The organism is Aquimarina algiphila (assembly GCF_007489275.1).
Taxonomy (GTDB): Bacteria; Bacteroidota; Bacteroidia; order Flavobacteriales; family Flavobacteriaceae; genus Aquimarina; species Aquimarina algiphila.
On sequence record NZ_VLNR01000049.1, the window covers coordinates 1 to 54658 of the forward strand.

Here is a 54658-nt window from a genome sequence, read left to right on the forward strand (position 1 = left end):
GAGGGATTTAAAAATAGAATCTTATCAAAGATCACAGCAATGACCATTATTCAATATATCAATAGGTTTGAATTCAACAGAAATATAAACAACCTAAAAATTAATATTAACTAAATGCACAACGGGTTTATATTATATCTAATAATAATAGGGAATCAATCTAGTAAATGCCCAAAGTGCAAAGCAAACTACTTTAGTATAACTAAGACAAAAGAGGACTATTTAGGTAATGATTTTGCCAATCCTAAAAAGCATATTTTTCGTAATTATTATCGTTGCAGAAAATGTAATCATGAATGGGCTAAAGATATATACCGTTCAAAAAATAATCAACATCAATTTTAACAAAAACAGTTAAAAATCTAGTTATAACAAGTCAAAACCCCCAAAACCCACTTATATAAGTGGGAGAGGGTACTTATATAAGTAGGGGACGTTATGGTTAGGCATGTGTTAGGGGTACTTATAGTAGTGGGGTCACTTGTCTCGAACCTAGGTATGGGGTACTTCAAACAGAAGTGGTAGGTATCCAAAAGGGAAGTGCCACATACATAAAAGGGAAGTGTCACTATGCTCAGATAGAAGTGCGTCTTCCTAAAAAGGCAAGACAAACCACTTGTATAAGTGGGGGTACCCACCTATACAAGTACCCTTGTTTATCAATTTTCAGTTCCGAAAAATGAAACTACCAAGTCGTATTATTGCGATTGAATGATATTTTAATTTAGAATTCTATGACTGGTTATATGTATATTTTAGAATATAGTGATGGGAGTTACTATACAGGTAGCACCAAAGATATGGATATGAGATTGGCGCAACATCAAAACGGAGAAGGAGCGAATCATACCAAAAAACGATTACCTGTTACCTTGCTTTATTACGAAAAATATGATCGTATCGATACTGCTTTCTATAGAGAGAAACAAGTACAAGGATGGTCAAGAGCCAAAAAAGAAGCATTGATACGAGGGGATTTGGAGGGGTTGCACGATCTGTCAGAATGTAAAAACAATACACATTATTTAGTTTTCAGATTCCCGGACTTCGACTTCACTCAGCCCTCGAAAGATAACGAAAATACCGATCACTGAGCGTAGTCGAAGTGAGAGTATGTTCTAGAGAGCCTCAACCTACGATACAGCCAAAAACAATAATACAAACCCGAACCCTGAGCCCTTCGACTTGACTCAGGGAACACGAAGCCGAAGGGTGATCATGAGCATCCCTCATGTTACTTGATGTATCGTATGAATTCCGACTTTTTCCTGCTTTCCTTTTAGTAGTACACTCCCTAAAAATTGAGATGTTAAATGCGCACTCATTTTTAAATCCTGCATTAACTTTTCTGAAATTAAAAAAGGAACCTTATATGTATTACATTCATCTTGTATTCTGGCAGAAGTATTAATAACATCCCCGTGATATGCAATTTCTTTTTTAATGACCCCAACTTCAGTTACCATTAATTTTCCACCGTGGAGTCCTGCTTTGAATTCTGGAACAACACCATACTTATTTAGGTAATATTCAGATTTATTTCGTTTTTTCTCCTGGAAAGCAAAAAATAGATCTATACAATTATTATTAGTTAACCCTTTTTTATAAGGCCAACTTAGAACAACTTCATCACCAACATATTGATAAATTTCAGCATTAAATTTTGGAACCACCGTATTAAGGTCATAAAAACAATCTTGTATAAACTGACTGTATTTATAGAGTCCTAGATTTTCTGCGATACTCGTAGAGTCTTTTAAATCTAAGAACATAAATATTCTTTTTTCTTCCTGCGGAGTTTTATATTTTCCCATCAATATTTTAAGAAACGTACCTTTTCCGAATTTTTCATTAGCAATTTTAATAAATGAAAACACAAAAGAAGCTAATACAATATATAAAATAGCGGACCAAAAAGGTTTGTTTTGTGCCCACCGACCAGAATCAGTATTTAGATTTGTGTTATTCAAATTAGAAAAAATATCAGTAACTATAGTAAATACTGCTATTGTAACCATAAAATGAAAAATAGTTCTGATGATAACATCATTGGCTAATGATATTCTGTTAGTCATAAACCTGTTAAAAAGAAGATCTACATGAGTATACAAAACACCGATTAAAACACCTATACATGTTAATTTTATTAAGGATTGTAGCGCTCCGAACATTCCACTATGCGCTCTAATAACCATAAAGTCTTCTTCTTCATCTATTCCGTAATACCTTAATATTGAATATACGCCCATAGCAATAGCCCAAAAAAATACTGACTGTGAAAGTAGCTGCGTATATTGTTTCAACTGATGGTTCATAATATCGTATCGTTTTGTTTAATTTATATCAGCATCAGATAAAATATACTATCCAGTGCTTTTCTATACCTAAAACATATAAACGGGAAAGTTCCCTACTTTTTATTTATTTTTTTGTATAACAGCTTAGTTTTTAAAGCTCTATGCTTCAGTTTCCGGGACTTCGGCTTCGCTCAGCCCTCGGATGAGAATGAAATTAACGATCACTGAGCGTAGTCGAAGTGAGAGTAAACATGTCAAAAATATCAAGAGGCTTCAAGAGGATGGTTACTGAGTCAGTCAAAGTACAGTCCCCGATACGACCAAAGGGAAGAATGTAAATCCGAAGGGTGAGGCTCTCGAACCCTGAGGTGTCATACCGAACTTGTTGAAGTGCTCTCGAAAAGTAATAAAACCGGACTTCGGCTTCGCTCAGCCCTCAGAGAAAACCCAACCCGAACCCTGAGCCCTTCGACTTGACTCAGGGAACACGTAGTCGAAGGGTGAGCGCCTCCATCAATAATCTCAAAACAAATTGTACATTTGATGATATAACTTATAATTCTATGAAGAACGTACTTTTTTATATGCTGTTGACGATGACTTTTAGCACTACAGCACAAGAAATTATAACATTAACTCCGAGTATTGAGATTTTAGATCTTAATCCTGCCGACGAAAAAGAATTTAATCGTAATAAGAAAGCATGTGAGGAAATTTGGGAACGTATGTCAAATGGACTTAAAGAGGAAGATCTTACTGCAGCAGAGAAAGTAGAATTAGAAATGGTAGATGAAACGATGGCTAGTTATTGGGATATAGAAGGACAAGGATGTAGTTGGTATTGTGGGGGTGGTCCCACTACAGAGACTGCTTCATCTACATTACCTTCTCAGGGAACTGTAGATTATAATGTAGATAATATACATGACCTTAATTATAAAAATGTTTGGGTCGAAGGTGTTGCGGGATATGGAGTAGGAGAATATATTGAGTATGGATTTAATCAATCCAGCCCTAGGATAACTGAAATTATTGTTGTCAATGGACATGTTAAAAGTGAAAAAGCATGGCGTAACAATAGTAGGGTAAAAAAGTTGAAAATGTATATAAAAGGAGAGCCTTATGCAATCCTTAATTTGACTGATCAACGTGCAGCTCAGCATTTTAAAGTAGATACTATTGGTTTTTTAGATCGAAATATAGATTATATAGCTGCCAAAAAACTTCCTCAGTGGAAAATGAGGTTCGAAATTTTAGAAGTATATCCAGGAGATAAATATGAAGACACTGTGATCTCTGAGATTTATTTTGATGGAATTGATGTGCACTGTTTTGCAAAAGGAACCTTAGTCACCATGGCTGATGGTCATCAAGAGCCTATAGAAAATCTTAAAATAGGAGATAAGGTACTTTCTTTTGATCAGGATACCAATACGAACGCGTCGGCTACTATAGAAGAACTAGCAAACCCAATTCATGAAGATTTAATTAAGATTTCCTTTGCTGATAGTACTTCTATTACTTGCACAAAAGATCATCCGTTTTTATCTGCTGATGGAAACTGGTTATCATATGCTCCACAAAAAACGCAAATGGATTATCAATTTGATACTGTAGAACAATTGACAATTGGTATGATCCTAAAAACAAATAAAGGAAAACAGTTGATTACGGATATAGATCAGGTATTGAGATCACAACAAACCTATACTATTGTACAATTAGATAAAGGAACTACCTTTTTTGCTAATGATATAGTTGTAGGTACAGAACCTTTAAGGATATTACCAATGTGTAAGAAACATAAAATGATTACAGAATAAGAAATGAGAAAATTAATAACACTATTCCATAAAATATAGCGTTAAAATGCCTTATCATAATTTACAGAATTAGCTCAGATTTGTATTTCATGACTATTGTATTACAAAAATTGAAGAAGTAATGAAAAATCATAATTATTTTCTTACCTAAACTAATAAGGGGTTGTCAAAAGGATTTTGTATCTTATTTATGAAATAAATACAAACCTTAAAAACAGCATTAGTTATGGAATTTATGGAAATTACAGACAATAAAGGGAATTTGCATTATATTAACCCCAGTCACATTTCAGCGATGTGTGAAATAGAAGGCAAATGTAAACTAAATTTAATGGGACAGGATTATATGTTCACTAAAGAAACGATGGAAGAAGTAAAAGTTCATCTTATATCGTTTCGGCATTAATATAAATCCAGAATATGGCAAAAAAAGGAAAAGAAAAGAATACTCAAAATAAGGCAAAGCATGCTAAGTTGATGAATCGTAAAAAAAACAAACTCAGAAAAGAGAAAGAAGCCAGAGCGGAACGATTAAAAGCTTTGACTCAAAAAATAAATCAACAAAAAGATACCGAAACTTCTCATGGATAATTGCCATTGTGGTAGGCCAATAGCTTATCCTTCTTGCTGTGGAAAAATTCATCATGATATTACTGCTGCATTAACAGCAGAAGATTTAATGCGTTCGAGATATAGTGCTTTTGTATTAGCCAAAGGTGATTATCTCATAAAAAGTCATCATAGTAGTACAAGACCATCACGCAAAGAAAAGAAATCAATAGTACGTTGGGCTAAATCTGTGAATTGGGTTAAACTAGAAGTATTACAAACTTCTAAAGGTACACCTCAGGATACTAAAGGCACAGTAGAGTTTAAGGCATTTTATTATGATGATACAGGTATGCAAATGATTCACGAACATTCTAAGTTTATAAAAGAACATGGATATTGGGTATATGTCGGTGTAGTATAAGTAATGTATTGTTCTGTATAGTTTGTATATAAGATACTCAGGTTTCGAGAGCCTCAACCTTTAATACAGCCAAAATAAGCATGCAGATCCGAAGGGTGAGATTACAAGTCTAGTATTGAAACAGAGCGTCTAATGTATTACATTCCGCTAAACACAAATCGCTTTAAAAAGTATAGATGTTTTGTAAATCGTTCGGCTTTTTGATCTAACAATACTCTTACTTCAGAATTTGACATTTTCTCGAGGAGTTCTTCTTGTAATGGGTGTGCTTTTTTATGTATTTGATCAATGGGTGCATGAAAATAACTTTGTAACTGCTGTGCTTCTTTGGATTCATCAACAAAATATCCAAATAGAGAAGTAGTTAAGTGTTTGTATTTACCAATAGGGAGTGCTAATAGAAAGAGCACAGATAAAATTTCAATATCATCACTGGCATTGGTATACCCAAAATTTTCATGAGCTTTTACAATTCTGTAGATGTTTATAAAACGTTTTATTGCTCTTGGACTTGATCCAATAACAATGGACATATCTTGTAGAAGTTTTATTTCTTGCTCAGAGAATTGTAAGGACTCTATAGTCTCCTTGGTTTCGATACGTTCTATATCTTTGATGTCTTCTTCTGTAGTTTTTATCGGATATTCTGGTGTAGGAATAGTGTTTTCTATTTGTTCGACATCGGTATAACTACTATCATCAATACTAACATGTTCTTCTTGCTCGATATCTGTAATTTCATCGCTAATTATGGGGTTTATCTCAGCCAAAGTCTTAAGCATATGTTTTACACTACTATCTGCTGGAGCCTTTAAATTAAAAGGGACCTGGAATATCTTTTCGAGATAACTTGAAGGATCAATCATTTCTATCTCCGGACTTTTTTCATTCTTTACAAATTGTAACTGATGCTTTTTTATTAACGCATTCTTTACCCATCTTGGATCGACACCTACTACAACAACAAACAGTGGATATGCCATAAGAAGATTAACAGCTTCTAAGACTTCAACAACACGTTCTTCTGGACATCGATCCAGATCATCAATGTAGAGAACAATACGTTGTAAAGGGCGTTCGAATTTTTCTCTGAAATCTTCGATTTTCTTACTGTTTTCGAGCTCTTCGTGATGATCGGTAAACAGATTACTCAAGATTTCGAAATCTTTTCTAATAATAGATATAATCCCTAAATGTTCTTCATACTCTTTACTTGCCGATCTTTTTTCGATAAAAGTATGTAGTGCCTCAGTAGATAAGGTGTTATTTAGCCTAAACTCAATCTCTGTTTTTTGTTTTGTTGTGATGTTAATTTGTTGATTGATATCTACAATCTTGTCTTTGATTTTTTCAATCTCGAGTTGTAATGCTTTTTCTTTTTGTTTAAAGGAAAATATAGCATCTTCTTTTTTAATCTCATATTCTTTTTTGATATTCCAAAAGGAGGCAATGAGGGGTTGCAGTTTTTTATAGACAACAATTCCACGAGTATACAATCCACCCAAAATAGTGAAAAGAGATAGCATTTTGGTGGTGAAACTATAATCAGGTTCGAGTATAGTATCTTTGGAGAAATTAAAATCTGTAAAACCTATGGCGCTAACGATAAGTTCTAAAGCCAGTGGAACCAAGACGACTATAAGTATAATGCCTGTAAGCCAGAGTAGGTTTTTCCATAATTCTCCGGTTTTGAAGAATATTTTTAAGAAGGTTTGCGTTGATCTTGTTTGTTGGTAAAGTTCATCAGGGTTTTTCCAATATTCTCTTGGGATTACTTTTGCCAATTCTTCTTTACTTTTAATTATAGAGGGGTTTTGGTGAACGGCATCTTTAATTCGTGTTTCTACCTGAAAATCATTATTTACCTTTTCTATGACTTTGGTAATCGTAAGATTTTCAATTTCATCTATTTTTTGTTGTAACTCCTCTTCGATGTTATCTTTCTGTGCTACTAAAGTTTCCAGTTGAATATTTATATCACTTTCTTCTTTTTTCAGCTTTGCTAACTCATCATTGGTGATATGTAACTCACTGGTAAGCATTTCTTCGATTTCCTTTTTATAAGCATCGGTGGGAGAATTATTGCTAATGTACTGTTGTAACCCTTCAAAAATTTTGGTAATGATACCTGCCCAAAGATTGGCATCCATATAAGACCATGCATTAAAATGTACATGAGCTATACCTTCACAAAATCCTTTTTCTGGATTAGCATAAGACAACAGTTCAATACGTTCTTTTAGTTTTTTCATAAAAAAACTTTTCCCAGAACCCCATTTTCCAAATAATGCAATTGCCAGAGGAGGAGTAAAGCTTTTTGCAGCAATGACCCGTGCAAATGCAGAGACGTCTTTGGATATATTAAGATGATCTGTTCCAGAATCGATATCGCTAACCAAACCAGCAATCGTTGTAATTTTAGTAACTGTAGTGATTGATGGTACTTCTGTATTGGACTGACTAAGACCTGAACGTTGATCAGTGTCTAATTGAGAAAGTATAGTAAGTAGATGTTCTTTTTTAGGTTCAGAAATGATAGCTCTATAGGATCCAAGCCCCTCAATATCGGTTTGTAAATCCTTAATTGACCAATCCACAGTAAGGTGTTTACCATTATTGTTATTCCCCATTACCGTTCCGAATCCTTTTATTCGAATGTATGACTTACCATTTTTCTTTGCAAAGGTAGATTTCATGATTAGAATATCTCCGGGACGAACATTGTTTACAAGATCAATATATTTCTCATCATATGGATTCTCCCAGGTATTGTTTCTAAAGAAGAGTTCTTTTTTGTCTTGTTTGCCCCAGGAAGACCCAACTAGATAGAACTTACCAGAGAAATCCTCAATAAAATCGTCTCCTTCTGACAAGGGGGCTTTTTTAGTTGTTTTTTGCTTTTTAAGCGGTGCTTTTTGAACATTTTTTGTTTGCTCTACAGGAGGCGTCTGTTTTTTTTGTTTATAAAAATCAGTATCAATTATTTTTGTTTGCTCTAAGGAATTAAACAACGCTTTACCTTCTTCGCTAATAGGAATTGAGATAATAAAGCTAACATTTGCTTGTGATAAATGATTTGAATAGCTAAGAAGTACATCACGTGTAATTTGGAGACTTTTAGAAAAGCTTAATCCCCCTTTACCGGTTCCCATAAGGGGTAACCATATTTTTTTATTGGATAAGGATTTTAAATAGTATTGTATACTTTTAGCAAGGTTTTCTTTTAGAGCATCTTCTACTTCTCTCTTTTTTTCTACAGTGACTATAAATAGAATAGATTTAAGTCCTCTGTTGTCTTCGACCAAATCGAAACCTTTTTCAAGATCAAGGTTCTTAAGAATGCTAAGATTGTATCCATATGATTTTATAACCAAGCGATTAAGAAGACCCGCAGTAGCTTCTGTACTTACTGTAGTAAAAGCAATATCAGCATCTGTGGGCACAGACCCCAAACTAATTTCGTAGAAATTACCTTTATTTATATTTTCAATCATAGTGTAGCCTAAATTCGTTGGTGTTTGGTGATGTCCAATAGTCTTTTTATAACTATATGATTATATCATATAGTATATCTCTTTTATAGTATTATTTACAATGTGACGACTATTGATCATTCAATTCAAAAATGAACATTTAGAATTTTTAGATTCAGTGGGGTGCTATAGAAATAGCTTCAATATATAAAAATAGAACTCCTTAGTTTGTAAACAAAAAAAAAACCATAATAAACATCAAAAAAACTATTCTGTATCCATAAAAGTCCCTATAAACAAGGAGGCGTTTTCACGGAATATAGGGTGTTGACTGATAGTTAGATGTGATATTTTTGATATGAATATGAAAGTTACTAATGTATTTATATTCTAAGTCTTAAATAATAAAAGTGATATAGGTCATGAAATTTCGTAATTACTTTTTTCGTAAAAAGAAATCAAAACTCATTGTAAGCCCATTAATTCTTAAGCATTTAGAATTGATTGAAAAGGCTCCATATAATGATAAATCTACTCGGGATAAGATTTGTAGACAATGGAAAGAGTGTATCAATAAAGATGTTTCTTTTGTATATCAGCTCTATAACGTATTGATTCATAAACTAGAAAATTTTGATGGAGAAGCCTCTGAAGAAACAAAGAACTTATATAAATTTCTGACTATATTTTCATCAAGCGATTATATATCTCTTAGTGGAGAAAAAACAAAACATGCTATTTCTAAAAACAATGAAGAACTGATTCGTCATATAAAGAAATTGTTAGAAATTCCTGATTTCCAAATTATAGAAGTCAATGTAAAAACTTATAACAAAGGAAATCTTGGTGATTTGATCCAAAAAATATTTGCTTTGTATTTTTATCATACATCTTACTTAGATGAAAAATATAGAAGTGAAATTTCTCAATATATACTACCGCTCTATAAAGCGTTTCCCGAGAATAAGAATACTTTGATTACTGCATTATTAAGATATCATCCCAATGCGATTGATAATTATGCAGAACTCATTATGTTCTATATAACACAGAAAAATACTAAAGGAATTTTGACTGGTATAGCTCTGAAGATGTTTGGTTTAAATGCTGATAGAGAAGATTTTGAGCATAAAAATGCTGTAAAAATTATCAAAGCTATACTTGATAATAGTGACTCCTGGACTGAGGATGTAAAAAGCTTTTTTATTGATACTTTTTTCTTTAACTGCTTTGATATAAAACTGAATACAAAAGAAGAGCAACTAAAAGAAGTTAATGAAAAGATAGAAGAACTAAAATCTATAGGAATACATCAAGGTGTTAAACATTATAAAAAAGAAAAAAAGAATATTGAAGACCATTTTGAAGCTATTAAAGAAAAAAGATGGAATGATGCCGTACAACGAATAGCTGTAAGTAAAACTACGTCTGAATCTATACGATTGGTTATTCGCGCTTTTACAGGAAATCCTAAAATTAACTATCTCACTTTACTAATCTGTGATAGTAACTCATATAAAAACGCACCTAAAAAGTATACCTTATCTCAAAGCCCCAAAGTCATTTTTAAAGATTTTGCCTTAAAACTATGGGTGATTGAAGAACTAATGTATAATCAGAATCTATTAACACCAAAATTTGATATTGCAGAATTTGTAAAGGAACATGAAAAAAGACAAATTGATATAGAAAGTGATGGTTATAATATTATTCCAGAGATAAAAGCATATTTTCAAAACTTAGATATTCCACAAGAATTGCTTAACCAAGTGACAGAGTTGTATATGGATGATGGTTTTGGTGGAGGAGCACAAGTGTATTATCAATTATGGCCATTTTGGGATCCGGGAGTAGGCGATGAGATTATTCCGATTTCTAATACAGCTATTGATGATCTAGAGTTTTTACCAAATTTGAAAAAGATTATAGGGTTAGAAAGTAAGCCTGATAATCAACGACTTGTACAGGGTATAGAAGAAAAAGGTGTTGTGTTAATGTTAGAGAATTGATTTTTGTAAATACTTGATTTTTAATTTCTTATAATGCTATGTTAACACTGTAGGTTTAAGTGGTTTTTGCAAAATATTGATTCTTTAATACGCTTAATCTAGAACAAAAATATGCTATCTCTATTTAGATAAGTGATATACAAAGTAACTATGTGGATGAATTGATCAAAGCCAAGAATAGGGAAAAAAACACGAGGTTTTTCCTGGTATTTAGCAGCCAGTTTACTAGTGAAAAAATCAGTAACACCATGTAAAATGCAATTAAGCAATACATAGGTAATAGCAGTTTCTAAAGGAAATAATAACAAACCACATACCAGAAGCACAGCAGTATAAGTGATGACATGTATAAAGAGCCATTTGAAATTCTGGCTTTTTCCTAATGCCATTTTTGAAGTTTGAAGAAGAAAATCTCCCACCCAATGTGCTAATAGAATCCACGTAAAGATCATACCTAAAAGGTATTAATTCAGTAGGTTATAACCTAATTGTTAACATAAAGTTTTTATAATAGTAATCCAAAATGCAAAAAGAAACGGTAAACTTAAGTATATTGTAGTAGAAACGTGTTTTTGAATCAAATCGTTAGAAATCTACACTTTTTGATATAATATCTGCACACTATTGTGCAATAAATATATATCCAATTTTAATACTATCAGATGTTTCGTACGTTCCGCCATAGATTGCTATTCTGGTTTTTGGTTTTCATTAGTTTTAGCTTTGTGATTATCATGCTTTCTATTGCGTACCTTAAAAAGCGGGAACATATTTTAAAACGAACAGAAGCTATAGAACAATCGCATGTTATGCTTTTAAAAAGCGTAAAGGCACAACAAGATTTCTTCAGTTATGCAACCAAAGATCAACAATTTTTTAAGACAGGAGACAATAAATACCTAGATCAATATCTCAAATTGCTAGATAGCACAAGATCTTATCTTATGCATGTAGATTTTAAAGATGAAGGAGCATTGGTTGGTGGGATAGATTTTATTAAATCTGATATTACAGAAATTGATGCAGTTTTCTTAGAACTGATTGTCCAAATCCAGGCACGTGGGTATAAGAATTTTAACTTGGAAGGGACAATGAGAAAAGATGTGCACTGGCTTGAAAATATAGACGAAATTGCTTTAGAAGATATTCTTTTTCTCAGAAGACATGAGAAGGATTATATCATGCGAAATGAACCCATTTATATTACCCAACTTACTCGGCTAGTAGATAAGCTTGCTCAAGAAACTGTGGCAAATAAGAAGATAACCAAAGCCCGAAAAAGTGAAATACTGTCTTATCTATTAGGGTATCGTAATAAATTTTTGCAATTAGTAGAACTAGATCAACGAATTGGGATTAGAGATAACTCTGGATTGAAACAAAAACTGGATCAACGAATCACTATTTGTGAAGCCGATTTTAGTGATATTGTTGTTTATGCAAAAGAATGGGCCAATGCAGAATTTAAACAACTTACAATCACTTTTGGAATCATTTCATTTTTACTCATGATAGTAAGTGTATGGATAAGTTCATTAATTTCGAGAAAAATAACAAAACCACTTACAGAACTTACATTACACATCACCAGATTTGTAGATAGCAATTTTACATTAGAAACAGAGCACCCTGTAGTTCGCACACAAGACGAAATAGGAAGTTTGACAAGAAATTTTTCTTTTTTGAAAGATGAAGTCATTTCGCGTTTAAAGTTTTTTAAACAAAAAGTAGATGAACGTACTACAGAACTAGCAAATGCTAATAAAAAACTACTTCGTCTTAGTGAAGCCAATAGTCGTTTTGTACCACAAGAATTTTTGCATAATCTAGGGAGAGAAAGTATAGAAGAAGTGCAATTAGGAGATCAGGTTGAACGGGAAATGACTGTGATTTTTTCTGATATTCGTGAGTTTACAAAGATCTCTGAATCCTTGAGTCCACAGGAAAATTTTGATTTTATTAATGAATATCTTAGTGGTATAGTCCCTATTATAAAACGAAATGGAGGATTTATAGATAAGTTTATTGGAGATTCTGTAATGGCACTCTTTCCTGAAAACCCTGATGCAGCGATACAAACTGTTTTTGAATTTGAGGATTTTCTTGAAATTTTTAATCGTAAACTTATAGAAAAAAACCGTTTGCCGATAGAAGTTGGTACTGGTATTCATACAGGAAACTTAATCTTAGGTACTATTGGACATGATCACAGGCTAGAAACTACGGTGATCTCTGATGCGGTAAATACATCATCACGAGTAGAAGGGTTAACAAAGTATTATCAATCCAAGATTATCGCTACAGAGGCAACTTTATCAAAACTAAAAAATAAGCATTCTTTTAACTATAGGTTTTTGGATAAAGTCAAAGTAAAGGGTAAATCTAAAACACTTTCGGTTTATGAATTTTTATCATCTCGCGAGCATATAAAACTAACCTATTTAAAAAGCTACAACACTGCGGTAAAACATATAAAAAATGAAGAGATCGTAAAGGCAACTACAATTTTTACTAAGCTTCGTAAAAAATATCCAGGAGATAAAGCAATAAAAATCTTTTTGGATAGGTGTCATAATTATATAGAACAGAAAGCATCTTCTTGGGATGATATAACCAATATGATTACTAAATAATTAAAAATACAATCTGTGAAAAAATATGATCTTGTTGTAATAGGTTCAGGACCAGCTGGCGAAAAGGCAGCGGTAAAAGCAGCATACTTTGGATATAAAGTAGCCTTAATAGAAAAAGAACACAAATTTGGTGGGGCAGGGGTGCAAACAGGTACTTTGCCTTCAAAAACACTAAAAGAAACCGCACTGTATCTATCAGGAATTTATCAAAAAGGTGTTTTTGGAGTAGATAAAGAGATTGGAAGAGCAACTGGAGTTCATGACTTCTTATATCGAAAAAATGTGGTGACTAACCATATGAATAAAATCGTAAAATATAACCTAGAAAAACATGGCGTTGATTTGTACGAGGGATTTGCCAGCTTTATAGATAAACATCATCTAAAAATATCTGGAGATTTAGAGCAAACTATAGAAAGTAAATACACCCTTATTGCTACCGGTTCCTATCCATATCATCCAGAATATATCCCCTTTGACCATAAAAGAGTATTGGACTCTGATTCGATTTTGAGTATAACCAAGTTTCCTAAGTCAATATGTGTGTTAGGAGCAGGTGTAATCGGTTGTGAATATGCTACCATATTTGGTGCTATGGGAGTAAAAACCTATATAGTTAACGATAGAGATAAAATTCTCGGTTTTTTGGATAGTAAAATCTCTGAAGGGCTGGTAGATCAGATGAAGAAGAATGATATAAAGATTTTGTTTAATAATTCTGTTATTGATTTTGAATTGCCAGATGATGATGACAAACCACTTAGACTCGGTCTTAAATCAGGAGAAACTCTTAATGTTGATATGTTTTTGTTTGCCGCAGGTCGTAGTGGTCAAATAAAAGGCTTGAATTGCGAAGGAATAGGTGTTAAAACAGGTAATAGAGAAACCGTTGTTGTAAATGAAAAATTTCAAACTAACATCCCGAATATCTTTGCAGTAGGAGATGTAATAGGGTTTCCAGCTCTTGCGAGTACGAGTATGGAGCAAGGACGTATTGCTGTTACACATATGTTTAATACAGCCGACCTGGAGTCTCTGGCAGATATTTTTCCATATGGTATTTATACAGTTCCCGAAGTTTCTATGGTAGGTATCACAGAGGAGCAAGCCATAGAAACAAAGATTGATTACGGTGTTGGATATAGCTATTATCGTGATACTGCTAGAGGTATGATTATGGGAGACACAGATAGCGGATATTTGAAATTAATTTTTGAAAAAAAAACAAAAATTGTTTTAGGAGTGCACATTATAGGGCATTTTGCAACTGAATTGATTCATTATGGGATGCAACTAGTACGGGAACAAAAAACTTTAGATCATTTGATCGCTACAGTATTTAATTACCCTACATTACATGATTTATATAAATATGCAAGTTATGATGGACTGGGAAATATAGCAGGTAAAAAAGTTAAAAAAGCAGGTGAATTGATTTAATTAGATAGGTAATATTACAATTTAGCATACCATTTTGCAATAGTATTTTGTGCAGGTTTATATCGAGGAGAAAAACCTAAACTTGTTGGGGCACTATCTTCTGGAGTTCTTGTGTCCCATTGCCAGATATATGTCCCTGCAAACCATTTTTTATTCCAAAGCTGTTTAAACAAGGCTTCATAAGCAAGGTGCTGTGTTTGATCTGATTTTTTCTGATATAAAATACCAAGAAAAGATCCCCATTCCCATGGTCGTATAGTTGCTGAAACTTCACTTTTGTAACCAATTTCAGTAAAAAGTATGGGTTTATTATGGGCTTTTGACAGGGATTCTAATTGTATGATATGCTTATCCCAACCTCTTTTTAAGGTTTCGAGATCTGGTTTTGATGTTTTAGTGATAGGAAAATATGCCTGAATTCCTATATAATCTAATTCTTCCCAGAAGTCAATAAGTTCGAACTCTCCATCCCAATTAGCCGCATAAGTAAGTTGCCCATGATATATAGTTTTGATTTCTTTGATTAAAGATGTCCAGCGATCAGGCATGTGTTTTAATGAAGTTCTCAACTCCGTACCTACGCATAATAATTCTACACCTGTTTCTTCAGCCATTTTTGCATAGTGTATTAGATTATCTCGATAAGAATCAAACCATACATTCCACTCATTTTTGGATTTTAATGCAATATCAGAACGCCACCCATCATTAACCCATATATGAGGTTTTAACTGAACATGGATGCCTTTTGCTTTAAGTTGCCTTATAGTTTTTATAAATACAGAATCTCGACGTGACCATTTTCCTATGATTTCAGGAGTTCCCATTGTAGTAATATATTGATCTTTTTGGGCTATGAAAGGAATAACAGCAACCCACTCTATGTTATTTTTAACCAATTCAATAATGGGTTTTTCATTATCCGAACTCCAACCAAAAACACTCATTCCACGGTGTTTTTTATCAATCTTATAGTGGTCTTTGATCATATTACCAGTATTTTCTACAGTATGATCCCATTCGTATATAAAGTTTTCTGAACTGTTTGCATACACGATGGATTTAAAAATAAGAAAGAGAAATAAAACAGGAATGATTACCCTTAGTACCAATCGTTTACTCATTGTCTTTATACCATGAATACGATATACCCTAATAAAATACCTAAGAATCAAAAAGAGTATATATAATACAGCAAAGAGTACATGTAAACTTATTAAAAATTGAGAGTTGAGAAGAAGTTCAGAAAGTTCCCGAAATGATCTACCTAAACTTAATTCTGCTCTAAATAGTAACAATGACAAGATCAATAGTATAGATATGAGCCAGGTCACTAGATATACTTTAATTACAGAGAAGAGTTCTTTTTTCATGATATAAACACAGAAACGTATAGTATTAGAAGAGGAATGGATAGAAATGTTACATTGTAAATTTATATTTCCATTTTTCCGTAAAGAAATGTTTTAATGACAACTATAAAAAAATGTAACAAATGTATCTGATTATTTTGTAATGCATTATATTTAAGCATTGTAACACAATTTAATCAAGAATACTACACATTCGTCTTATGTAACCTCCCCCTTTTATTATTTAACCTGTTTTTTTAAGAAATAGGTATTGTATTGTTTTAAAATTTTGGAATAAGATGTTCAAAGTTGAAAAATGAGAGTATTCATGTTTTTATCTTAGTTTACCCTATTAAAGATAATGCATGAAATAGTATGTGAGACTGTGTTATAATTAATAAACCCCACTTAGTAAGTACTTAATAATCTAGCTAATTAAAGTAGTAATGAGTGTAATAGTAAAAAATATTCATATTCCGATTGAGGAATATGACTTTTCAAACCATCACTGTGACGAGAATTCAATATTTATAGGGAGAGAGCAGGCACAGAGAAAATTAAGAAGAAGAATAGATCCACGGGGGAAAAATAAAGATTATAGAGGTGCTTATTTGGTTGCAGGATATAGAGGGATGGGAAAGTCTACTATGGTAGATAATGTGATTAGAGATATCAATAAAAATGAACAAGATTCAGAATTAAATAAGATAAATTCATCTATAGATAATAATGAATCTTTAATTATACCAGTAAAAATATTCCTTTCTCAAGGAGAACTGAGGGATTATGACTTATTACGACAGGTCTTTATACAAATGGTCGATAAAATCATTTCAAAGAGAGAACCGTTCAATAAGAGTATATTGAGAGTTATAGCGGGTATTATCTCTTTTTTATTAAGTTTTCTTATAATCTATTCCCTTCTATATGGAGTAAAATTAGGGATTATAAATAGTGATCATCAAACATTGATTACCCAGAACCAGACTCTGGTTATTTTATTTTTTTCATTGATATTCATTATTTTATTTGTGTTGGTTAATATCGCTTTAACATGTGCTTATCGAAAAATTCATAAGAAAAAAATTGATTTATATTCAAAAATTGGTCAAGTTAAGAAAAGGATAAATTCAGATTTAGAAGTAGAAAATAAAACCACAAACAATACTGCTTTCTCTGGTTTGGTTAATGAAAGTTCTCTTTTAAATAAGGTGACTGCACTTATCCAAGATATTGGAGAAAGACCTTATAAGCAATCGTTTAATAGATTTACAACAAAAGAACTCGAATTTGAGATTAAAGAAGTACTGAGGTTGTATAAAAATGTAAGAAAGGGTAGGGAAAAAGGATGTATACTTTTTATAATTGATGAATTAGATAAATTAGAAGCAGAATTTGTAGAAGGGGAAAATGATTATTTTGAATTAGGAAAATCCAGAACAGATTTAAGAAAGGAAACACTATCAAAGCTTCTTGCTAACCTAAAAAGCTTTATTCACAGTGCTGATGCTAAGTTTATTTTTATTGGTGGTGCAGAAATGTATGATGCTAGCTTAGCTGATGTGGCAGATCGTGAGTCTTTTTATAGTAGTATTTTTCATGAGGTGATCTATGTCAATAGTTTTTTTAAGGATTTTGAAAAAAGTAAGACAAGAATTACCCAAATGGTAGAAAACTACTTAGTACGAATTATTTTGGGGAATTTTATGGTAGATGAAATGATGAAAGATGACGTAGCTTCAGTAAACTATTTGACATTGTTATACCAAAAGTTAGAAGGTATAGATCATAGAGAAAGAATCTTTTATCAAATACATCAATTTATCGTTTATCTTACTTATAGAAGCAATGGTAGCCCGAAGAAACTTAAAGAACTTGTAGAAAATTATATGGGGTCTTTAACAGATGAGAAAAATGATAAAGAAAAAGACCTGATTTTACCAAGAAGGAAAGATTCCCGTAGTAATTTATTTTTATCCATCAGCTATAAAGAACAGCATAAAATAGGGGTGCTATCATCTATTTTTTACCCGTATATGATAGAGAATGAAAAGTACCTTAAAGAACTTAATGATAAAAACTTATATCTATCTGCTTTCTTAATGGATCATATTTTAAAATTTCACAAATCAGCATTTTCATGGAGAGAGTTAGAATTAATGCCAGACATTATTATTGGAAGTAAAGGTCCTCATTTAAGAGAGACACTTAAAAACCTGATATCATACTTGTCAATAAAACATATTAGAAGAACAACGAATGCGATGTTTCAATTTAAGTTTCGTAGTCGATCTGCGATGGAGTTAAAATATATATCCAAAATATCAGACGAAAGCGAGGCTGCATTTAATTTTACCTTGGATGAATCGTATCATATCAAATCATTCTTTAAAAGAAAATTAAAACAAAAGATGGAGTTCTATAAAGATGCTACATCATCAAATATAGATTCATCTTTTATTAATACATTAAGTTATTTGAACTCTACTATTGCTGATATTCATTTTTATGATGAAGATTATGATGCTGCCATACGCTATTATGCAGATGCTATTCAGCCATTAAGAGGTACAAAGGATCTTCATCAACATCAAATGATGCTTTATACCAGAAATCGATTGTTACTAAGTTTGTGTCTTGAAAAGTCGAAGAGATATGATTCTACATATTCGATACTACGCAGTATTACTTTAGATACAAAAGAATGGGTGTTCGATTCTAATGAGGATACTACATTAAAGTATTGGGATTATAAAGAATGGGAAAGCCCTTATAAACGAATGCAATTATTTTTAAGGCCTCATCTCGCATTATTAATGGTACTCGAAAAAGATAGATCAGACGGTATTACAGAAAGTAATTTAGAGAGAAATATTCAAGAATATACCAAGTTTATGGGAGTAATCGATTTGTTCCCTTTTAAGAGTTTTATTTCCGGACTTACATATTACGACTTCTTTGAAAAAAATACTACAGGAGACCATAAAAGAACACAAACATTACTTGCAGATTATTATCAAAGCGTAGGAACTATACTGTACTATAAAAATAGAAATTATAAATCGCTTTATGAAAAAGGGTGTGAAGGTATCTTAAATGAATTTTTAAAAGTTGGTGGATTGAGCAAGGGAAGTATGAAGAATAGAAAGATAGTCATTAATGGGGTAGAAGTAGAGAACCTAAAGAATTACTCTAGTTTGGATAACGTTAGAATACACTTTGGAAAACAGGAATCCAAACATTATTATCCCTCATTTAGTGCTTTCTTTTATTATACAACTTCTTTAGGACACCTTATAAGCCCATATCTTGAAAATATAAAGTCCATTTTTGAACTTGAAGAACTAAGACCTAAAGATCAAATCATAATACTGGAGAAGTTAATCTTTGAGACCAGAAGCAAACATATTCTTAATGGGAAACAGAAACAGTTCCTTGGTTTAGTTTTAGGGAAATTAGCAGATACTATTTTATCATGCTTAGGAAATAATGAAATTAAAATATCCAGATTAAAGGGGGCATTAGGTTCACAGAAGTTACATGATTTAACATTAAAAAATCTTACTGCGAAGTCATGGGGGTTGGAACGAAAGGGAAGTAAAGAACGTTTATCTTTTAATGATTTATTTTCCATAAGGAGTGTATTCTATTTTAATATTATTAGTTATAGGTTGTATTATCAAGCAGGGAAATATCATGATGCTTTATTTTATATTAAGAAATGTATGTATATCATAAATGCACATCTAGTTAGAACTCGAGATATTGATAAGGAAATAATAATATTTGTTAAAAATTTTGTGCAATATCTCGTTAAGGAATCCAATAAAGTTTTAACGAATTATACATTGTGGATAACAAAACATAATTCATTGTATGATGATATCATACAAAGTGTTAAGGGAAATGAGGTCAGAGAAAAGGAATTTGATTTAATTTCTGAAGATGAGAAAGAAATAAGCCGAATATATGAAAAGATTAATCTTAAATTTCATCCATCTTGTATCTTATCTAGATATAAAAGAGAACCTGAAATCCAAAGTATATTTGCTAGGATACAATTTTTGAAACATAAAATTGATTGTTGCTTTTATGAGCAGTTTGATTTCTTAACTAATAATGTCACTGTTGATATACATAATGAAATTGTAGTAAGAAAGCTTAATGCCAGTTTTAAAGAAGTTAATTTTTGTTCGAAGAACTTAATTAATATAATAAAAACGTATGGCTTTAATTATATAATGAGTTATTCTTATATGGGAAGTTTGTATTATAATTTAATTAAATGGACAAGGTTAGTTGTTCAATTACAATCCCAGGAACCATTTGAGGAAACTTACAGTGAATGGGATTTTAAAGATATAGGGTTATTAAAAAATGAAGTTATGAAATATTATAAAAAAGCAATACGACTTCATTCTGAGGGAAGTGAATATAAAACGGCTATCAAAGAAATGTATATACTAGAGGATGATTTGAACGATTCTTTGGTACATTTCTGCGCATCTTTAGAAAGAAGTTTAATCAATACTGGGGTAATAGAAAGGAAAATAGAAAGAATACCAATATTATGATGTGAACGAGGGACCGAATGGCATTTAGATTATTAAAAAATTATCTCGTATACTTGCTCTTTTTAACAATTAAGAAAATAGTATAGCATTATGATAAATAGAATATTGGTATTATCAATAACTATAATTTTTACGCAACTATTATCTGCTCAAGATTATGTAGATATAGTAAAGGCTGACTATGCGACAGTATTTGGTGCAGGTTTTGAGAATAATGATAGTGCAGATACCAATGTTAATTTACTTGATATTGCAGTTACATATCCCATAGTAGTTTCCGAAAAACTTGCTGTAATTACTGGTGTGGATTATAATCAACATGGCTTAGATCTAATACCAAATGGAGAAGGAGTAACCTTAAATAATATTACTTTAAAAGCAGGTGTTGCTATTAAGCATAGTGAAAAATGGTCAGGAACCTATCTCTTTTTGCCCAAAATAGCAAGTCAGGAGTTACATACAGATGGAGATCAATTCTTTTTTGGAGGGTTGGCTCTACTTAAATATCAAAAAAGTAAACGTATGCAGTATCGCATTGGAGCGTATGCCAGTAGCGAAGGGTTTGGTGTAATTATGACTCCTGTTATAGGATTATATTACCTAAACGAGAGTGAAACATGGGAGGTTACTGCTAATTTACCAATCAATGCTGATATTAATTATCGTTTTAATACTGCTGTAGCTGTGGGGTTTGGTTTTCAGGCACCGGTGCGCTCTTATAGTCTTAAACGAGAAGATAATATTCCTGATTTATATACCCAGGTTTCTAGTATAGAAGCAGGACCTTATGTACAACATAGTTTTTTAGAAAAAAGTGTATTGGTACGTTTACAAGCTGGGTACTCAAGTGTATCTTATGAAGTGTTTCAGGAAGGAGATACCTTGCCAATTCGCCTTTCTGCTATAGAGTTTGGAGATGATCGTAATTTACTTAATCCAGAAATGACAGGAAATCTGTTTGTTAGAGTAGGTGCTACGTATCGTTTTCACCTAAATAAAAAGAAAGACTGATATTGTTTTCTTAGAGTGATAAAACTAGTATCTTTAAAAGGATAAAAAGTATCATATCACACTTAAAATCAATATGCTATGGCAACTAATGAAATTAGAAAAGAATACACAAACGGAGAAATTACAATTATCTGGAAACCGGGGAAATGTACCCATTCTGGAATTTGTGTTCATACATTACCTAAAGTATATCATCCAAAGGATAAACCTTGGATACAACCAGAAAATGCAACCACTGAAGCTTTGAAAAATCAAATATCAAATTGTCCTTCAGGTGCTCTGACCTATAAAATGAATCAGAACAACTAATCAAGATATCTTCATCTTTTTTGTTTTGAATTAAAGAAGATGTTTTCTGTTTTATAGAAGAAAATTTAATAAAAAAGCACCTTGCCAAGAACAAGGTGCTTTTTTTGAATTTGGCTAATTCAAATATTACGCCTTACAGAATGATATAAAATCTCTTATAGGTCCAGGTCCAGATTCTCCATTGGTAAGTAACACGGATGCTGTCAACTCAATAGTGAATGCACATGATCGAAGATCATTAACAGTTTGCGTACTTGGCGTAAACTGCAATTGTGTTGTACCAAAAGTTTCTGGAGATGCCATTAACGAAATTGGAGGAAAACTAAAACTTTGTCCAGGTTTATTTGGTCCAGTGATTTTAAGTGCTAATGAACCTAGATTTTCATTTCTACCATGATAATTTACATGTAATGCATCTATGATCTTAACACACTCATCAGGCGTTTCACCTACAGTTATAATTTCTTGAATATTTACTGATACTGCTGCTATTTGATTATCTTCAGTATCGGGAGCCCAGCTACCATGTTTGTTTACATTATTATATCTAACATTGAATACGGCAATTGGTTTTGAAGTACCTGCGACTGCCTCGCTAGTAGAATTGTTTACCTGCCTTTGTTTCATACGCACTGCAACATATTTATTGAATACCTGTGGTACAAGAGGCGCAGCAGTCATAGGAGGTGCAGGAGGTGTTATAGGCAGAGGAGGTGTAGTCTTCGTACCTATTGAAGAAGGAGGAGCACTCATATCAAGAAAGATTGTACTAAAGATTTGTGTGGTTGCCAACTTAAGGATTTCTGCATCCTGATGTGCTTCAAAGTTAGCTTGTTGCGGTACCCGTATCCAATTATCAACGATATCCACATTATTACTTAATGGATCTGGATGATTAATATAAACAGGATCTTTTATCCAGGGATTTATAGGATTGAAAGTCTCTATTAAAAAATTACCTATCATTGTTGTTGGTACAGCATTAGAGTTTACAGGTGTCCATGTTCCAGTTAATGGTGATGATGGAGAGGATACTATTTGATATTCAAACATGTATTCCATGGGTTGCCCGTTTAATTTTTTGCTAAGACTACCTACCAGATTAATAGTACTATAAAAAGCAAAATCACCAGGATTTGTTTTACCGGTTATACTATCGATATCATCTTGTATATGTATATATTTAGCTTTTCCAAAATGTGTAAATGTAGCCGGAATTGAAATTTCTGGAATAATAATTTCACCTTCAAAACAAAGTGTAACACACAAACATGGACCTACATTATTTCTTTTATCAGATGGTTTTTCAAATACTATAGGAGTTCCATCAAATTCTAATTCAAAATATACATCGGGCCCACTATTAAATGGAGGGAATGGTGTTTCTACATTGATGAGAGGAGAAAGAAACGTTTGCTTAAAATCGTTACTTGTATAATCAATTCTAAAATGCCCTGTGCTATCTGTAATGGCAGAACCTAGTTCATCATCTTGAAACCAATCATCATCCATTGCAATTACTTTTACTCCGGGAAGAGGAATTTGGTCATTATTACAATTTAACAGCCGTCCGCAGATAACCCAGGCATCAAATAATTCACGCATTCTGCACCAGAAACGTTGGTTAATACAATATTTCCAGTAAAATACAATGTCATCGTTAATTTGTCGCCATCTTGGCTGTAGTGTGGTGATATTAAATTGTATTGGATCACGATCCTTGCTTTTTTGATTAAATACACGTTTTGTTACAACATCGATCATCAAAGGACCATCATACTGTTCATATTTTCCTTTTAGTTCTGTTTTATAGTTTCCTTGCTCATCAATTTCAGCTTCGGCAATTAGTAATTTGGCTTTGGCTTTGATTTGTTTTTCATCTAAAATTTGTAAAGTGTTTTTTGGATCTGCGGCTACATTTGTAATGATACTAAGATCAAAATTTTCTACGCGATAAAAACGTACTATAGAACCAAATAATGGTTCTTTACAATCTTTGCATAATTCCCCTGCAAGATTTCCTTTAAGAATAAACCCCATGTTGTAAAAAGTTTTAAGATTAATTTGTTGAATTCTCAAAACTATCTATCCATAACTATTTGTAAAAGAGTTTAATAACTCATTAACATTGGTTGATTCCCCTTTTTTGAACAAGTGGTTTCACGGTAGGATTTTAGGGTTAAGTTCCTGATTAATATGATGTAATATTTTTTCTGTTTGATAGAAGGAGTGATTTGGATATTACAAATTATTAGATCATAAATTAGGGAGTGGTAAAATATGTTAAAAACTTGTTTTTAGTTTTTGAAAAAAATGTGATTTCTTTGCCATCGGGAAAAAAAGAAATATTGGAAAATCAGGAAAAAGAGAATATAAAGGTATACACGCGCTATAACTTTTTTAATAAAACCTATTGTGTATTTAGGGGAGTACCTCTAAGAGAAATCAGAAAAAGAAAACCCAATTATAGGAGTGAATCTGGAAGTACTTACTATTATACAAAACATGGAGTGTATCGAATGTCTAACCACTGGGGTAGAGCGGCAAAATGTCAATGGCGACTGGTATCTGATTTTCCTGCTGAAATTGATGATTTAAGGTTAGGATTTGCTGAATGGGGAGATTTTAGAGAAAATCTGGATCCCGATGTTGATGCATATTATATTTCGGTTGATTTTGAAACCAAAAAGGTTGGCTATATGCATAAGGATAACCCAAATTATGATCAAGTAGCAGTATTACGTTCTGCAGATGCTACTCGAAAGTTAATTAAACAAATTAAAAACCTTCTTGAAACCTATAAATGGGCAAAATACTATGACTATGATGATTTGGATGAGTTTAGAGAGGAAGTAGTTACCAGGCTCATTAATAGTAATATTTCTTTGAATGAGTTGAGAAGGGAATTGGTGTAATACAAAATATAAATTATTGTATCTCTCTGGAGCGTGTTTGAAATCTCTTATAATTCTGGTAAAGGAACATACGAGTTGTCGTTAGGAACTGTGGGGAAATCGCGTTCCTTCCAACGCATTTTTGCAGCTTCTATTTTTTCTTTACTAGTAGATACAAAATTCCAGTAGATGTGTCGTTCTTCTTCAAAAGCCTCTCCTCCAAACAGTATGACATGAGTATCTGGTAGTAAAGTGATACTACAACTATCTTCAGTTTTAGAAATCAGCATATTTCCTTCCGGGATATGATCTTCACAAGCCTTGATTGCTCCTTTTACAATACAAATACCAATTTCACCTTTCAATTCTCCTTTAATATGTAATTCATGTAAGTGTTTTGATTTAACATCAATCATGAATAATTCAGAATATACAGGAACAGGAGAAGTATAACCATAACCTTTTCCTGCGATTAAACGAAATTCTGCTCCTCCATTCTGCCATACAGGTAAATCTTTGGCATCAAAATGATAAAATTCTGGATCAATCTCTTCAAAGTCTTTAGGTAATGCAATCCATATTTGATACCCATGAGCAGTAAATACTCCATTATTTCTAAGGTCTTGTGGAGTACGTTCTGTATGAGTGACCCCTTTGCCGGCAACCATCAAATTTACAGATCCGGGAGAAATTCTTTGGTTAGTACCAATACTATCTTGATGCATAATTTCTCCTTCGAGCATATATGTCAGAGTAGATAATCCAATATGAGGATGTTGATCGACATCCATATAATGACCTTCTTTGATTTCGGTTGGTCCCATATGATCAATAAAAATAAATGGGCCTACCATTCTCTTTTTTCTAAAAGGAATAAGTCTTCCTACTAAGAAATCACCAATGTCCCGACTTCGTTCTTCAATAATTAACCCTTGATTTGACATAGATAAAGAAGTTTTGATACTGCATTTAAAGATATGGTATTTACATACGAATTATGTTAAAAAAATATTAACCGAGAATACAATATTCTACTCAATATAATGGTTTACAAATTATAATGTGCAAAGACTATGTATATTGAATTTGGTAGCTCTTTTACTTTAAAATAATTTACTATCTTTTCATTCGTTTTTAAATACGAACAACTAATACCAATCAACCTTAAACCTACTCATGGAAATTTTTTCTTCTTATAATGTCATTATTGGAATTTCACTAATCATTATTTTATCTTTTATTTTTAATGGTGTTGCCAAAAAAACTAGTGTACCAGCGGTACTTTTATTAATTATTTTAGGAATCATTTTACAGTATGTACTTAAAGCTTTCGGAGGAGATTCTATTGATTTTTTCCCAATGCTCGAAGTATTAGGTATTGTAGGTTTGATTATGATTGTACTAGAAGCAGCTCTCGAATTGAAGTTAAAGAGTGATAAATTAATGCCTATTCTTAAATCAATGGCAATCGCATTAATTGGTTTAGTAGCTTCAACATTTATAGCGGCAGTAATACTAAAAGCTTTGGTTGAAGGCATGACGATGCAATCAGCTTGGTTATATGCAACTCCATTATCGATATTATCAAGTGCTATTATTATCCCTAGTGTAAGTGGGTTATCAGAAGCTAAAAAAGAATTTCATGTTTATGAAAGTACGTTTTCTGATATATTGGGTATTATGCTATTTTATTTCTTAACCGGAAGATTAAATCCTGCAGAAGATGCAGGAGTTGGTGGCTTTTTTCTAAATCTAATTCTTACCATAGTAATTTCGCTTGTAGCGAGTTATGCTATTATCCTAATTTTCCAGAAAATTAAAAGTCAGGTAAAACTATTTTTGCTTATCGCTGTGTTATTACTATTGTATGGTTTAGGGAAAAAGATGCATTTATCCTCTTTAATTATTATTCTGATCTTTGGGTTAGTAATTGCAAATATGAAGTTGTTTTTCCAGGGGAAACTTAGGGGGTATTTGGATTTTGAGAAAGCAAAATCTATATATCATGAACTGCATGTAATTACCGCAGAAACAGCGTTTGTTGTGCGTACGCTATTCTTTGTGATTTTCGGAATCACAATTGTGTTATCATCATTATTAAGTCTCAAAGTTACCTTAATTAGTGTTTTAATATTAATCTCGATTTATGCAATTCGATATGGGTTATTACGTCTCTTTATGGGAAAAGATATTTCGCCACAGTTATTTATAGCTCCACGAGGATTGATCACCGTACTTCTTTTTTATGCTATTCCGGCAGAAGCTGCTATAGAGGGATTTGAACCTGGAATATTATTATTTGTGATTATTGGAACTAGTTTAATTATGACATGGGGAATGATACGTGATAAAAAACGAAATCCTACCCCTGTAGAAGAAGCAAATGAAGAGTTAGAAGAAGGTGTAGAAGAAACAGAATACTTCATTAATAATACAACAGACTTAAGTGAAATTGATGATGCAGAAGCATCAGATGAATATGAAACTGAATAATGAAACGTTTACATCGATTAACTGCAATATTAGTAAAATTGCAATCCAAGAAAATTGTTCAAGCAGCAGAACTAGCAGACAAGTTTGAGGTAAGTTTACGTACCATATATAGGGATATGCAGGCATTAACAGATGCAGGAGTGCCTGTTGGTGCAGAAGCAGGTACAGGGTATTATCTTGTAGATGGATATTCTCTGCCACCAGTGATGTTTACAGAAAAAGAAGCTAATGCTTTATTAACAGCTTCTAAAATTATAAGTACTAATAATGATCAATCGCTAATCGATGAATATCAGGAAGCTGTAGAAAAAGTTATTGCAGTGCTCAAAACTACACAAAAGAAAAAGCTCGAAATTTTAGAACAACGGGTTTTTACGTATAATAGAACCAAAATTAATCCAAGTACTTCTTTATCTGTAATCCAACAGGCAATTACAGATTTTAGAGTTCTCGAAATTCAATACACTAAAGCATCAAAGGAATTTAGTAAAAGATTAGTAGAACCTTTAGGAGTGTATTTTACGAATAATACCTGGATTATGATTGCACATTGTCGATTGAGAAAAGACTATCGAGAATTTAGAACTGATCGTATTATAAACCTTATTGAAACACAAGAATTATTTCCTCCAAAACATTTTACATTAGAAGAATATTATAAACTTAGATATGAGGATTGGATTACTTCCGAACACTCTGATTATGAGCATTCATTACCTAAAGAAAACCAGTGACTCCTGCGATTATCAAGTAGATTTTTAAAAATTGTTTTATCTGTAAAAACACTCCTGACATAGGGTTGTCATATGCTCAATTTAGTTTTGATGAAAATTATAAACCACAAAAAGGTTAATTCTCATTATCATGATCAACCTATTGTTTAATTGTTCAACAAAACTTAATCACAATCCTATGTCAGTGAAAACCAAACCAGGAGTAGTAGAACTCGTATTATTTGAAGTAAATCCAAGATATTCAAAGAAAGATGCAGAAACAGCATTGGCTTCTCTTAATGATGTATTAAAATTATATTATGGATTTATAGAGAGAACCACAGCCAGTAATGGAGAAGGTAAATATGCAGATATTGTGTACTGGAGTGATATGAAATCTGCTAAAGAGGCGTCTACCGAAATCATGAAAAATGAAAAGGCCCTCGAGACTTTTAGCGTTATAAAACCTGAATCTGTTCAAATGTATCATTTTGATGCATTTAATCAATTTGAGGAATAACTTTTTAATAGTAAATATAATTTTAATGCTATCATTTTTAATAGATTTGATAGCATTTTTATCTTAACATATGATTCCAGAACATATTCTTAATAGAAAAGGAGCGCGCAGCTTAAAAGATCTTGATCCAGAAGTAATAGAGTATTTAAATAAAGGGTTGATAGAAACCGCCAATCTTATGGAATGGTTGGCTGTTGATCAATTAGTATTGTTAAAAGGTATCCTTGATACTCTTGGTAAACCTGAGTGGTATGATAGTTTTTATCAAGCCGTGTCTGCCCAAAAAAAGCCATCTGCAAATGCCAATACCAAAATTATAGGAGTAACTTTCTTACAATTGACTAATGATCAAAACATATTAGAATATCTTTCTAAGCATAACTCTGATGTTCCAAGATGTTGGGCTGCATATTGGGCCGGCATAAAGGAAGTAGATATCACAAAACGTTTAAAGGCTATTAAACCATATGCTGCTGATTTACATTTTGGAGTTAGAGAAGTAGCAATATTTGCCACTAAAGAAGCCATTATAGAAGATTTGGATACTGCTATTGCCATATTATCAAAATGGACCTCGAGTACAGATGAAAATATTAGAAGATATGTTGCAGAAGTTACCAGGCCCATAGGTGTCTGGACTAAGAAAATTGACGAACTCAAGGAAAATCCCGAAAAAGGAATTATTTTACTAAATCCTCTTAAATCAGATTCATCTAAGTATGTAAGAGATTCTGTAGGAAACTGGCTAAATGATGCTAGTAAAACAAGACCTGATTGGGTTAAAAGGATATGTGATCAATGGAAAGAAGAATCTTCCACAAAAGAATCCCTCTATATTCTTAAAAAAGCATTACGTACAATTCATAAATAATACAGCAACTACTCATTTAGAATATTTCATGTGATATTGAGATAATAGTATCAAATATGAATTTTTTTAGTTATTTTTTTATTAAATAATTATTATCCCTGCTTCTTTTTGGGATAATAATAGGGGAATTTTATCTGCTTTTTTATAGCTTTAACAGATCTTAAAAATAGAGGTAGAAGGTTAAAAAAGGCTATTTTATTCATGAATATTCTCCACACAAGTTTTGAATGTTATCCTATTGCAAAAGTTGGCGGACTTGCAGATGTTGTAGGTGCTTTGCCCAAATATCAAAACGATTTAGGCATAAATGCAACTGTAGTAATGCCGTTTCCGGATAATAAATTTACACAAGAAGCAGAATTAAAAAAAGTTCATAGTGGAACCATACATTTAGGAGAAGAAATTCATCAATATTCAATACAAAATATTGTTTCTCCCGATTTAGGATTTATGGTCTCACTTCTTCATATCCCAAGAGTATTAGATAGAGCTAATATATATGGATATAATGATGAAGCAGAACGATCAATAGCTTTTCAATTAGCAGTGATGGATTGGGTAGTTACAACTCAAAGTATTCCTGATATAATACATTGTCATGATCACCATACTGCATTGATTCCTTTTTTAATGAGTCATGCAGAGCCTTATGAAGCACTTAGGAGAGTACCTTCTATATTAACGATTCATAATGCGCAATATCAAGGACAACTATCATATGATAGATTAGAATATCTCCCACCATTTGATAAAACACAGATAGGTCTTTTGGATTGGGATAATTGTATTAATCCACTTGCATCTGGAATTAAATGTGCATGGAAAGTAACTACAGTATCTCCTAATTATATGAAAGAACTTCAAAAACAAGCCAATGGTTTAGAAGCTTTGTTACGAAGTGAAAATAAAAAATGCACAGGAGTTCTTAACGGTATAGATACTAGTACATGGGACCCTGAGACAGACCCAATGGTAGTGAAGAATTATAAAATGACAAATGTTGTTTCTGGAAGAAAAGAAAATAAGAAGTGGATTTGTGATCATTTTAATTTAGATATAGAAAAACCTCTTTTTGCATTTATCGGAAGACTTGTGGGAGAGAAAGGTGCTGATTTATTACCAGAGATTAGTAAAGAAGTTCTACAAAAGAATGAAGTAAACGTTTTGATTTTAGGTTCTGGAATTCCAGAAGTAGAAGAGCAATTACAATCATTGTGTAAAGAATTCGAAGGCACATATAATACATTTATTGGTTATGATGAAAAACTATCTCATATCATTTATGCAGGTGCAGATTTTTTATTAATGCCATCAAGAGTAGAGCCTTGTGGACTTAATCAAATGTATGCATTGCGATATGGACTAATTCCAATTGTTAGAAGAACAGGAGGACTCAAAGATACCGTAATTGATATCGGAGATGGAGGTTTTGGAATCTGCCATGATAGTGCTTTGGTATGGGATGTTTGTTATTCTATCCAACGAGCAGTAACACTCTATAATGATCAAAAAAAATACAAGGCTATTCAGAAAAAAATTATGAAGATCGATCATTCTTGGGATCGATCGGCAAATCAATATAAATATATATATGAATCACTAATACAACGCAAATGATCAACAAAAAAGTTCTCGCTATTATTTTGGGCGGAGGCCAGGGCACTCGATTATCACCTCTTACAGATCAACGATCTAAACCTGCAGTTTCTATTGCAGGAAAATATAGATTAGTTGATATTCCAATTTCAAATTGTATTCATTGTGATATAAAGAGGATGTTTGTCCTTACGCAATTTAACTCTGCTTCCTTAAATAGACATATTAAGAACACATATGTTTTTAGTAGTTTTAGTGATGCTTTTGTTGATATTCTGGCGGCAGAACAAACTCCTGATAATAAAACATGGTATCAAGGAACAGCTGATGCAGTAAGACAATCGATGCATCATCTACTAAATCACGAATTCGAATATGCATTAATTCTTTCTGGAGATCAATTGTATCAAATGGATTTTAATGAAATGCTAGATTCGCATATTGAAAAAGGAGCAGATATTTCTGTAGCTACTATTCCTGTTAAACCCAAAGAAGCTACACAATTTGGGATTCTTAAAACCGATGATGAAAGTTTTATTTCTTCTTTTACTGAAAAACCAAGTTTAGATAAATTACCAGGTTGGGAATCAGAAGTGAGTGAAGAAATGAAAAATGAAGATAGAAATTATCTTGCTTCTATGGGGATATATATATTTAATAAACAACTCTTAATCGATATTTTATCAAATCCAGATACTGTTGATTTTGGTAAAGAGATTATTCCACAATCAATTAATAAAAATAAAGTTTTGGCTTATCAATACGAAGGCTATTGGACAGATATAGGAAATGTTTCAGCTTTTTTTGAAGCAAATATTAACTTAACAGATGACATACCTCAGTTTGATTTGTTTAATAAGAGCAATAGTGTATTGACAAGACCCCGTATATTACCTCCTTCTAAAATTTCTGGAACATTACTCAATAAATCGATGATTGCAGAAGGTTGTATTATTAATGCCAAAGAAATAGATCGTTCTGTAATTGGTATTCGTTCTAGAATAGGAAAAGATACGGTCATAAAAAACACCTATATGATTGGTAGTAATTTATATCAGGATATTAGTGAATTAGAAGAAGATAAACAGAATGGATTGCCTCATGTAGGAGTAGGAGATAGATGTTATATTAAGAATACTATAATTGATAAAGGCGCCAGAATAGGTAATGATGTGAGTATAGAAGGAGGTTCGCATTTAGAAGATACAGAACAAGATGCATATGCAATAAAAGACGGAGTAGTAGTGATTAAAAGTCGTTGCGTTATTCCAGATAATTTTAAAATATAATACTAATTGTATATGGGTGGAGTAACTCCCTTTAGCTTCTTTTCAGAATTTGATATCAATCTTTTTAAAGGAGGTAATCATTATCGGTTATATGAGAAATTTGGATCACATATTACAACAGTAGATGGAATAGAAGGTACATATTTTGCTGTTTGGGCACCAGCGGCAAAATCTGTCTCTGTAATTGGTGATTTCAATTTCTGGGTTGAAGGAGAACATCAATTGAATGTGCGATGGGATAAATCGGGTATATGGGAAGGTTTTATACCTGGAGTTGGAAAAGGAAATGTATATAAATATAAAATTCATTCTAATGAGAATGATATTAAAACTGAAAAAGCAGATCCTTATGCGAGACGATGCGAGCATCCTCCTAAAACAGCTTCAGTAGTTTGGGATGATGATTATGCCTGGGAGGATAAGGAATGGATGCAAAAACGCAAAAGACATAATGCCAGTGATGCACCTTACTCGGTATATGAAGTACACCTGGGATCCTGGAAGAAAAGGATAGAAGAAAATCGTTCTCTTTCTTATACAGAATTATCTGATGAATTAGTTGCATATGTAAAAGAGATGCAGTTTACTCATGTAGAGCTGATGCCAATTATGGAGTATCCTTATGATCCTTCCTGGGGGTATCAGTTAACAGGGTATTTTGCTCCTACATCACGTTTTGGTTATCCAGAAGAGTTTAAATTACTCATAGATAAACTACATCAAAATGATATTGGGATTATTTTGGATTGGGTGCCATCACATTTTCCTGAAGATGCGCATGGACTTGGTTTTTTTGATGGTACCTGTTTATATGAGCATCCTGATAAAAGAAAAGGATATCATCCCGATTGGAAGAGCCTGATCTTTAACTATGAACGTAATGAAGTAAAAAGTTTTCTGATTAGTAATGCTATTTTTTGGTTAGATCAATATCATGCAGATGGATTACGTGTAGATGCTGTAGCCTCTATGCTTTTTCTTGATTATTCTAGAGATGAAGGAGAATGGGAACCTAATATATATGGGGGTAGAGAAAATCTTGCAGCTATTGCATTTATGAAAGAACTGAATATTGAAGTGTATAGCAGTTTTCCAGATGTACAGACTATTGCAGAAGAATCTACATCTTTTCCTATGGTTTCTAAACCTACATATTCTGGTGGATTAGGGTTTGGAATGAAATGGATGATGGGATGGATGCATGATACATTACAATATTTTGCTAAAGAACCCATCTATAGAAGACATCACCAAAATGATCTTACATTTAGTATGACTTATGCTTTTACCGAAAATTTTATGCTGCCCCTATCACATGATGAAGTAGTGTATGGTAAACGTAGTATTATTGGTCGGATGCCGGGAGACGAATGGCAGCGGTTTGCTAACCTAAGATTGTTATATAGTTATATGTTTACTCATCCGGGGACTAACCTTCTTTTTATGGGGGCAGAATTCGGACAGCATGATGAATGGGATTTTCAAAAAAGCCTGGATTGGCATTTACTTCAATATGATTATCATAAAGGAATTAAAGAAATAATTACCGATCTCAATATTTTATATAAAAATAATCCTGCATTATACGAGCAACAATTTAGTAATTCTGGTTTTGAATGGATTAGTTATGATGATCATGATAATTCTGTCATTGCTTATATACGAAAAGGAAACAAAGACGAAAACCCATTGATTGTAGCTTGTAATTTTACACCAGTTCCCAGAACCAATTATCGTATAGGATTACCTAGGCAAGGAAAATTAGTTGAATTGTTTAGTAGTGATGATTCAAAATATGGAGGTAGTGGTATGAGTACAGAAAAAGAACTTGTAATTGAACAAAAAGATTGGCATTATAGATCATATTCTATAGAGATTACTATTCCACCATTAGGTGCTGTTGTTTTTAGTATAGAATAATAAAAAGACGATTAGATAAAGCTGTATAGGAATGAAAATTCAAATCATATATTGTCATCCAAGTGAAAAATCTTATACCTATGAAATTTTAGAACAATTGAAGTCTAGTCTTGAAAAAGAACATTTAGAATTTGAAATTTCAGATTTGTATGAGATGAATTTTATAACTGATATGAATGAAGATGAATATGAAAGAGAAGGATTTGCAAAAATTGAATTACCTATTCCGAATGACGTAAAAGAAGAGCATCAAAAGATAAACAAGGCAGATTGCATAATTTTTGTTTATCCAGTTTGGTGGAGTGATTGCCCTGCAAAATTAAAAGGTTGGTTTGATCGGGTTTATTCTGTTGGTTATGCTTATGGGAATGAGGAATCAAAACCTGAGGCTAAAATGAAAACTATAAAATATGGATTAGTTATTTGTACTGCTGGACACCCAAATCAATTTTTAGAAGAAATTGGAATTGCAGAAAGTATGAAAAATGTGATGATTAATGATAGGCTTGGAAAAAGATTTAATAAGAAAGAAATGATAATTTTAGGAGGAACTTTGGACAAAGAAAAAGTAATACAGGATCATTCAGAAATTATAAAATCAATTGGAAAAAAGATAAAAGAATACTGTATCTAATAACTTAGTTTTTATACTTTTTAAATAGGATTAGGTCATATACACAATCCTTAAAAAGAGTAATAATTAAACAATTGTTAATTAAGAGTTATTTCAAACGTTTTCGTGATTTTTTCTTAATAAATAGTAGTAAAAATGATTCCAAATATGACTTAGAAATTGTTCTTTTACTATCCCAACATCTAACGAAAAATAGATCCATATGATTGTTAGCACAGAACTTGAGCAAAAAGGAAATTTGTTTCCAGGAAAGATTATTTCTTTTTCACAAAATGTAGATAAATTAAACTTTACTACAGAAAATGGTGTAATTCTACAGATTACTATTCTAAGAGGAAGTGTAATCCGATTTAGGTATGCTACCGATAACAATTTTGAAAATGATTTCTCATATGCAATAAGTGAAACCGGAGCTAGAGGATATAGTATATTAGAAGTTGAAGAAAATGATGAAGCATATACTATAATAACTTCAAAGATTGAAATCAGAATTGCTAAGGCAAATATTCATGTCACTATCTTTGATAAAGAAGGGAATGTCATTTGTAAAGACGATTGGGGTTTTCATTGGGAACAGAGTTATGAATACGGTGGTAACATCGTCAAAATGAGTAAATCTGCACCTCAAGGTGAATGCTATTATGGTTTAGGAGATAAACCAATGCACCTTAATCTAAAAGGAAAACGTGTTGAGAATTGGGCGACTGACCAATATGCTTTTGGTAAGGATCAAGACCCTTTATATAAAAGTGTTCCCTTTTATATTGGTTTGTATGAAGAAAGAGCATACGGAATCTTTTTCGATAATACCTTCAGAACTTTTTTTGATTTTTGTCATGAACGACGAAATGTAACCAGTTTCTGGGCACAAGGAGGAGAAATGAACTATTATTTCTTTTATGGTCCTGATATGCAAGAGGTGGTTACTCGATATACAGACCTTACCGGTAAACCAGAATTACCCCCTTTATGGGCTTTAGGATATCATCAATGTAAATGGAGTTATTATCCAGAAAGTAAAGTAAAAGAAGTTACCAGTAAGTTTAGAGAACTTCAAATTCCATGTGACGCTATTTATTTGGATATTGATTATATGGATGGGTTTAGATGCTTCACCTGGAATAAAGAGTATTTTCCTGATCCAAAACGTATGGTTGCTGAACTGGCAGAGGATGGATTTAAAACTGTTGTCATTATTGATCCGGGAATCAAAATCGATGATGAGTATAGTGTTTATCAAGAGGCTATGGAGAATGATTATTTCTGTAAGCGAGCAGACGGACCCTATATGAGAGGAAAAGTATGGCCTGGAGAATGTTATTTCCCAGATTTTACCAAACCAGAAGTAAGAGAATGGTGGGCAGGATTGTTTAAAGAGATTATAGACGAGATCGGGGTAAAAGGAGTCTGGAATGATATGAATGAGCCTGCTGTTATGGAGGTTCCTGGTAAAACATTCCCTGATGATGTACGTCATAGTTATGATGGTAACTACTGTAGTCATAGAAAAGCGCACAATATATATGGTACTCAGATGGCCAGGGCAACGTATGAAGGAGTAAAGCGATTTGCTTATCCAAAACGCCCTTTCATCATTACCAGATCGGCATATTCTGGAGCACAACGTTATACATCTTCCTGGACAGGGGATAATATTGCAACCTGGGAACATTTATGGATTGCTAACATTCAGGCGCAGCGTATGAGTATGAGCGGGATGTCTTTTACAGGTAGTGATATTGGTGGTTTTGCAGAGCATCCAACAGGTGAACTCTATGCCAGATGGATCCAATTAGGAGTTTTTCATCCGTTTTGCCGTACCCATTCTTCTGGAGATCACGGTAATCAGGAACCATGGACTTTTGGAGAAGAAGTTGTAGATGTAACCAGGAAATATGTAGAGTTACGATATCAATTATTACCTTATTTATATTCTATGTTTTGGGAATATGCAGAAGCAGGGATTCCGATGTTAAAGTCTTTGGTCCTTTATGATCAGGATGATTTACAGACACACTATCGAACAGATGAATTTATTTTTGGAAACCAGATTTTGGTGTGCCCGATATTAGAACCTAATGCAAAAGGAAGAAGAATGTATATCCCTAGAGGAAATTGGTATAATTACTGGACTAGAGAATATGTAAAAGGCGGAATGGAGCAGTGGGTAGATGCCGATTTAGATGTCATACCATTATTCGTAAAAGAAGGCGCTATTATCCCAAAGTATCCGATTCAGCAATATGTGGGTGAAAAGAAGATCGAAGAGTTGAAACTTGAAGTCTACTATAAATTAGGAAATAAAGAAGTTTCTAAGGTGTATGAGGATGCTCAAGATGGTTATGATTACGCCAAAGGAAGATTTAGTTTAAGAAGTTTCTCATTTACTGGTAAAGAAAATGAAATTATTATTCAACAACATAAAGACGGAACGTATGTTACTGAATATGAAACGATGCAAATTGAATTAATTGGTTTGCCTTTTGAGATTAAAGAAATCGAAATAGATAATGTGGTGGTTTCTTTTGACAGTATAGATTTTAATGTAAAAAATAATGTATTAGTAGTACCTAAAGATTTTACTGAGCTTCATATAGTAGCTTAGTTTTTAAAGATTCGTTAGGGTTTTGATAAGCTCTTGATTTAACAAGTGAATCAAAAGAAGGAAAATTCCATTCTTTGATATGTCCTTTTTTATCCTTTGATATAATGCTTGTATTATCAAAAAAAGCTGCAGATGTTATACTGTATTCGTGTCGAATTAAGCTAGGGATTTGAATGAACTGATTTTTATCGTCTAGTTTTTGATAAATTTGAACCGTATTATCGCTACTTGCTGTAAGTACTAAATCGTTATTATAAAAATCTACATCTACAATGTCACCTGTATGAGATCTTAGATTTTGTAACACTGTATATTTTGATGTTGTCTTCATCCAAATAATTGCAGTATTATCTGCGCTTCCTGAAATGGCATACTTTTTATCTTTTGAGTAATCTATATCATACAGATAATCAATGTGTTTTTGTAGAGTGCTCTGTGTTTCTTTACTTAAAGAATTTAGCAAGTGAGCTTTCTTTTCGTTAAGCGATGATACATCATTATTAGTTGGTTTTAAATGATCTCGTTCGGGAAGTGCATTTATAGTATCAGCAATAGGGGTAATGTTCCATATTTTAAGAGTTTTGTCGTCACTACTTGTAGTTATATAGTTTGGGTTCTCTTTCACAAAAGAGACATTTTGAATTGGTTTCGAATGCCCCATAAATTGTTTCAGTAACATGTTGTTTGTACTTAATAAATTAGCTCCATTATCTCGACTACCCAAAAGCATTTCACCTTTTTGATTAACATCAATGGTATTGATTTGCTCATCATGTACATAGTTGTTTTTTGCTTTTAACGTTTTTAAATTAAGCGTTTTAATTCGTCCTTTCAATCCTAATAATACAGTAGTTGCGGTATCTTTGTTACTTATTTTGAAGGTATGGATGCGATCATTTTCTTCTAATTTGAGGTTACTTTTTACAATATTGTTTTTTAGTCGACTCCAATTACTAAAATATAATTTGTTAATCCCATACAAGACTAAATAATGTTCTGGATTGTTTTTAAAGGTCTTTATTTTTCTTACTTCTCCATTAAATTCTTTAACGACACTTATTTTATAAGTGTTATTTGGTAAATCTAATTCTAGTTGTATAAGCTTATTATCGATTCCTATTAAAAAAGAATATCCTTTTTGATGCTCAATATCATTTAGTTTTTTTGCATCCCAGATAACAATTTCAACATTTTTATTTTTATCTAGAACCTGTTCTTCTCCTTTTTGGTTAAGGAGTTGTACTATTATTTTGTCATCTTCATTAGCTGCGTTTTTGGCAATCAATGTCATTAATTCACTACTGCCAAAAGGTTTAAATGGTTCAAAACCAAGTAGCTTTTCCGTTTTTTCAAAAATTGTATTGTTTTGAGCGTTCTTTTCTTTAAATGATATAGATTTTAGGATTAATGAATCAGACGTTAAAGTAAATATATACAACTTATCGTCTTGTACTCGGGTTTTTGTAGCTAATAAGGTATCACCTCCCAAAGCGACACTATTATGATAGAAAGGGATTTTGTTGTATTCTTTGTAAAAATCATTTTTGAAATCTTTTACAATATTAAATATTGAATCATTTTCTGAAAAATTTGAAGTTGATTCATTATCCATAAAATTAGTAATCAAATGCCACCATTTCTTATTTTCACCTTCCTTTTTAAGAATTTTTTCTGACTCTAAAATATGATTAAATGAACTTGTTCTATCTATATTATAATCTCGCAGAGCATACCCCATCTTTTCATGGATTTTCATCGATAATTTGTTAATTGTATTTTCTTCCTCCAATCGTATTAAAGAGTACGCTAAAGCTGCCAAAATAAAAAGCAAGCAGGTCATAATAAATGGATAATACACAAACCTTTTTAATCTTTTTTCTAGTCTTTTTTGCTCTAATTCTTCTTTTTGAGTTTCTTCAATACTTTCTTTAAGGAATTGTTTTTTAAGTAGGAGACGATCTGCATTGTCATCGGTCATGATATACTCCATACATTGATTCATTCGTTCTATCTGTTTAGTAGATAGTAAATCTCCTTTGTCCTTAGTGTCCTGATATATATCAAAAGAAGAGATAAAATCTTTTTTAATTAACAACATAAAGTCATCTTCCGTTCTTATTTTACTAATTACTTTAGCAATAATATCATGGCTTAACTCTGTATAATCTGCCCCAAGATTTTGGTCTGTACTTACTTTTAAAATACCTTTCTCTTTTAACTTATTAATGATTTCAGATATGGTTCCATTGTATTCAAGATCATTAGTTTCACCCCAAATATCTTTTTGAATTTTATCTAATATTTTCCGATTGCTTATGACATAATAATTGTCTTTTTCGACTTGTATAGGTATTCTTTTTTTAAGATCGTCTTTAGTTTTAAAATGTCTTAAAAACTTTATCACACTATCTTTGTGTTCAACTCTATCATTTAGTTTGTTACTGGTGTTTTTTATAATTTTATTATTAACCTCTCTTATGTAGTTTTCTAAAACCTGCTCGATAGATCCAAATTCTTTAATCTCTTCTTCTTTAAATTCTAGGGGTAAATGTTCTTTGTTGTTTTGTGATGATTTATCTCCATAAGTCCTATAATAATCCACCTTATATAAACTATCCAGATATACCTGCAAAAAGGGGAGGTGGTAACTAGTGGATTCATTATCTTTAATTTTAATTTGATTAAGAATTAATTCTATTCTACTATCTTTCTCTGTATCAGATAACGTTTCTTTTGTGTGATCTTTGTATTGATTGATATTAAATTCTTGAAAGGATTTTTTTATAATATTTTTAATAACGTCCTTATTCGGATGCGCTAATCGTATTTTTTTATAAAATATATGTGGAACATAAGACTGTAATTGATCCAGATGCCCAAAATATTCTTCTCGTAAGGATATGATAATATTAAATGGGATTTTATACTCAAAAATAAGTTTTAAGAATAATCCAAACTTATTAATTTCCTCTTCGGTTCCATAAACAAAAAGCTCTTCAAATTGGTCAAATATAATTAGTGGTGTAAAAGGTGTTTGCGAGTTCTTTGCTCTATTACCCATGAAGTAATCATAGATTTCATTAGATATAGTGGTTACTTGTTTGTTATCTTCTCTTAATTGTTCTAATAAACCTTTTCTTTCGGTAATGAATTTTTGTAATCGCTCTTTGTATTTTGCAATCAATTCCTGAGTGCTCAATGAATCATCTACAGAAGTATTATCAGATGGTTGAGTCGAAGTAGGTACGATCTTATCTTTTCGTTTTAGCTTAATGATTTTTTCTTCCACACTTAGCATCATTCCTTCAATATGCTTAATAGATACTAATACTTTGTTTAAATCTGATTGCGCTAAAAAAAAGTCATCAATTAATTTTGATTGATTATTTACGATCTTACTTTCAAAACCTTGATGTATAAAAAGTTTTTTCTTGATGGCTTCAATAAGATCCTCATCTCTTCGAATACTCAGTACTTTTTTCTCTCTTTTAATTCTATTAAGTAATCCACAATAGATGAGACTGGTTTTGCCAGACCCAGAAGGTCCATGTAAGATCATAATGGATGAATCTTTATACAATTCAAAAAAATCCATACTTTCTTTATCTCTGCCAAAATAACTTTGAAAATCATCTTTTTTATAAGAATCGAGAAATTTAAAGGGAGATATTACTTTTCTGTGTGGCATAGCTAGGAATTAGAGATTAGATTCTTTATGTATTCAAAGTGATCTCGTATTTTTTTCTTCTCTTCTATCTCAATAATATCTTTTTTACCATCTTTATATAAACCAAGAATCATGTCTTGATTTAATGGAACTTCAATTTCTTCTCCAAGTTTTTTCTTTTTTGAAGTATTATCTCTATCTACTCTTGCATTAATGACCTCTTTATATATTAATTTATCAGTAGCTTCTGAGTACCGATCAAGGTAGTATAGTTTTATTTTATCTTTGGCAACAGATGTAGAATTTACATCCAAATAGAAAGGAGATAAATTGAGTTCTCTTTTTGGTTTTCCTGTACCGTTTTTTGTAGTGCATATATAGACAGAATGTACATCTATATCCAGAGTTGATTCCTCATCAGTTACCTCAAATACCACACTTTTCTTATTGTCTAAAGCTGTTGGTCTATTACTAACAGGGTAATAAGATCTATTAATCACATAAGAACGTTGATTATCATATTTAAATTGATTATAAAAAACATCATAAATAGATTCAATACCAAGGTTTCTAAGGAATTTAAAATTTCGAATAAACTTTTCCAGATATTGTTCTGTTCTTATATAATCTTGTTTACTATTTTTATTATGCTCCAGATGAGTAGAGAAAAAATCTGATACTTCTTTGAATACCTGTTGATTCTCCAGGACACAAGTTTTTAATTCTTTCCAAAGCGGATTTTTATCCAAATATTCGTCCGGAATATTGTTATAAATGTAAACAAGGTCTTCAGAAATCTTGTATTGAACATTTGATTCCCATCCAAGTTCTAAATTGTCTCTGAGCGTTTCTTTTAATTGCGAGCTTAATTTGGTTCTAAATTTTGGTTTATCTTTTGATATTGACCAGATTATGGAGTATGCAGAAAATTTAAGAAAATTGAGAAATTCTTTAAACATACTTCTAATAACCCAATAACGTTCTTTGGTTAATTCCTGATAAACACTGTTGTTGATATCATTAAAATCTGATAATATTTCTAGATGTATACACAAAAAATAAGGGTAATATTTATATAACTCTTCTTCTAGGTTTTCTTCCTGTCTGATCTCATCTATTAACTCTTGAAAGTTCTTTTTTACAGGAAAAGTATCTGGATCAGTATGCCATTGTTCGATCTCTTTATTGATTTTGAAGTAATAGTTATTTACTTTTTGCTCAATAGTTTCTGCTGCTCCCGAACCTCTTTCTGTGTCATTAGGAGCTTTATAATGACCTTGTAAAAATCCCTTTGCTTGCTTAAAAACGTCATCTATTTTTTCACTTTCATTGATGTTATCTTTATGATTTAATAATAGTTCATAAAATTTGGTAGATAAGGTATAAGCAAAGTGATCATATACAGGAGTATTGGTACCTATGACTACGGGTATATTATGTAAAGCTTCTACTATTTTATGAGTAGAGCAGCCATTTATGAATACCATTTTTAATTTAGGAGCATTATTTAAAATCTCTATTAATCCTTTATCATTGAATATTTCATCACTTAACTTGATCGCTTTATCACCATCATCATGATGACCGCTAAAATGAAATATGGTCATATCATTAGTAAGTAATTGAAGTTTACTAATAAATCCATCGATACCTTCATTAGGGATAATTTCTTTACTAAAGATATTTTTATGTTTTAGTAAAAGAACATCAATAGCTTTACGCTCATCATCTAAACTGTGTAATGGAGCTTGATCATCATTTTCAAATACTCCAACAAAATATTCATTCATTGTTTGTGTATTTTTTAGACCTAAAAGTCAATTAATAATGGATTTGCCTGGTTATCATCAAGCATAAATTTTGGTATTTTGATTTGCTCTGTACCCGATACAGAAGTACCATTAAAGGATCGTATATTATCTAGCCATTGACCTCTCGAAAATTTTCCGGTTTCAGGATCAATATTAATCTCTACGCAGGTAAAAGCATAGGTTAGGGGAGTGTTTCCTTTAAATTTAACTTCATTTTCTGATACTTTTTCAATGGTAAGTTTAGTATCAATATTTGATAAATATTCTTGTATTAAAGGAATATTTATTTCGGCATGAGTTTCATTGCTCTTATATGTTGATAAAGAGAAATCAGTACTGGTCAAGACATCTGTAATTAAAGCTAATTGTACATCTTTTTTACTTGTAATGTCTGCGATAAAAATATTATCAGAGTCACCTTTGATTTCGTTAGATACCAAAATATGTCCTAATTCTAATGTGTCTATATATTTTCTAATCACATTTCCGAAAGAAAATGCCATTTTCCCCGAACCTTTTACAGAAGCTCCTATCGCAGCCGGATCTAGACCAAAAGCTTTAATAAAATTGCCTAGAATATCAAACCCTATTTTGAAATCAATTTTTTTGGTTTTTACATTTGAGACTTCTGATACAGGTGCAGTTTTTATGTCAATCGAATGTTTAAACCCGTCTTTTACCAAAAATTTAAATTCACCTAAATATTTTTGTTTTTTATTATGTACTTCTAACATGCATAATGGCTGTATTCTAGCTTCTGGAACTCTAAGTGGGTTTGCATCAAAAAGATCTCTTATTTGATCAGTAATATTGTTTTTACATATTCTCATGATATACATATTCTAATTGGTTAATAGCTTCTATAAATTTTCTACCGACTTTGGCAAATCCAACATCATTAGGATGAATTTCATCATACCATTCATCTTTTTTTACCAAATGTCTCATATCAATATATGTGGCATTTTTATGTTTATGGGTTACTTCTTTTAGCAAGTCATTAAACTTGTCAATTAAATACTTAATCACATTGGTTCTATCTTCTTGTAGTGTAATTCCTTTTTGGATTAAATATTTATTTACCCAACCTTTTTTAATGGTTTTGACATTATGATCTGCACGAACATAATCGTACCCATGTACGAATACTTGTTCGACAAAATCAAACTCATGAATTCGATTAAAAAAATAGTTGTAGGTTGCTTCTATATCTTTGGTTTTTGTATCATAAAAATCATTTAGATATGCAGATGGCGTTAAACCAGATGGCATTCCTTTTTTGAGAATATTTACAATTTCCGGGCCTATGATATCGTTCCCACCACCACTTATTAGTACATATTTGGGGCGTTCTTTTTCTATTTCTTTAAGAAGTTGTCTACTTGTTCTATAATTTTGTAATTCATCACCGGCAGCAGCTATACTGCGTAAAGGATATTTTTCCATAACATAATCCAGAGTATCTTTTACCAAAAAAGGGAACAAAAACCAGGAGTCTCCTTCTGCAACAATCACAGGTAATTCTGGTAATAATCGTTTTGATTTCTTAAATTTTCGATATCTGCGCTTATCATCTAGATAGTTAGCTATGTCTATCGTAAAACCAGATAAATTTTTACTGTTGATATCTTTATCTCCCAGAACATTAGCTGTATTCATTTTTGTTTCTATTGCAAATCCATTTTGTTTTTTTTCTGTGTATAGAGAATTAATAAACGGAGCCAAAATTTCATGATTACAATACCAATCCCAATGATCAATTAATTTTTTACTAACAATATTATATGAGGGATTAATAAGGTTTAATGTGGATGTGTATACTCCCCATTTCGTTTTTTCTGGTAAAAAGTCAGAAATTGCGCCATGCCCCATTAAATTACCAAGGTGAGTTATTGGAGGTTGAATTCCTATCTGAGTCATATTGGGTATTGACGAAGTAATATCTTCTTTGTTATTAACGATAAACTTATAATGTAGCCAATCATGTTTCCAATTATAAATTTCTTTATAAGTATCAAATGACCAACCAGCATAGGCAGAACTAGTATGCTCATAAAACATAATAGATTCTTTGGGTCTAAGCCTTTTGGTTTTATGATCAAAAGGATCAGAAGAAATTGCCAAATCAGATCCCAATAGTAATGTGGTAACAAAAATAGTTTCCTTTGAAGTATTGGAAACTTTTATCTGATATTTTTGATAAAATTCATCATTACGTGTTAATTGGTCCGTAAGCGTAGTTAAATTAGATTCGGTATTGGTTATGTCTAACCATTGTTGATCCTTTTCTAATCGAATTTCAACTTTAAGTGGGATTTTTGAAAAACCTCCATCTGGATTTTCAAGGGTACGATAATAATTCCATTTAATTAAAGTATTCAATTGATGAGAAAGCATTTTTTTTACTTGATCTAATTGAGTATCTAATAGATCTATTTGTACCGCTAGAGGTCTGTATTGATCATTTGGTAAGTTGATATAAACAGTTTGGTTGAATATTGTAACAAAAAAAGAAGCCTGATCAGCGCTACAGAGGTTAATATTTGGTATGTCTTCTACAATTAGTTTTATATCATTTTCTGCATATTTATCATGATCAAGATTTGAAATAAAAATACCAAGAGATTCATAAATTGTTTCTGAAGAGACAGGATATGATTTTTTGTAATCTAGTAAAACCCCATGTTCCATAGGGTCTTGAATTAGAGAATCCTCAAGAGTAACCTCTTTGATTTTTGCAGTAAATGTTGTGTGTTTATTTACGTTAACCGTAATTTCAGATCCTTCTTTTATTCCAAAAAGAAATCCTTTGTTATAATACCAACCATTTTTATTATTAAAGAATATCTCGCCTTGATCAATTTGAGTTTGTTTGGGATATAGGTTCAACCACGCGGAATAGTGATTGTTTTTTCCTTGACCCTGTACACTAATAGTTGGTGTTTGTTTTTTATTAGTTATTCCCTTAAGACTTATTTTTGCCCATTTTGTAATATCAAGATAGTTTATTTTGTTATTTTTTGTTTTAAGAAGTTGTAATAAATATCTGGTAAAAACACCACCTTTAGCATCTTCCCATGAAGATTCAGATGCAAGGCAAGCAGAAATGTTTACTGAGTTTTTATACGGAATTAATGAAGCAAGCTTTTGTGATTTGATTTGATCTTCATCGATCTCTTGTGAAAAGATAAAATCACTATATTTTCTTGAAGGAAATATACCATTTAGTCTTCTTTGTCTGGAACCATTATCTTTTTGAGGGTTAAATGCTCTAACCATATCTCCAGAGTGGCAACAATCAAAAACTGTAATTATATGCGGGTCATTTTTAAATTTTGAAAATAAATACCGCAATTCTTTATCTGCTAACAAAAAATTATTTTCGTTTTCACCTTCGTTATCATAACAAACCAGACATTCTATTGTCCCAGAATGAGCGTCACTAAATCGACCCGAACTTTCTTCTAACGCTCCATGACCACTATAATAAAGAAAGACTGTGTCTTTATTCTTGGCTTTGTTGAGAACTGTATTTATATTCTTAACGATATTAGACTTGGTGGCAGTTTTATCTGTAAGTTTTTGAATTGAAATAGTATCGTAGATTTTTTCAGCTTCAAGATTTTTGAGATAGATTTCGAATTTGTTCACATCGTTTACACATTGCCGCAAAGGGCTTATATGATATTCATTGATTCCAATAAGTAATGCATACAGGTTCATAATCGTATATTATTTTAATTGCTAAACAAAAACGATTGCAGTTAAGAAAAACCATTAGTAGTGAATATGACAGAAGGTATTTGGTAAATAGGGGATGGGGTAGTTAAAATGATTTTTTATAAATATTGATAATCAGATAGTTGTGCCCTTTTTCACTATTATAAATATAAGGATATTTATTGTTTTTTGAAAAGGAATAACACCCAAATATAAAAAGGTAAAAACCCCTTTTATGATACAGTGATTCGGTTTAATGAGCCTATCATCGAAAAAATTATACTTTCATCGAAAAAAAGCCAATACAAAAAGGTCAAATGAATTATATAAACCGAGATTTTTGACTATTTTTAACTTACCAATAATTATTATAGTATATCTATCATGAAAATTAGAAAAATTTTAGCTTCATTATCCATCTTATTGCTTATGTCTTGTGGGGCAACAAATCCATTTACTGGTAAAAAAACGTTGTCGTTAGTGCCAAATTCGCAAATATTACCCATGGCTTTTCAGCAGTATAATCAATTCTTAGGAGAGAATAAGGTTGTAAAAGGAACTTCTGATGCAGAAATGATTAAACGAGTAGGACAGAAAATAGCAAAAGCTTCAGAACGATACTTAAATGCAAGAGGGTATGCTGGTTATCTTAAAGATTATAGATGGGAATATAACCTTGTACAGGATGAGACCGTTAATGCTTGGTGTATGCCAGGGGGAAAAATTGTTTTTTATACAGGAATTTTACCAATAGCAAAAACTGAGACAGGAATTGCAGCTATTATGGGGCATGAAGTTGCACATGCACTAGCTAATCACGGTCAGCAAAGAATGAGTGCAGGTAAAATACAACAAGTAGCAGGAGCGGCTACCGCAGTAGCTATAAGTGGTAAAGATCAACAAACACAACAGATTGTAGGAACAGCGTTTGGACTTGGTTCTCAATTTGGTGTAATGCTACCTTTTAGTAGAAGCCATGAAACAGAAGCAGACGAAATCGGAATATTGTTAATGGCAATTGCTGGATATAATCCTGATGAAGCTGCCGAATTATGGAAACGTATGAAAACAAATAGTGGCGGACAAGCACCACCAGAGTTTATGAGCACCCATCCATCAAGTGATACGCGTATAGCAAATCTCACAGCATGGGCTCCGGGAGCAAAAGCTGAAGCAAAGAAATTTGGGGTTACAACCTTTAAATAATTGTAAAGTTTATATTCTTAAAAAGATTATACTTATTTTAGGAGCTGTTCTGAGAAAAATCAGAACAGCTTTTTTAGTTTCATCGATCTCGCTTTGTACAAGTTTTTTTTCGGTATCAGGAGGGATTTATTTTTAATTTCACACTACATGAGTAAAGTATTACCTAAAGGACATAAGAAACTGTTGAACGCCTGGGCTTTTTATGACTGGGCCAATTCTGTATATAACTTAACCATTTCTTCTGCGGTTTTTCCAATTTTCTGGGGAGCATTAACTATAACAAAAGTTAATGGTGTTATTACAAATGATACGGTTCGGTTTTTGGGTTTTGATTTTAATAACGATTCCCTTATAAGTTATGTAACCGCATTAGCTTTTTTAGTAGTTTCTTTTATAAGTCCATTACTTTCTGGTATTGCAGATTATGTAGGAAATAAGAAAAACTTTTTAAAATTCTTCTGTTATTTAGGTGCAATATCATGTATAGGTTTGTATTGGTTTAGCTTAGAACACTTATGGTTCGGGTTGCTTTGTTACTTCTTAGCACTAATTGGTTTTTGGGCAAGTTTGGTGTTTTATAATTCTTATTTACCAGATATTGCTTTTCCCGAACAACAAGACGCTATTAGTGCAAAAGGGTATTCCCTAGGCTACATAGGAAGTGTAATTCTATTGATTATCAATCTTGTAATGATTTTAAAATACGATTGGTTTGGTTTTGAAGATGAAGGAGTACCGACTAGGTTATCCTTTATTATGGTCGGAGTATGGTGGATTGGGTTTAGTCAATACACCTATTATTATCTTCCAAAAGGAAATAAAAAAGATGTGTTAACCAAAGCTGTAGTTTTTAATGGTTTTAAGGAGCTAAAAATGATATGGAAAGCACTTAAGAATGACATAAAACTTCGTCGATATCTAAGTGCATTTTTTGTATATAGTATGGCCGTGCAGACTATTATGCTTATCGCAACTTATTTTGGTATTGAAGAGTTAGATTGGGGAGAACAGAATGCTACAACAGGATTGATTATTAGTATTTTATTGATTCAATTGGTTGCCGTACTTGGAGCATATCTTACTTCTAAGGCATCCTCTAAATTTGGAAATATAAATACCTTGATCGTGATTAATTTTATATGGATTGGGATTTGTGTATTTGCATATACAATTACTACGCCAATGCAATTTTATATCACTGCTTCAATTGTTGGTTTGGTTATGGGAGGAATTCAGGCCTTATCGAGATCAACATATTCAAAATTTTTACCAGAAGATGCGATAGATACAGCTTCTTACTTTAGTTTTTATGATGTGTCTGAGAAGATCGGTATTGTAATCGGGATGTTCTCGTACGGAATTATAGCTCAAGTAACCGGGAGTGTTCGTTATTCGATACTATTCCTGATCTTATTTTTTGTAGTTGGTCTTGTCTTATTATTTAGAGTACCCAGAAAAAAATCGTAATGCTGTTTATGAGGTTACTTGGATAGATTTAATGATTTCAGTAATTAGTTGGTAAGAATATTTTTATCCTTTTTTTATGTATTTCATCTAGTTTCAGTGACTTATTAATTCGTATATTATTATATTAATTTTGAAATATAATAATATTGGATACGTTAACGTTATTAGCTACTTTTATATAATAAAACCCACAATAATGAAAAAACTTATGTTTATGCTGGTAGTAGTGCTACTAGCCTCTTGTAATACCACTCAACAGACTGTTATTGCAGCAAAAAAAACACTTAAAGGAGAGTGGTCTTTAGATAAAATTTCTTACGATCGTTCGGGGGTGTTTGATGTTAATCTTTATAATGATGCTTCTGCTGAATGCTTTACAGGAAGTATTTGGAAATTTATTCCTAATAATAATACTGGAAAGTATGAAGTAAATCAAGGTAGTTGTGTTTCTACTGGGGCAAGAAATTTTAGATTTACAATCCCTAAGCCAGAAGGAAATGGAGATTATAGCTTTTTATTTAAACCAATAAATGAAAAGAAAAAAAGCACCAACAATAATGCTGGTTATAGAATGCTTTTACAGCATCTTGATAACGCTACAATGACTTGGACAATGACGGTAAGCCTAGAAGGGAAACCTTTTGTGATTACAATGAATTTTAATAAAATACAATAAATCAAATCTTTACATAATGAAGACAAATCTAAAAAAAATAGGAGTTGCCTTAATAACGGTTGCACTTTTGACAAGTTGTGAAGCTGTTAAAAACTCAAACAATACACAAAGAGGTGCAGTAATAGGTACCGCAGCCGGAGCTGTTCTTGGAGGTATTATCGGAAACAATGTGAAAAAGAAAAATTCTGCACTTGGTGCTGTTATTGGTGGTGTAGTTGGTGGTGTTGCTGGTGGTGTTATCGGTAAAAAAATGGATAAACAAGCTCAAAAAATCGAATCAGAAATACCAGGAGCAGAAGTTACACGTGTTGGAGAAGGTATTGATGTAGTATTTGATGAGAATAGTGGAGTTTATTTTGCTACGAATCAGTCAACTATTAATGCTAAATCTAAAACAAACCTTAATAAACTAGCTGGTATTTTTAAAGAATATCCTGATACTAATATTATTGTAGAAGGGCATACTGATAGCACGGGTGATGATAGTTATAATATGTCATTATCTCAAAAACGAGCAAATGCCGTTACAAACTATTTGGTATCTCAAGGAATAAGTAAAAGCCGTTTGACAACATATGCTCATGGTGAAACACTTCCAAAATATGATAATGGTACTGCAGAAGGAAGAGCTAAGAATAGAAGAGTTGAACTTGGAATTGTTGCTAACGAAAAAATGAAGAGAGACGCGCAAAACGAAGTAAAACAATAATTCATTTTGTAAGAAATCGTTAAAAATCTCGACTATTTAAGTCGGGATTTTTTTATGCTCAAAATTTATGTATCTTCAATAAATGAATGAGAATTCACATGTACTAATCATCGGTGGGGGACTAGCTGGATTAACCAGTGCTATTCATTTAGCAAAGGCCGGTGTGCTAGTTACGCTCATAGAAAAAGATACGTATCCAAAGCACAAAGTATGTGGCGAATACATATCGAATGAGGTGCTTCCTTACTTTGAATTTTTAGATATAAATCTTGAAAAAGTACAACCTGTTACTATTTCAAACTTTGTTATAACAACTCAAAAAGGAGATCGTATTCAAAGTACATTACCCCTTGGTGGTTTTGGGATTAGCAGATATACATTAGATTATTATCTATGGGAAAAAGCAAAAGAAGTAGGAGTCAGGTTGATAAATGATCAAGTTATAGATATACAATATCAAAACGATACCTTTTCGGTAAAGACAAATAGTAACATAGTTCAAACTTGTGATTACGTTATTGGAGCATACGGCAAGAGGACCACACTAGATAAAGCATTGAAACGAGATTTTAGCTTTAAAAAATCTCCCTGGTTAGCGGTAAAAGCTCATTATAAAGCAAATTTTGATAGCAATACAGTTTCATTACACAATTTTAAAGGCGGATATTGTGGACTTTCTATGGTTGAGGATCAAAAAGTAAATGTATGCTATTTGGTGAACTATGATAGTTTTAAAAAGCATAAAAACATTAATGTTTTTCAGGATGAAGTCATGAGGCAAAATCCTTATCTGGATACTTTTTTTAGTAGTTCAGAGCTTTTGTTTGATAAACCAATAACTATAAGTCAGATTAATTTTGAAAGGAAAAATCCCGTAGAAGATCATATTTTTATGACCGGTGATGCAGCTGGACTTATTCATCCATTATGCGGTAATGGTATGGCTATGGCTATCCAAAGTGCACAGTTGTTGTGTGAATTATTAATTAAAAACCATAATGCTGAAGTTGCAGGGTCAAGAAAAGAAATAGAGAGATTATATATTGAAAAATGGAATAACACTTTTTCCAAAAGATTATATGCAGGCAGAATTTTACAAAAAATATTGCTGAATGGTAACTTACAACAGATATCGTATGCAGTAGCCAATGTAATACCTTCAATAGTTCCAAAAATTATAAAACAAACCCATGGGGAACCTTTGATATGCTAATCAATTTACAACATAGAAGTAATGAGTTAGAACTTATGGATGACCCAGAAGTCGAAGATAAAGCCCTAGAAACGGCTTTATCTGATATTTCGAGGGTAAATAAATTATTAGGAGGCAATAGTATTACAATTAGAGCAGTTCATAAGTTGATTGAAGATACAGATTCTTCACAACAGCTTACTATTCTTGATTTAGGATGCGGTGATGGTGAAATGTTACGGTCTATCGCAAAATCATTGAGAAAGAAAAAAAGGAATGTAAAATTGATAGGAATCGATTTAAGCGAAAAATGTTTGACTTATGCTAGAAAACTAAGTGTATCTTATCCAGAGATATCATATCAAAAACAAAATATATTAAACCTAGAAGCTTCAAAGTTTTCTTATGATATCATTCTGTGTACATTGACATTACATCATTTAAAGTGCAATGAAATAAGAGATGTGATGAAAAAAATGATAGAACTAGCCAAGGTGGGTGTGGTAATAAATGATCTTCACCGTAGTGGTATAGCATATTATTTGTTTAAGATATTTAGTTTCTTTTTTATTAAAGGACATATTGCAAAAAATGATGGACTGATATCTATAAAAAGAGGATTTAAAAAAAAAGAATTGCTGCAGTATGCCATATCGATGAATCTGCAACATTATAATATCCATTGGAAATGGGCATTTAGATACCGATGGGTAATTATGACAAAGGAAAGTTAACACTAAAAAAGTAAGAAAAATTGAATGTAAAAATTGCTACTGTTGCAAAACAATTACCACAATACATGCGGGAAACCAAAGAGATTTTACCTTTTGTTTCTGAGTGGTTGTCTACGCAGAATGATCGTTTCAAACGAAAAGTAATCAAAATCTTTGAGAATTCTGCGGTAGATCGACGTTATGGTATTATGAGTATTGAGGAAGTTTTTAGTGCTACTACTTTTGAAGACAAAAACGACATCTATGTTAGAGAAGTCAAAAAACTTGGCGTGTCAGTATTAAAGAAAGCATTGGATAAAGTAGATTGGGATCCTAAATCTTTGGATTATATTATTACTGTAAGTTGTACAGGTATTATGATTCCGTCTATAGATGCTTATATTATTAATGATCTTAATCTCAAACAAGATATTGTACGTTTACCTGTTACAGAAATGGGATGCGCGGCCGGAGTTTCAGGAATTATTTATGCTCGTAATTTTCTTCAGGCAAATCCTGGTAAGCGTGCTGCGGTAATTGCGATAGAATCGCCAACAGCAACATTTCAGTTAGATGATTATAGTATGACAAATATGGTAAGTGCTGCAATTTTTGGTGATGGAGCAGCATGTACACTATTATCCTCAGAAGAGGACGCTATAGGGCCTAAAATCCTGGGGGATGAAATGTATCATTTTTACGATGCAACAACCATGATGGGTTTTAAATTAACGAATGGTGGGTTACAAATGATATTAGATCCTAAAGTTCCTGAAACTATTGCTGAGCATTTTCCTAATGTGATTCATCCTTTTTTAAAAAAATATAATAAGACAATTGAGGATGTTGATCATCTTGTTTTTCATCCTGGAGGAAAGAAAATAGTGCAGACCGTAGAAGAACTTTTTGGACATCTTGGTAAAAATATAGAAGATACTAAGGCGGTTCTATTAGAATACGGTAATATGAGCAGTGCTACTGTTTTATACGTTTTAGAACGATTTATAGAGAAAAAGCCATCACCAGGAGAGATAGGGCTTATGTTAAGTTTTGGTCCCGGGTTTTCAGCACAAAGAATACTATTAGAATGGTAATAATACATTATTTTTATTTCCACCTAAGGAAATCTTTACTATGAATAAGGAGTTTACAAATAAAAATGAATGGGTACTCATATTAGGAGGAAGTACAGGTCTTGGACTTGCATCAGCTCAAAAACTGGCATCTCATGGTATGAATGTTATTATAATACATCGAAATCGTAAAAGTGAAATCAGTCAGATTGAGGAAAGTTTTGAAGGTATTAGGAACCTAGGAGTGGATTTACTTTCTTTTAATGTCGATTTGTTACATCCTGAAAAACGAAATCTAGTAATAACCGAAATTAAGAATCATATAGGTCAAGGAAGTATAAAAGCATTAATACATAGTGTTGCCAAAGGAAATTTGAAACCAATGGTAAATACTGATCAATTACTAAAGAATGATGATTTTCATCTTACCATAGAGGCAATGGCTATTAGTCTTTATGATTGGGTAACTGCTATTTTTAAAGCACAATTATTTGGAAAAGATACAAGGGTGATTTCTTTTACCAGTGAAGGAAATACAAAAGCATGGAAGAATTATGCAGCAGTTTCTGCTGCAAAAGTAGCTCTTGAGGCAATTACAAGAAGTATTGCTCTAGAATTTGCTCCTTATGGGATCAAAGCTAATTGTTTACAGCCAGGTGCGGTTGATACACAATCTTTGAGGATGATACCTGGTCATGAACAAATCATTAAACACAGTCTGTTGCGTAATCCTTATAATAGGCTTACAGAACCTGATGATGTAGCTAATGCAGTGTATTTGTTGTGTAAAGATGAAGCCTTTTGGATTAATGGATGTGTTATTCCTGTAAATGGAGGAGAGCATCTTTCGTAATAATATGATATAACAACCCGTTGTGCATTTAGAAAAAGTTGCGCAAACTGCTAAAAGGCAGTAAATTGTAGTTACGACACTATAATTCATATGCACAACTTTCAAGCAAATTACGATAAAATACTCAAGGTTTTAAAAGGAT

Annotated in this window: 39 protein-coding genes and 1 pseudogene; 30 read left to right on the plus strand and 10 right to left on the minus strand. The window is 32.1% G+C overall.

Annotation, left to right across the window (positions count from 1 at the left end):
* The 3 genes and pseudogenes from FOF46_RS32625 to FOF46_RS20385 all read left to right on the plus strand — a co-directional run.
* Nucleotides 1-114 (plus strand): annotated as a pseudogene (locus tag FOF46_RS32625) (IS982 family transposase); the annotation flags it as partial.
* Nucleotides 115-345, plus strand: coding sequence for a DUF6671 family protein (locus FOF46_RS33100; RefSeq protein ID WP_407933703.1), 231 nt, complete (start codon nt 115-117; stop codon nt 343-345).
* A 389-nt stretch (nt 346-734) separates the two neighbouring features.
* Nucleotides 735-1094 carry a GIY-YIG nuclease family protein gene (locus FOF46_RS20385; protein WP_143917712.1) on the plus strand — a complete coding sequence of 120 codons (360 nt, stop codon included), beginning with the start codon at nt 735-737 and terminating at the stop codon, nt 1092-1094.
* Nucleotides 1095-1229: 135 nt separating this feature from the next.
* On the opposite strand, the gene FOF46_RS20390 is transcribed toward FOF46_RS20385, so the two are convergent.
* Nucleotides 1230-2315 carry an adenylate/guanylate cyclase domain-containing protein gene (locus FOF46_RS20390; RefSeq protein ID WP_143917713.1) on the minus strand — a complete coding sequence of 362 codons (1086 nt, stop codon included), beginning with the start codon at nt 2313-2315 and terminating at the stop codon, nt 1230-1232.
* A 545-nt stretch (nt 2316-2860) separates the two neighbouring features.
* Here FOF46_RS20390 and FOF46_RS20395 point away from each other — a divergent pair.
* From FOF46_RS20395 to FOF46_RS20400, 3 genes are all read left to right on the plus strand, one after another.
* On the plus strand, nt 2861-4120 hold the full coding sequence (locus FOF46_RS20395) for an NADase-type glycan-binding domain-containing protein (protein WP_143917714.1): 1260 nt from the start codon (nt 2861-2863) through the stop codon (nt 4118-4120).
* Nucleotides 4121-4540: 420 nt separating this feature from the next.
* The gene (locus FOF46_RS31690) at nt 4541-4711 is read left to right on the plus strand and encodes a hypothetical protein (protein WP_167571900.1); all 171 of its coding nucleotides are present in this window, start codon (nt 4541-4543) and stop codon (nt 4709-4711) included.
* A complete protein-coding gene (locus tag FOF46_RS20400) occupies nt 4704-5093 on the plus strand; it encodes a YchJ family protein (RefSeq protein WP_143917715.1) in 390 nt (129 codons plus the stop codon). Before FOF46_RS31690 ends, FOF46_RS20400 begins: the two co-directional genes overlap by 8 nt.
* A gap of 137 nt (nt 5094-5230) precedes the next feature.
* Here the strand turns inward: FOF46_RS20400 and FOF46_RS20405 are convergent, their stop codons facing one another.
* Nucleotides 5231-8587, minus strand: a complete 3357-nt coding sequence (locus FOF46_RS20405) for a P-loop NTPase fold protein (RefSeq protein ID WP_143917716.1) — start codon at nt 8585-8587, stop codon at nt 5231-5233.
* A 401-nt stretch (nt 8588-8988) separates the two neighbouring features.
* On the opposite strand from FOF46_RS20405, the gene FOF46_RS20410 reads away from it, so the two are divergent.
* Nucleotides 8989-10575 (plus strand): DUF6892 domain-containing protein, encoded by a 1587-nt coding sequence (locus FOF46_RS20410; protein ID WP_143917717.1) that lies wholly within the window; start codon nt 8989-8991, stop codon nt 10573-10575.
* A 98-nt stretch (nt 10576-10673) separates the two neighbouring features.
* Here the strand turns inward: FOF46_RS20410 and FOF46_RS20415 are convergent, their stop codons facing one another.
* Complete coding sequence (locus tag FOF46_RS20415) at nt 10674-11027, minus strand: DUF3307 domain-containing protein (protein ID WP_143917718.1); 354 nt, start codon at nt 11025-11027, stop codon at nt 10674-10676.
* A 210-nt stretch (nt 11028-11237) separates the two neighbouring features.
* Here FOF46_RS20415 and FOF46_RS20420 point away from each other — a divergent pair, with 210 nt between their 5' ends.
* Nucleotides 11238-13208 carry an adenylate/guanylate cyclase domain-containing protein gene (locus FOF46_RS20420; protein ID WP_143917719.1) on the plus strand — a complete coding sequence of 657 codons (1971 nt, stop codon included), beginning with the start codon at nt 11238-11240 and terminating at the stop codon, nt 13206-13208.
* A 15-nt stretch (nt 13209-13223) separates the two neighbouring features.
* Nucleotides 13224-14648 (plus strand): Si-specific NAD(P)(+) transhydrogenase, encoded by a 1425-nt coding sequence (gene sthA, locus FOF46_RS20425; RefSeq protein WP_167571901.1) that lies wholly within the window; start codon nt 13224-13226, stop codon nt 14646-14648.
* A 14-nt stretch (nt 14649-14662) separates the two neighbouring features.
* Here sthA and FOF46_RS20430 read toward each other — a convergent pair whose 3' ends face one another.
* The gene (locus FOF46_RS20430) at nt 14663-16021 is read right to left on the minus strand and encodes a glycoside hydrolase family 113 (RefSeq protein WP_143917721.1); all 1359 of its coding nucleotides are present in this window, start codon (nt 16019-16021) and stop codon (nt 14663-14665) included.
* A 425-nt stretch (nt 16022-16446) separates the two neighbouring features.
* On the opposite strand from FOF46_RS20430, the gene FOF46_RS20435 reads away from it, so the two are divergent.
* The 3 genes from FOF46_RS20435 (at nt 16447) to FOF46_RS20445 (ending at nt 21894) form a co-directional block, all read left to right on the plus strand.
* Nucleotides 16447-20574 carry an ATP-binding protein gene (locus FOF46_RS20435; protein ID WP_143917722.1) on the plus strand — a complete coding sequence of 1376 codons (4128 nt, stop codon included), beginning with the start codon at nt 16447-16449 and terminating at the stop codon, nt 20572-20574.
* 90 nt (nt 20575-20664) lie between these two features.
* Nucleotides 20665-21585 (plus strand): DUF6268 family outer membrane beta-barrel protein, encoded by a 921-nt coding sequence (locus FOF46_RS20440; protein WP_143917723.1) that lies wholly within the window; start codon nt 20665-20667, stop codon nt 21583-21585.
* 78 nt (nt 21586-21663) lie between these two features.
* Nucleotides 21664-21894 carry a (4Fe-4S)-binding protein gene (locus tag FOF46_RS20445; protein WP_109438614.1) on the plus strand — a complete coding sequence of 77 codons (231 nt, stop codon included), beginning with the start codon at nt 21664-21666 and terminating at the stop codon, nt 21892-21894.
* Between the two features lie 126 nt (nt 21895-22020).
* On the opposite strand, the gene FOF46_RS20450 is transcribed toward FOF46_RS20445, so the two are convergent.
* Nucleotides 22021-23934 (minus strand): transthyretin-like family protein, encoded by a 1914-nt coding sequence (locus FOF46_RS20450; RefSeq protein ID WP_143917724.1) that lies wholly within the window; start codon nt 23932-23934, stop codon nt 22021-22023.
* A gap of 284 nt (nt 23935-24218) precedes the next feature.
* On the opposite strand from FOF46_RS20450, the gene FOF46_RS20455 reads away from it, so the two are divergent.
* Entirely contained in the window at nt 24219-24809 is a 591-nt protein-coding gene (locus tag FOF46_RS20455; protein ID WP_143917725.1) for a hypothetical protein, read from the plus strand.
* A gap of 47 nt (nt 24810-24856) precedes the next feature.
* On the opposite strand, the gene FOF46_RS20460 is transcribed toward FOF46_RS20455, so the two are convergent.
* Nucleotides 24857-25732, minus strand: coding sequence for a pirin family protein (locus tag FOF46_RS20460; protein ID WP_143917726.1), 876 nt, complete (start codon nt 25730-25732; stop codon nt 24857-24859).
* A gap of 232 nt (nt 25733-25964) precedes the next feature.
* Here FOF46_RS20460 and FOF46_RS20465 point away from each other — a divergent pair, with 232 nt between their 5' ends.
* From FOF46_RS20465 to FOF46_RS20505, 9 genes are all read left to right on the plus strand, one after another.
* Nucleotides 25965-27281, plus strand: coding sequence for a cation:proton antiporter domain-containing protein (locus tag FOF46_RS20465; protein ID WP_109438619.1), 1317 nt, complete (start codon nt 25965-25967; stop codon nt 27279-27281).
* Nucleotides 27281-28015, plus strand: a complete 735-nt coding sequence (locus tag FOF46_RS20470; protein ID WP_109438620.1) for a helix-turn-helix transcriptional regulator — start codon at nt 27281-27283, stop codon at nt 28013-28015. The genes FOF46_RS20465 and FOF46_RS20470 overlap by 1 nt, the downstream gene beginning before the upstream one ends.
* Nucleotides 28016-28193: 178 nt before the next feature.
* Nucleotides 28194-28514 (plus strand): hypothetical protein, encoded by a 321-nt coding sequence (locus FOF46_RS20475; RefSeq protein WP_143917727.1) that lies wholly within the window; start codon nt 28194-28196, stop codon nt 28512-28514.
* Between the two features lie 70 nt (nt 28515-28584).
* Nucleotides 28585-29385: a DNA alkylation repair protein gene (locus FOF46_RS20480; RefSeq protein ID WP_143917728.1), complete on the plus strand. Its 801-nt coding sequence runs from the start codon at nt 28585-28587 to the stop codon at nt 29383-29385.
* A 201-nt stretch (nt 29386-29586) separates the two neighbouring features.
* Nucleotides 29587-31002, plus strand: coding sequence for a glycogen synthase (locus FOF46_RS20485; RefSeq protein WP_109438623.1), 1416 nt, complete (start codon nt 29587-29589; stop codon nt 31000-31002).
* Nucleotides 30999-32270, plus strand: a complete 1272-nt coding sequence (locus FOF46_RS20490) for a glucose-1-phosphate adenylyltransferase (RefSeq protein WP_143917729.1) — start codon at nt 30999-31001, stop codon at nt 32268-32270. The genes FOF46_RS20485 and FOF46_RS20490 overlap by 4 nt, the downstream gene beginning before the upstream one ends.
* Before the next feature lie 12 nt (nt 32271-32282).
* On the plus strand, nt 32283-34190 hold the full coding sequence (gene glgB, locus FOF46_RS20495; protein WP_143917730.1) for a 1,4-alpha-glucan branching protein GlgB: 1908 nt from the start codon (nt 32283-32285) through the stop codon (nt 34188-34190).
* Between the two features lie 31 nt (nt 34191-34221).
* Complete coding sequence (locus tag FOF46_RS20500) at nt 34222-34824, plus strand: NAD(P)H-dependent oxidoreductase (protein WP_109438626.1); 603 nt, start codon at nt 34222-34224, stop codon at nt 34822-34824.
* A 202-nt stretch (nt 34825-35026) separates the two neighbouring features.
* Nucleotides 35027-37429 carry a glycoside hydrolase family 31 protein gene (locus FOF46_RS20505; protein ID WP_143917731.1) on the plus strand — a complete coding sequence of 801 codons (2403 nt, stop codon included), beginning with the start codon at nt 35027-35029 and terminating at the stop codon, nt 37427-37429.
* Here the strand turns inward: FOF46_RS20505 and FOF46_RS20510 are convergent.
* From FOF46_RS20510 to FOF46_RS20525, 4 genes are read right to left on the minus strand one after another with little or no spacing between them, the layout of a single operon-like run.
* Nucleotides 37404-41117: an nSTAND1 domain-containing NTPase gene (locus FOF46_RS20510; protein ID WP_109438628.1), complete on the minus strand. Its 3714-nt coding sequence runs from the start codon at nt 41115-41117 to the stop codon at nt 37404-37406. The genes FOF46_RS20505 and FOF46_RS20510 overlap by 26 nt on opposite strands.
* A 2-nt stretch (nt 41118-41119) precedes the next feature.
* A complete protein-coding gene (locus FOF46_RS20515) occupies nt 41120-42886 on the minus strand; it encodes a hypothetical protein (protein WP_109438629.1) in 1767 nt (588 codons plus the stop codon).
* 20 nt (nt 42887-42906) lie between these two features.
* On the minus strand, nt 42907-43737 hold the full coding sequence (locus FOF46_RS20520) for a gasdermin (RefSeq protein ID WP_143917732.1): 831 nt from the start codon (nt 43735-43737) through the stop codon (nt 42907-42909).
* Entirely contained in the window at nt 43724-46630 is a 2907-nt protein-coding gene (locus FOF46_RS20525) for a caspase family protein (protein WP_143917733.1), read from the minus strand. Before FOF46_RS20525 ends, FOF46_RS20520 begins: the two co-directional genes overlap by 14 nt.
* A gap of 381 nt (nt 46631-47011) precedes the next feature.
* On the opposite strand from FOF46_RS20525, the gene FOF46_RS20530 reads away from it, so the two are divergent.
* From FOF46_RS20530 to FOF46_RS20565, 8 genes are all read left to right on the plus strand, one after another.
* On the plus strand, nt 47012-47833 hold the full coding sequence (locus FOF46_RS20530) for a M48 family metallopeptidase (RefSeq protein ID WP_208746802.1): 822 nt from the start codon (nt 47012-47014) through the stop codon (nt 47831-47833).
* A gap of 147 nt (nt 47834-47980) precedes the next feature.
* A complete protein-coding gene (locus FOF46_RS20535) occupies nt 47981-49300 on the plus strand; it encodes an MFS transporter (RefSeq protein WP_143917734.1) in 1320 nt (439 codons plus the stop codon).
* A 196-nt stretch (nt 49301-49496) separates the two neighbouring features.
* The gene (locus tag FOF46_RS20540; protein ID WP_109438633.1) at nt 49497-49976 is read left to right on the plus strand and encodes a lipocalin family protein; all 480 of its coding nucleotides are present in this window, start codon (nt 49497-49499) and stop codon (nt 49974-49976) included.
* 16 nt (nt 49977-49992) lie between these two features.
* Nucleotides 49993-50685, plus strand: coding sequence for a YiaD family glycine zipper/OmpA-like lipoprotein (locus FOF46_RS20545; RefSeq protein ID WP_143917735.1), 693 nt, complete (start codon nt 49993-49995; stop codon nt 50683-50685).
* 82 nt (nt 50686-50767) lie between these two features.
* Nucleotides 50768-51898 (plus strand): NAD(P)/FAD-dependent oxidoreductase, encoded by a 1131-nt coding sequence (locus FOF46_RS20550; RefSeq protein WP_143917736.1) that lies wholly within the window; start codon nt 50768-50770, stop codon nt 51896-51898.
* Nucleotides 51892-52611 carry a methyltransferase domain-containing protein gene (locus tag FOF46_RS20555; RefSeq protein ID WP_143917737.1) on the plus strand — a complete coding sequence of 240 codons (720 nt, stop codon included), beginning with the start codon at nt 51892-51894 and terminating at the stop codon, nt 52609-52611. Before FOF46_RS20550 ends, FOF46_RS20555 begins: the two co-directional genes overlap by 7 nt.
* A gap of 20 nt (nt 52612-52631) precedes the next feature.
* A complete protein-coding gene (locus tag FOF46_RS20560) occupies nt 52632-53684 on the plus strand; it encodes a type III polyketide synthase (protein ID WP_143917738.1) in 1053 nt (350 codons plus the stop codon).
* Nucleotides 53685-53724: 40 nt separating this feature from the next.
* Nucleotides 53725-54516: an SDR family oxidoreductase gene (locus tag FOF46_RS20565; protein WP_109438638.1), complete on the plus strand. Its 792-nt coding sequence runs from the start codon at nt 53725-53727 to the stop codon at nt 54514-54516.
* Nucleotides 54517-54658: the final 142 nt, after the last annotated feature.

Excerpts from the sequence above, each read along its gene's own strand:
- FOF46_RS20555 (WP_143917737.1), top strand. The coding sequence starts at position 51,892 with ATGCTAATCAATTTACAACATAGAAGTAATGAGTTAGAACTTATGGAT.
- FOF46_RS20440 (WP_143917723.1), top strand. The coding sequence starts at position 20,665 with ATGATAAATAGAATATTGGTATTATCAATAACTATAATTTTTACGCAA.
- FOF46_RS20530 (WP_208746802.1), top strand. The coding sequence starts at position 47,012 with ATGAAAATTAGAAAAATTTTAGCTTCATTATCCATCTTATTGCTTATG.
- FOF46_RS20390 (WP_143917713.1), bottom strand. The coding sequence starts at position 2,315 with ATGAACCATCAGTTGAAACAATATACGCAGCTACTTTCACAGTCAGTA.
- FOF46_RS20515 (WP_109438629.1), bottom strand. The coding sequence starts at position 42,886 with ATGAATGAATATTTTGTTGGAGTATTTGAAAATGATGATCAAGCTCCA.
- FOF46_RS20445 (WP_109438614.1), top strand. The coding sequence starts at position 21,664 with ATGGCAACTAATGAAATTAGAAAAGAATACACAAACGGAGAAATTACA.
- FOF46_RS20460 (WP_143917726.1), bottom strand. The coding sequence starts at position 25,732 with ATGTCAAATCAAGGGTTAATTATTGAAGAACGAAGTCGGGACATTGGT.
- FOF46_RS20525 (WP_143917733.1), bottom strand. The coding sequence starts at position 46,630 with ATGAACCTGTATGCATTACTTATTGGAATCAATGAATATCATATAAGC.
- FOF46_RS20545 (WP_143917735.1), top strand. The coding sequence starts at position 49,993 with ATGAAGACAAATCTAAAAAAAATAGGAGTTGCCTTAATAACGGTTGCA.
- FOF46_RS20405 (WP_143917716.1), bottom strand. The coding sequence starts at position 8,587 with ATGATTGAAAATATAAATAAAGGTAATTTCTACGAAATTAGTTTGGGG.
- FOF46_RS20520 (WP_143917732.1), bottom strand. The coding sequence starts at position 43,737 with ATGAGAATATGTAAAAACAATATTACTGATCAAATAAGAGATCTTTTT.
- FOF46_RS33100 (WP_407933703.1), top strand. The coding sequence starts at position 115 with ATGCACAACGGGTTTATATTATATCTAATAATAATAGGGAATCAATCT.
- FOF46_RS20485 (WP_109438623.1), top strand. The coding sequence starts at position 29,587 with ATGAATATTCTCCACACAAGTTTTGAATGTTATCCTATTGCAAAAGTT.
- FOF46_RS20475 (WP_143917727.1), top strand. The coding sequence starts at position 28,194 with ATGTCAGTGAAAACCAAACCAGGAGTAGTAGAACTCGTATTATTTGAA.
- FOF46_RS20430 (WP_143917721.1), bottom strand. The coding sequence starts at position 16,021 with ATGAAAAAAGAACTCTTCTCTGTAATTAAAGTATATCTAGTGACCTGG.
- FOF46_RS31690 (WP_167571900.1), top strand. The coding sequence starts at position 4,541 with ATGGCAAAAAAAGGAAAAGAAAAGAATACTCAAAATAAGGCAAAGCAT.
- FOF46_RS20540 (WP_109438633.1), top strand. The coding sequence starts at position 49,497 with ATGAAAAAACTTATGTTTATGCTGGTAGTAGTGCTACTAGCCTCTTGT.
- FOF46_RS20420 (WP_143917719.1), top strand. The coding sequence starts at position 11,238 with ATGTTTCGTACGTTCCGCCATAGATTGCTATTCTGGTTTTTGGTTTTC.
- glgB (WP_143917730.1), top strand. The coding sequence starts at position 32,283 with ATGGGTGGAGTAACTCCCTTTAGCTTCTTTTCAGAATTTGATATCAAT.
- FOF46_RS20465 (WP_109438619.1), top strand. The coding sequence starts at position 25,965 with ATGGAAATTTTTTCTTCTTATAATGTCATTATTGGAATTTCACTAATC.
- FOF46_RS20535 (WP_143917734.1), top strand. The coding sequence starts at position 47,981 with ATGAGTAAAGTATTACCTAAAGGACATAAGAAACTGTTGAACGCCTGG.
- FOF46_RS20500 (WP_109438626.1), top strand. The coding sequence starts at position 34,222 with ATGAAAATTCAAATCATATATTGTCATCCAAGTGAAAAATCTTATACC.
- FOF46_RS20450 (WP_143917724.1), bottom strand. The coding sequence starts at position 23,934 with ATGGGGTTTATTCTTAAAGGAAATCTTGCAGGGGAATTATGCAAAGAT.
- FOF46_RS20410 (WP_143917717.1), top strand. The coding sequence starts at position 8,989 with ATGAAATTTCGTAATTACTTTTTTCGTAAAAAGAAATCAAAACTCATT.
- FOF46_RS20490 (WP_143917729.1), top strand. The coding sequence starts at position 30,999 with ATGATCAACAAAAAAGTTCTCGCTATTATTTTGGGCGGAGGCCAGGGC.
- FOF46_RS20470 (WP_109438620.1), top strand. The coding sequence starts at position 27,281 with ATGAAACGTTTACATCGATTAACTGCAATATTAGTAAAATTGCAATCC.
- FOF46_RS20395 (WP_143917714.1), top strand. The coding sequence starts at position 2,861 with ATGAAGAACGTACTTTTTTATATGCTGTTGACGATGACTTTTAGCACT.
- FOF46_RS20385 (WP_143917712.1), top strand. The coding sequence starts at position 735 with ATGACTGGTTATATGTATATTTTAGAATATAGTGATGGGAGTTACTAT.
- FOF46_RS20505 (WP_143917731.1), top strand. The coding sequence starts at position 35,027 with ATGATTGTTAGCACAGAACTTGAGCAAAAAGGAAATTTGTTTCCAGGA.
- FOF46_RS20435 (WP_143917722.1), top strand. The coding sequence starts at position 16,447 with ATGAGTGTAATAGTAAAAAATATTCATATTCCGATTGAGGAATATGAC.
- FOF46_RS20565 (WP_109438638.1), top strand. The coding sequence starts at position 53,725 with ATGAATAAGGAGTTTACAAATAAAAATGAATGGGTACTCATATTAGGA.
- FOF46_RS20550 (WP_143917736.1), top strand. The coding sequence starts at position 50,768 with ATGAATGAGAATTCACATGTACTAATCATCGGTGGGGGACTAGCTGGA.
- FOF46_RS20480 (WP_143917728.1), top strand. The coding sequence starts at position 28,585 with ATGATTCCAGAACATATTCTTAATAGAAAAGGAGCGCGCAGCTTAAAA.
- FOF46_RS20510 (WP_109438628.1), bottom strand. The coding sequence starts at position 41,117 with ATGCCACACAGAAAAGTAATATCTCCCTTTAAATTTCTCGATTCTTAT.
- FOF46_RS20415 (WP_143917718.1), bottom strand. The coding sequence starts at position 11,027 with ATGATCTTTACGTGGATTCTATTAGCACATTGGGTGGGAGATTTTCTT.
- FOF46_RS20400 (WP_143917715.1), top strand. The coding sequence starts at position 4,704 with ATGGATAATTGCCATTGTGGTAGGCCAATAGCTTATCCTTCTTGCTGT.